The organism is Candidatus Parakkermansia intestinigallinarum, from assembly GCF_944389695.1.
Classification (GTDB): domain Bacteria; phylum Verrucomicrobiota; class Verrucomicrobiia; order Verrucomicrobiales; family Akkermansiaceae; genus Akkermansia; species Akkermansia intestinigallinarum.
Genome location: NZ_CALXNG010000014.1, coordinates 1 through 54,366 on the forward strand (window position 1 = coordinate 1; position 54,366 = coordinate 54,366).

Genomic DNA, 54,366 nt, shown 5'->3' on the forward strand with positions numbered 1-54,366 from the left:
AAATCAAGCCTCCATTTTTTGTGTACTCAAGGCGCGGTCAAAATGACCGCGCCTTGAAACTTTGGGACACATGTGGTTGAAAAAGCGTTTCACTGAGCCCTGCGGCGGTATGTTCCCCGCTGCACGCTGCTGATGCCTTCTTGTTATGATTCGCGGCGAACATCGCGCCGCTTCGATGCGCGATACGGACTTGCCTTTGCGCGCGGCAGCTGCTATAATCCGTGCGTATGTCCGACAAAACTATCGTGTTTGCCCCTCGCGGCAGCTACAAAGAGGTGGAGAAGAGCATGTTGCTCATGCCCAAGTTTGACGAAAAGGGTCTGATTCCGGCTATGGCCGTGGATTACCGCACGAAAGAGCCCCTCATGCTCGCCTACATGAACGAAGAGGCTCTCAAAATGACCATCGAAATCGGCGAGGCCGTCTACTACTCCCGCTCCCGTCAGGAGATCTGGCACAAGGGGCTGACCTCCGGCCACATCCAGAAGGTTCATCAGATTCTCATCGACTGTGATCAGGATGCCATCGTGCTGCTGGTCGACCAGATCGGCGCCGGGGCTTGCCACACCGGCCACCACTCCTGCTTCTTCCGCTCGGTTCCCTTCGGTGAGGCCGTCAAGGACGGCGAGCCCGTGGCTCTCGAGGCTGCCGATGACGGATGCTGCTTCGATGCCGAGGCCGTCTACGGCAAGAAGTGAAGCTTTCGGACAGCGAGCGCCGCGCAGCGAGTGCGGCGCTCGCTGCCTCCCTCTGTTTTATACTCACGTCTCCTGCCGGCTCCCCCGCAAGCTGCGCCCTTCTCACCTTCACCCTCCTTTGCTTTTTCGCCCCTGATATGAAACGATCTTCACTGGGTCTGCTTCTTCTTTCCGTGTCCGCGTTGCCGCTGACCATGTGCAACGACTACGACAATGAGCTCATGCCGGCGGGCATGGTCTCGTCGAGTGATCCGACGGCCGATCGTCTGTATGCCGCCGCTTGCGCCTTTGCCGCTGCCGGCAAGACGAATGCCGCCATATCAAAGCTCAAGGAGATCGTGACCGACCATGCCCTCTCGCCCATTGCACCTCAAGCGCGCCTGATGCTCGGTGACATGTATTGCCGCGACGAAGATTATCGCCAAGCCTTCAAGGAGTACGATAAAGTCATCGCGCACTACCACAGCAGCCCCTGCTACGAGCAGGCCCTCAACCGCGAGCTGGAGCTGGCCATGAAGGCCGTCAAAGGCGAGATGAAGGGCCAAATGCTCTGGGGCCTCTGGGAGGTGGGGATGGAGAGCTCCGTCGTCGAAGAGTGGCTGCAGAACATCGTGAAGAACGCGCCCTACAACGATATGGCTGCAACGGCGCTCAGCATGCTGGCCCGCTATCAGCTCGAGGTCTGCCGAGATCCGGAGCGCGCTCGGGCCTCCTATGCCCAGCTGGCCGAGCGCTATCCAGACAGCTCTTTGGCTCCGGCCGCGCAGCTGATGACGGCTCAGCTCTGGTCTCAGCAGCACACCCGCGGCAACAACGCGCTGGTCAACCTCCAGAAGGCTCAGGAGGCCTACGAAGAGTTCCTGTTGCGCTATCCGAATGATCGCCGCGCCGGAGAAGCTCGGCGCCGCGTGGCTGAGATGCGCGCTCTGCTCGTCGACCAAGAGCTCGAAGTCGGGCGCTATTACCTCGAGCGCGCGCGCTCCTACTCGGCCGCGATGCAGTGCTTCCGCAGCGTCATCGCGCAGAAATCGGTGAATCCGACGGCGGCGAAGGAGGCTGCTGAGCTGTACCGAAAGGCTGCGGCTTTGGCGGAGAAGGGGAAGGCGACGCACTAACCGCATCGGAACCCGCGATGAAACGCTTGATATACACCTTTTTGACCGCCCTGTTGCTCTGCGTGCCGCTGAGCTCCTGCGGTTACCACCTGGGAGGCGTCAAACCCGCAGCGCTGCGTGAGATGCACAGCTTCAGCGTCGATATGTTCCGCAACACCTCGACGCAGCCGCAGGTCTCCATGCAACTGACCTCTGCGCTGACCAATGCCATGCAGGGCGACGGCACCTATCGCCTCGCGCCGCGCAACAAGGCGGACTTCATCATTTCGGGCGACGTCGTTGCCATCACGCCGCATTCCCTCACGACAGACTGGCGCGACTCATACCTGAGCTCCGAAATCGGCCTGACTCTTACCGTGCGCTACACCGTGACCGAGCGCATGACCGGCAAAACACTGGCTTCCGGCACGGTAGAGGCGGAGAGCAGCTACTACAACCAAGACGACATCAACATTCAGAACACGCGCACCAACGCCCTCTCCTACGCGGCCCGATTGGCTGCGGACGAGATCACGGCGCGACTGACCTCTCCATGATCGAGTATCCCGTCAGCTTCGTCGGATTGCCCATCGGCAACCGCGAAGACATCACCCGCCGCGCACTCGCCCTGCTGGAGTCCGTCGACTGCATCTGCTGCGAGGACACGCGCAACACGGGCATGCTGCTGGCGCACTACGGCATACGCAAGCCCTTGCTGAGCCTCCACGAGCACAATGAGCAGCAGCGCGCGCCCGAGGTCGCCGCGCGAGCCCTGGCCGGCGAGCGCTTCGCCGTCGTGACCGATGCCGGAATGCCCGGCGTGAGCGACCCCGGCTACCGCCTCATCCAAGAGCTCAAGCGGCGCGAGGTTCCCTTCACCGTGTTGCCGGGGCCTTCCGCCGTGGTGACGGCTCTGGTGGGCTCGGGACTGCCGAGCGACGCCTTCTTTTTCGGCGGTTTTCTGCCGGTGAAGTCGGGCAAGAAGCAGCAGGTGCTCCGGCAGGCACTCGAGGCCTCATACACCAGCATCTTTTACGAATCGCCCTTCCGCATCCTCAAGACGGTTCAGGCTCTGGCCGAGCTCGATGCCGGGGCGCTGATCTGCGTGGCTCGCGAACTCACCAAAGTCTATGAGACCTATCACCGGGGCACCGCTGCCGAACTGCTGGCAGAGTTCAAGGCTCGCCCGCCCAAGGGTGAGATGGTGTTGCTCATCGGCGGCAGCAATGCGCCTCGCCCTGCCGCAGTGCCGGGCAAAGAAGGAGAAAATCAGGCCTCCGGCGAAGGCGCCTGAACCGGCCGCAGCTCGAGAAAACCGCTCTCGACATCCACCTTCAGCGGGACGACCTCGAGGCGCGAGCCCGGCAGCAGACGCGCCCCGTCGCGGCGGCTCCATCCCGAAGCGTGCCGCTCGTAAAACCAGCCCTCTCCGCCCGGCAGCACCTCGGCGGAAATGAAACCCTTGAGGCGCAGCTCCGGCAAATCGACAGCCAGCCCCTGAGGCCAAGCCGCCGTGACAACGGCCTGCCAGTGCCGCGGGTCTTCGGCGGAGCACTGCATCTGCAAAAACTCCGCGAGCTTGAGCCTCTCTGCCTCCTGCTCCGCCGCGTCGGAGATGCGCTCCGTCTCGGAAATATGCTCGGCAAGAGAAGCCAGCGCGGCCGTCGAGGGCAGAGCGGCCGCATGGGGAACACCGATGAGCCGCGCCAAGCCTCGGTGCACCACCAGATCGGCATAGCGGCGTATCGGACTCGTAAAATGGCAGTAATCGCCCTTAGCAAGGCCGTAGTGCCCCAGAGACTTCACCGAGTAGCGCGCCCGCATCATCGAGCGCAGCAGCGCCGTCTTGAGCAGCTCCTCATCCGGATGCCCCGCCAACTGCTCCATCACGCGCCGCAGCTCCTCGCGGGTCGCAAGCGTACCGGCGGCGATTCCGTAGCTGCGCAGCGTGAGCGCGAACTCGTGCAACTTGCCCGGATCGGGACTCTCGTGCACGCGGTAAATCGTCGGAATCAGCGCCGAGCGCAGAGCCTTCGCCACCTCCTCGTTGGCCGCCAGCATAAACTCCTCAATCAGGCGGTGCGCCTCATCGCTCTGCTCCGTCACAACATCCGTCGGGTGCCCGTCGGCATCGAGCACGACCCTCAGCTCGGGCCTCCCGAGCGCAAGAGCCCCCGCCTTCATGCGGCGGCGGCGCATGAGCCGCGCCAGAGCGGCCGCCTCGCGCAGCATGGCGTCCACCTCGGCGTCGCCGCTGCTGCCCCGCGACTCCAGCACGGCCAGCGCTTGCGGGTACGTTAAACGACGCCGCGAGCAAATCACCGCGCGGCGGAACTCGGCCCGCGTGACGCAGCCCTCATCGTTCACCTGCATCAGGCAGAGCAGGGTGAGCCGATTCTCGCCCTCGCGCAGCGAACAGATGCCGTCGCAGAGCAGCGGCGGAAGCATCGGCAGCACGCGGTCGGGCAGATAAGTCGAATTGCCCCGCAAGGCCGCTTCGCCGTCCAGCGCCGTACCCGGGCGCACGTAGTGACTCACATCCGCAATGTGCACCGCAAGCTGCCGCCCCGCCTCGGTGCGGCGCACCGCAATCGCGTCATCGTAGTCGCGGGCACTCTCGGGATCAATCGTCAGAATACACTCGCCGCGGCAGTCGCAACGCCCCTCAAACTCCTCCTCGCTCAGCTCGATCGGGAGCCGCGACGCCTCATCCAGCACCGCCTGCGAAAACTCCGTGCGAAGCCCGTGGCGGCGAATCACGCCGAGCATATCGACCCCCTCATCCTCGGGCCATCCCAGTATTTCAACGAGGCGCCCGGACGCCTCCATGCGCGCCAGCGGGTAACAAAGCGGCTGCACCGCAATCAGCATGCCCGCCTGCAAGCTCGGCGGCGGCGCCTCCGTCAGCTTCACCTTCTCCGGGCAGCTCTTGCCGTCGCCGATGAGGCAACCGAAGCGCCCCTCGCAGCGGTAGATGCCCACCCACAACCCCGCGCGGCGCTCCAGAATCTCCTCCACCCGAGCCTCGGCCCGCAGATCCTCGCCCTCGGGGCGCATCCCGCGGTGGCGGCGGCGGTAACCGACGGGTGCTTGTCTCTTCACCGTTGCGCGGACGAGATCGCCGTCCATCGCCCCCATGTTGCGAAAACGGCGAATCGGCAGCTCAATAATCCCGCCGCCCGGATTGAGCGGCTCGAGAGCCTCCTGACCTTCAGCATCCGGAACAAAGAGCTGCTTGCCGCTCGGCAGCGTGCGCACACGCCCCGTCAGCGGCGCCGGAGCCGCCTCGCGCAACTGGTAGCGCGCCTGCCTCAGCCGCATCACGCGCCCGCTCGCCTCCCACTCCCGCAGCAACTGCCTGAGCTCGGCTCTCTCATTGCCCGCCAGCTCGAGACTTCTCGCCAGAGACGAAACATCCTGCGGGCGGTAATGCGGCGCGCGCAGCAGAGCCAGCAAGCGACGAGCAAGGGGAGAATCCATCAGCGTGCGAGCGAAAGACAAAGGCGGGCGAAAGACAAACGGCAGGCGAGAGGCAAACGGCGGGAAGGACAAGCTCGGAAAGGAAGCCCCCGGAAAGGAAAAGCCCCGGCGGCGCCGACCTCAAGCGGCGGACGCTGCGGCATGAGGCGCCGGCTTCTGCATCTCGGGCGCCTTTTGTGACGTCGCAGAAGACGAGACGTCATCCTCCTGAGCCTCCTCACCGCGTATCAGCCCCTTGACAAGAGGGGGTCGGGGAAGAGCCTCCTCAATATCGAACCTCTCCCCTTGGTGTTCGGTGTAGTAGCGCACCAGATTGGCAATCTTCTGCGCCCAAAGCTTCAGATTCTTGTCCGCCTGACCCTCCTGCGTATAGGCCTCGGCCTTGTAGAGTCGGGTCGTGGCTCGGTTGGAATCCTTCATGGCGAACAGGAGCTCACCCGTGTGGTTGTCCCTGATCGTGAACTCAATGCAAATATCGCCCTCCGTGAAATGAGCCGCCACCGTACCCGTACCCGGAATCGGAGAAGCAAAACTGCCGAGGAAGAAAAGCCAACGCAACACGGGACGCTGCGGTTTGAGAGACACCACCGCCATATCCATGCGAATATCGGCCTTTTTGGCATCATTCGTCAGGCGCCAGTCCGCCTTATTCTTCTTGTTGGCCCGCTCGATGGTCTTTGACAAATACGTCACCATATAGCCGTGCATCTGCGGAATCAGCAGGCGGCTCAGCTTCGGCTCATCCTCCTCCACCCGGGAAATATCGAGCGGAGCCACGTAAACCCGGCCATGCTTCTTGCTGACGCGGGTCGTAGGCTTGTCGGGATGCCACCATCCGTCCAGCGGCACCCGAAGCGAGCGGTTCAGCTCGACATCGTAGAGACCGCTCTCGGATTTGAGGTATGACTTGCACGAACACAGAATCAGAGAACAAATAACAATAGGCAGCAGGACTTTGGCCGTCATGAGCAGATACTAGCAGATGAGGCAAGCCTCTGCAAGAAAAACGTGCAACACCCTTCGTGAAAAAAGCGCCTCACACCCCTCGCGGAGCATCGGCAAAGCCGTTCGATAGTCAGTTATTTTCAATTTTGCGCGAGCGCTGCGATTTTCTCTTGCCAAGCTTCATCCCTGTCACTAGAATAGGGATGAAATCCGACTATGACTGATACCTGCCTGACCCATCACACCTTTTCCGATTGCCTGTGGATTCGCTGCACGAGCCGCGGCAGTTTCGTCAACAGCCCGACGCTCAAATCACTGGCGGACAAATACCTCGAGCAGGGAGGCAAGAACCTCGTGATCGATCTGGAGATGTGCTCGGGCATCGACTCCACCTTCATGGGCACGATGGCCGGGCTGGCCAACCGCTGCCTCTCTGCCGGCGGGAGCCTGCAAGTCGCTTCCCCGACGGACAGAACGCGCCAGGCCATGGAAAGCCTCGGGCTCGACATGCTGGTTGACATTGACCCCCCCGACGCCTTTTGGCACGCAGACCTGGAGGAACGGCGCCGCGAGCTCGCCGACGATGCCCACAGCTCGGAGGGAACCGGCGGAACCCACATGTCCGAAGTCGCTCGGACGCGCCACGTCCTCGAAGCCCACAACACCCTGCGCTCGATGAACCACAAGAACGCTGAGACCTTCGGCTACGTTTGCGAAACGCTCGAAGAGGACCTCATGCGCCACGGCGACGATCACTGAGTCTCACGGGAGCCGGCGACGAACACGGAGTTTCACGGAGCCGCGGCGGTGAAGGCCGAGTCTCCCCCGCTGCGGCGGCGAACACGGAATCCTGCGGGCCACGGCGACAGATACGGCGACAGATACGGAGTCATATGCGCCTCGACAATGAGCTCGGAGAAACACGGAGCTGGCGGCGCCCACCCCATGCAGCAGACCTCGAGCATGGATTGCCTCCTGCGTGACCGACTCGCGGCGGATTATGCCGACTTCTGTCGGCAAGCCCTCCGCGAAGCATCCTGCGCCGCGGCGGAACCCGACCTGCCGACGCCGCCCGCCGTAGCCGAACTGCAGTGCAGCTGGATGTCCGGCGAACTGGGCTGCAGCGGCGAAAGCGAGCGACACGGCATCGTGCGAATCATCGACTTCGGCGAGTGGAATCGCCGCGAAGGCCCCGACTTTCTGAGAGCTGAGCTCGAGCTGGACGGTCGCCGCCTGCGCGGCGACATCGTCCTCACCCGCCGAGCCGAAGACTGGGAGAGCGCGGGCTACGGCGCCGATCCCCGCTGCGACGGCGTCGTGTTGCACGTCGTTGCGGAGCCTCCGCCCGCCGGTTGGTACACCCGCAACTCGCGCCACGAAGAAATCCCCGTCCTTGCCCTTGACCCCGCAGAACTGCGACGCGTTCTGGGCTACCCGAGGCGCTGGTCCGTCGAAGAACTCGAGACCGAACCCGCTCCCCTTCGCCGATTGACCGCCGGGCAACTGCGTGCTCTTCTGCTCGGAGCCGCCGCGCGGCGGATGCAGCAGCGGCGCGAACTCTTTCAGCGCCGCGTCGAGCGCATGGGCGAATCCCAAAGCCGCTACGAATGCTGGGCCGAGACCCTCGGCTACCGCGTCAACAAACTGCCCATGCGCATGCTTGCACGTCGCGCCCCGCTGCGCGAACTCGGCGACAACGCACACGCCATCCTCTTCGGCACCGCCGGCTTCCTCGAACCCGTCCTCCCCGAACGCGCCGGCGATGAAGCCCGTCGCTACCACCGCAGCGTCTGGGATGCTTGGTGGCCCTTGCGGGAAACATACGGCCTGAGCCCCTCGCGCCGCCTGCCTTGGGTATTCTCGTCCGTTCGGCCTCTCAATCACCCCCATCGCCGCGTCGCCGCCCTTGCCGCATCAGCCGCTCAGTGGTCGGAACTCCGGCCCCTGATGCTCGCGCGGCACGCACCCGAACTGCTCAAACGACTCAGCTCCTTGAGGCATCCCTTCTGGAGCCGCCACTGCAACTTGCAGGCGGAACCCCTCTCCGCCGACTTCGCCCTCGTCGGCAAAGAACGCGCCAAAGACTTCATCGTCAACCACGTCTGCGTCTGCGACGACTCGGAGGAATCGTGGCGCATGTATCTCAAACTCCGAGTTCACACCGTCTCGGCGCGAGTCAGCTCAGCCGCCCGCCGACTCCTCGGCGAACGCGCCGACCTGCCTGAACTGCTGACCGACTGCTACGTCCAACAGGCCCTCCTGCAACTCGACGACGACTTCGGCCGCGCCGAGCCAAACAACTCCGGCGAATACCCCGAACTGCTCGGCCGCTGGAGCCGGAGCATCTGAACAACACCCTCCCCCGGCGCAACACCGCCCCCCTCGGAGGAGCAACACCCGCCTCATCGGCGCAGCATCCCCATCGGCGCAGCCGCTCGCCAAGCAGCGCCGAGCGGAGCTCATTCCGCCGCCGCCTCATCCTCGGCGCGGAAGGCGGCCTCCTGCTGCTCGATCGAGGTCGAAAGCTCCTCCCAGCGCGTAAACAGAGCCTCCGACTCGCGATCCAACGCCTGAAACTCCTGCGTCAGCTCCATGAGACGTTGATTATCGCTCATATTCTCCGGCTTCTCCAGCTCGGCCGCAATCTGAGCCTTTCGCTCATCGCGCAGCGCAATGGCCGCTTCAACCTCGCTGAGCTCCTTTTGCAGAGGCTTGAGAATGCGGGCTCGCCTCTCGCGCTCCTGCGCACGCTGGCGGCGCAAATCGCGGCGATTGCCCGAGGGCAGGGGAGAAGCCGATGCGGAACCGGCCTGCGCTGCCGCGCCCCCACCCGACTGCCCGGCCTGCAGGCGCCGCTGCTCGGCCTCCACCGTCTCGAGGTACTGCGTCACATTGCCGTGGAAAAGCCGCGGCGGCAAACCCGGGCGAAACTCCAGCACCTTGTTGACAATCGGATCGAGAAACTGGCGATTGTGCGACACAATGCAGTACGAGCCCGGGTACTCCGCCAGAGCCGCCTGAAGCACATCCTGACTCTGAAAATCCAGATGGTTCGTCGGTTCGTCCATAATCAGGAAATTCGCCGGCTTGAGCAACATACAAACCAGAGCCACGCGCGAGCGTTCGCCGCCCGAGAGCACCCCGATCTTTTTAAAAACATCATCCCCGCGAAAGAGAAAACAGCCCAGAATATTGCGCACCAGCGGGCGCGTCTCGCGGCTCGCCGCCGCCTCCACACACTCCAGCACCGTCTGCTCATTATTGAGCACATCCGCATGCGTCTGCGAGAAAAACGCCACCTCCGTATGATGCCCCATCTGCACCCTTCCGGCATCAGGCGCCTCCGATGCGGAAATCAGACGCGTAAACGTCGACTTGCCCGAACCGTTCACACCGACAATCGCGATGCGATCGCCCTTCGCCATCATGAAATCAAAATCCTTCAGCAGCGTAATGGGCCCGTAAGCCTTGCAAACCTTCTCCAGCGTCACCACCGTATGCCCGCCGGGCGGCGGCGGCGGAAAGTGAAAATTCATCACCGCGTCATCCTGCTCCACCTCGATGAGCTCCACCTTCTCCAGCTGCTTAATGCGGCTCTGCACCTGTGTCGCCTTCGTCGCCTTCGCGCGGAAGCGGTCAATAAACTCCTGCGTCTTGGCTATCTCGCGTTGCTGAGCCTTCGCGCGGTGCAGCAGCGCCTCCTTGCGCGCCTTACTCTCGCGCAGATAAAACGAGAAATTGCCCGCATACTCCTCCGCACGCCCGTGGTGGAACGCGATCGTGCGCGTCACGAGCCCGTCCAGCAAAGCCACATCGTGGCTGATGATGCAAATGGCCCCGCGGTAGTGGCGCAGATACTGCTCCATCCAGCGCTGACTCTGCAAATCGAGGTGATTGGTCGGCTCATCGAGCAGCAGAACCTCCGGCTCCTGCACCAGCAGCTTGGCCAGAGCAATACGCATCTGCCAGCCACCTGAAAACTCACCGCAGTCCCGCGAAAAATCATCCGAACTGAACCCCAAACCGCGCAGAATAGACTCCACGCGCGGGCGCAAACTCGCCGCATCCCGATCGTGCAGGATCAGCTCCAGACGCCCGATCTCATCAATCAACTCTCGGTACTCGGGCGAATCGGCCGGCAGCTGCTGCATGCGTGCCGACATCTCATCGACCCGCCCCTGCAACTCCACCACATTGCCCACCGAGCCAATCACCTCCTCAAGCAGCGGCGAACCGGCGATGTGAATACCGTCCTGCGGCAGATAACCCACCTGCGTATGCTTGGGCATCAGCACCTTGCCGCGGTCCGGCTCCAGCACCCCCACAATGCACTTCATGAGCGTCGACTTACCGGCGCCGTTCTGCCCCGCAAAAGCAATGCGCTCACCATTCTCCACCACAAAGGACAGAGAATCGAAAAGCACACGCGGGCCGAACTCGATGTGCAGCTCCTGAACAGCGAAAACCACGGACGGCGGAGCGGCTTATTACTTGTTGGCGTCCAGCTTGCTGTTCCAGCGCTTCAGAAGAGAAGCCTGTTCGGCGAAAAGATCCGCACAATCATCGTGAATCTCGACACCCAGGATGCAATCACCTTGGCGAATCGCATTGACCACCTCCTGATCCTCCGCACCGAGCACCTCGCCGAAAATCGTGTGCTTGCCGTTCAGCCACATCGTCGGCACATGCGTGATGAAAAACTGCGACCCGTTCGTCCCCGCCCCCGTCCATGAGCGACCCGCATTAGCCATCGCCAGCAGACCGGGCTTCGTGAACTTCAAATCGGGGCGGCACTCATCATCAAAGCAGTAACCCGGGCCGCCGCAACCCGTCCCCTCGGGATCCCCGCCCTGAATCATGAAATCGGCAATCACGCGGTGGAAGGTCAGACCATCGTAAAAGCCGCGCTGAGCCAAATTGAGAAAGCTCGCCGCCGTCACGGGCGTCTTGGAAGCAAAGACCGTGAGGTTAATATTGCCCTTATTCGTCTTGATCGTGATCTTCTTGTCAGTGGCCATGCGCGAGAAGGTAGCAGCACATCAGCCTCTTGGCAAGACTAAAATCTCAAGCCCCGCCGCACCATGACGCAAAATAGACCCCGTCATAGCCATCCCTCACACGCGGCGCACACACGGAAAAAGCCCCGTGCGGCACGAGCGCCGCGCGGGGCCTGAACAGAGAGGAGAAAAAGGGCGGAAAACTTATTCGATATCGCTCACGTCCTCATCAAAGACAGAGCCGTCATCCTCATCGACATCGTTATCGACGTCCTCGTCCTGCTCCTCAACCGCAGCCCCGTTGAAAAGGAACTGCAGCAGCGGAGTCGCAGCCTGCATCAAATCCTCGGATTCAAACGCGCCCGAAAGGACAATCTTGAGAAGACTGCCGAGCGAAGACTCAGCCAGCTCGGCCAAAGCAGCCTCATCCATGGGCAGATGCTCCTCGAGGTAAGTGCCCAGAGCAGGATTCTCACGGCAGAGAACCTCGCCCTCCTCGACAGCCGACAGGAAAGCCGCGCAGCTCTCGGCAACCTTCGGAGCGGCAGCATCAGCCGTCGCCTTATCAGTGACACCGGCGAGAGAATCGCGGAGCGAAGTCATCGCGTCGAACAACTTCTTCTGAGCAGCCGTGCCCTGTTCGATAACGGCGGGAGTAAGCCCCTCAGCCGGAGCGGCGGGAGCAGCGGGAGCGGCGGGAGCGGGAGCCGGAGCATCCTGAGCCAGAGCGCAGGAAGCGGCCAGAGCGGCGGAAACAATCAGTGTTTTCATGATGCTTGGGGGTATGTGATGCGGAAGCCCTTATCGGCCCCCGACGCTGCGTATGCTACACGCATATCTCCCCCGTGTCAAACCCTGAATGCGTATACAACACCAAAAGATAGCCGATGCAGCCCCCTCACCGCGAAACCCGCCCCGAAGTTCGCCCCCACCAAACAGACCTCCCCCGTGACACAAAATAGCGAAAAAAAGCGCCGGGCGGATTCTTTTGACTTGACAAAAAGTGAAAAACATCTACAATAACCCCCGCGTTTTCAAGTTAAACTTGACAAAACGTGTAGAGGGTGGAGTATACCCCTGATTCTCATCCACTGATATGTCGACGCCGAAGAAAAAGCAGCAAAACAGTGCCGGAGAGACCGGCACCAAGCGGAACACCCGAAGCAAAACCGGCAAAAGCACCGCAGAGCTTTCAGAAAAAAAGACGGTGACCGAGGCTCCCGAAGCCAAAAAGAAGCCCGCCGCCCCGGCCGCAGAAAAGCCGGAAGCCAAAGCCGCGGCGAAATCACCCGCCAAGGCCAAGCCCGCCGCCAAAGCCGCAACCAAAGCCAAGGCCGAATCCAAACCCAAGCCTGAAGACAAAGGCGACGCCAAGCCGCGCGGCGCAGCGCGAGCCAAATCAACGCGCAACACCTTCAACCCCCGCGTCTCCGCCAAAGACCTCCAAGAATTCTTCCCGGACGACATCACCCTCAAAACCGCCTTCAAAACCCTGCTGGCACTGGCCAAAAAGAACGGCGGCTACGTGATGGACGACGACATCTTCTCGTCCCTGCCGGCCGACGGCTACGAAGAATTCGACCAAGAACGCCTCTTCGAGCGCCTGCACGCCCTCGGCGTCGAAGTGCGCGACGACGCACCCGCCGCTCCCACCCCCATCTCCTCCGCCGCCATCCACAAAGACGGCAGCATCGGCAGCATCGTCGACACCCCGGACGTCCAGGCCAAAATCCGCGAACTGATCTTGATGGCCAGCGAGCAGGGCTACCTCACCTACGATGATATCAACGAAGTGCTGCCCAACGAAGTCATGGCCCCCGAAGACTACGAGGCCATCATGGAGCGCTTCCGCAACATGCAGATCGACGTCATCGACGCCTCCGACGTCGACAACTACAACGAACGCCGCCGCCTCGTCGACTCCGGCGACGAAACCGACGCCGAAAAAGCCGAAGACGAGCACGACATCCTCGACGACCCCGTCCGCATGTACCTCAAACAAATGGGGCAAAAAGACCTCCTCTCGCGCCAGGACGAAGTCAAGAAATCGCGCCGCATCGACCAAGCCGAAACCGAACTCAAGCAGTGCCTCAACAAATTCGGCGTCGTCGCCGAATACTACATGGAGACCGCCGACAAAGTCCAGCACAACCAAGAGCGCTTCGACCGCGTCGTCATGGACAGCGACCCTCGCGACAAATACATGAAAAAAGTGCAGGGCCTCATCAGCAAAGTGTACGACAAGTACATGGACGCCCGCTCCTCCTACGCCCGCATGCGCGTCGCCATGCGTCGCAAAAAATCCGTCTCCGCCTACCAGAAAGACTTTGAAGAGTGCCTCGGCGAACTCGGCGAACTCTACAGACAATTCTCCTTCAAGGGCAAAGTCTACGAAAACTTCGTGCAGCGCATCCGCGAAATTCGCCAGCGCGTCATGAAACTGCTGCGCCAGAAAGACAGCAACCCCGACAACAAAGAAGTCGACGACGCCCTTCAGGAATACGAAATGAGCCTCTGGATGACCATTCCCGAGTTCCTCGAGAACTACAAATCCATGAAGCGCAGCATGAAAGAAGCCCAGGTGGCCAAGCAGGAAATGATCGAAGCCAACCTGCGCCTCGTCATCTCCATCGCCAAAAAATACACCAACCGCGGCCTCGCCTTCCTCGACCTCATCCAAGAAGGCAACATGGGACTCATGAAAGCCGTGGAAAAATTCGAATACCGCCGCGGCTACAAATTCTCGACCTACGCCACCTGGTGGATTCGCCAAGCCATCACACGCTCCATCGCCGACCAAGCGCGCACCATCCGCATCCCCGTGCACATGATCGAAACGATCAACAAACTCATGCGCGTCCAGAAAAAACTCGTGCAGGACTTCGGGCGCGAACCCACACCCGAAGAAATCTCCGCCGAATCCGGCATGGCCGTCGAGCGCGTGCGCAGCGTCCTCAAAATGGCGCAGCAACCCATCTCCATGCAGCAACCCGTCGGCGACTCCGATGACACCTCCTTCGGCGACTTCCTCGAAGACAAGAGCGCCGAAAACCCGATGGAAGGCGCCGCCTTCTCCTCCCTGCGCAACAAACTCACCGGCGTCCTCAAAACCCTCAACGAGCGCGAGCGCGCCGTCATCGAGCAGCGCTTCGGCCTGGCGGACGGCAACCCCCGCACCCTCGAAGAAGTCGGGCGCCAATTCAACGTCACCCGCGAGCGCATCCGCCAAATCGAAGCCAAAGCCCTGCGCAAACTCAGACACCCCACGCGCATCGGCAAAATCAAAGGCTTCCTGCCCGACTCACCCAACTCCTGAGAAAGGCCGGAAGCCACACGACCCCCATCACAGCTCGGGCCTCGGACTGCAACCACAACGGCAGCCCGAGGCCCCTTTTGCATCGTTTTTTTCAGCGAAAGCAAACTTTGAGAGTGACTTCCGCCCCGTCATTTGATAGCATAAAGGCACTTCCCATGATGAGACCGTTATCTCGTGCGTTTCTCCTGACAAGCATCGCCTTGGGCACTCTCTCCGCCGCGCCCCACGCCTTCGCGCAGAGCGAGGCGTCGACCGCCGACGTCGCCCAGCAGCAAAAAGCCAGACGGCAAGCCGCCGTCCGCGACGCCATGCTCCTCGTGCAGCAGGCCCGCCAAGCCTACACAGAGAAAAAATACTCCGACGCCGTCGACCTCTATCGCAGCGCCCTGAGCGTCATCCCCAAAGCCCCCGCCTCGGAAAAACAAGTCCGCTTCATCAAGGACAGCCTCTCCGACGCCCTGATCGCCAAAGCCATCGACTACCGCCAAGTCGGCCGCAGCGACGAAGCCCGCGAATTCCTGCTGGAAGCCATCGAACTCTCGCCCGACAACAAACGAGCGCACCGAGAACTCAGCTACACCGACGACCCCGTGCGCACCAACCCGGCCCTCACCCCCGAGCACGTCGGCAACGTCCACGAAGTCCAGCGCCTGCTGACCCTCGCCGAAGGCTACTACGGCCTCGGGCGATACGACCAAGCCATCAGCACCTTCCAAGAAGTCCTCAAAATAGACAAATACAACTCAGCGGCCCAGCGAGGCATCGAGCGCTGCAACAACCGGAAAATGCAGTACTTCGCCGGCGTCCGCGACGCCTACCGCGCCAAAGCCTTGGCCGACGTCGACGCCGCCTACGACATGACCCCGCCGACGGACCCCTACTTTGAACCCATCGACGCCCGCGCCCAAGAACTCAGCGAACAAACCCGGCAGGACAGCTCGGCCAACATCGACGGCAGCGCCTACGAAGAACGCCTCTCGCAAATCATCCTGCCGCAAGTCATCCTCGAAGAAGCCACCATCAACGACGTCGTCGACCTCCTGCGCGCCGAAATCCGCCGCGACGAAGCCAACAACCAAGGCGTCTCGCGCGGCCACATCAACGTCATCCCCTTCTTCGGCACCATCGACTCCCCCGGCTACAAAGACCTGCAAAACCGGCGCGTCACCCTCAACCTCAGCCAGATATCCATCACCGGCCTGCTCGACATCCTCTGCAACCAGATGGGCATCTCCTACTACTTTGACGACAAAGGCCTCGTCCTCACCTACTCCGGCAAAGACTTCGGCCCGCTCATCGACCGCAGCTTCATCGTCCCGCCGCACTTCTTCGACCGCACCCGCGGCGACGACAGCGAAGAAGAAGACGAAGACGGCGGCTTCTCCTCCATCAGCGTCAGCCGCATCGACCCCAAAGCAACCCTCAAGAGCTACGGCATCTCCTTCCCCGAAGGCTCGCACGTGCGCTACATCCCCTCCGAGCGCATCATGCACGTGCGCAACACCGCCTACAACATGGATCAAATCGCCGAACTGCTCAACGTCCCCATCAGCGAGCATCGCGTCGTCGTCCTGAGCGTCATCATGGTGCAAGTCTCGGAAGAACAACTCGACGACCTCGGCTTTGAATGGATGTTCAACGCCAGCCTCGGCGGCAAAACCTTCACCGGAGGCGGCGTCACCCCCACCGGAGCAACCACCGCCGGCGTCAGCATCGACGGCGGCATCGGTGACGCCGCCGCCCCGCACGTCACCGACGGCCTTCGCTCCGGCGCCAGCGTCCTGGCAGCCAGCAACATCGACCGCCTCATCAGCACCGGCTCCGTCTCCGAATACGTCCCGCGAGAAACCAGCAAATCCCCCGGCATCTTCGGCCTGCGCGGCATCTGGAACACCGCCGACGTCACCGTCCTGATGCGCGGCCTTGCCCAGCAAAAAGGCGTCGACGTCCTGCAGCGTCCGCAAATCGTCTTCCAGCCCGACCGCGACGAACAAATCTCCTTCGGCAGCGTCCGCGAACTCTTCTTCCCCTCCGGCTACGACAGCCCGAGCATCGAATCCGTCACCATCAACGGATGGGGGAACGGAAACAACAACGACAACAACAACGGCCAAGCCCTCGCCGCCATCCCCGCCCACCCCACCGACTTCACCCGCTTCGGCATGAGCGACGATGAACTCAACGGCTTCGGCACCATCATCCAAGTACACAACGCCGAAATCAACGGAGACGCCAGCGCCGTCACCCTCTCGCTGACCACCACCCTCAACGAATTCGAAGGCTTCGTCAACTGGGGGCAACCCATCGAAGCCGCCCTCTGGCAGCGAGACGGCTTCCAAATGGTGCGACTCACCGACAACCAAATCCTCCAACCGATGATCAAGCGCTACCGCATCAACACCAAAGTCACCGTCGCCTCGGGCTCCGTCCTCGTCCTCGGCGGACTCAAAGAAGCGCGCGTCATCGAATACGAAGACAAAGTTCCCGTCTTGGGTGACCTTCCCCTCGTCGGCCGCCTCTTCCGCTCCGAAGGCAGCTCGCGCACACGCAAAGCCGTCCTCTACTTTGCCAAAGTAGACATCGTCGACCCGACCGGCCGCGACTTCCAAACCGGCGACAAACCCAGCGACCAACTCATCGCCACCCCTGAGAACTAAACATGAGAAAATACGACGACCGCGAGGACGAACGAGACGATGAACCGGACAACTCCCAAGTCCGCAACATCATCAAAAAACTCAACGAAGACGCCCCCGGCAAAGAAAAATCGCGCGAAGTCATCGTCCGCGCCGACGGCACCAAAGTCGTACGCGTCGTCAAGAAAAAGCGCGTCATGGTCAGCCGGAGCGAAAAGCGGCGTCGCAGCCTCCGCTCCGGCATTCTCTGCCTGATCATCCTGCTGGTACTCGGCGTCGCCTTCGGCTCCTACTTCGCCTACCGCATGAGCACCTTTGACGCCAAACTCATCCAAACCGGCGAAGCCCTCAAAGAAGCCTGGGGAGCCGAAAGCGTCACCTGCAGCGGCATCAGCACCGACGGCAACGAATTCAGCATCGAACAAATCGAAGCCACCTTCCCCCAAGGCCACCTGATCCGCAAAGTCGTCCTGAACAAACTCAAAGGCTCCCTCTCCGCCCGCAGCTACATCCTCGGCAAACCCTGTAGCGACCAAATCAACATCGGCCGGGCAGACATCAGCGTCAACGGAGACCTCGACGCCATGCAAATGCCCCTCTTCAGCGGCGAAGAACTCTGGGACATCAAACGCGTCAACTGCGGCGCCGTCAACCTCAGCCTCGTCAAAACCGACAACCAAAGCGACAGCGGCCACACCGAAATCATCGGCATCGAACAAGCCGGCGCCTACCTCTACTACCCGCGCAACAACCGCACCATCTGCTCCGTCATCCTCAAAGGCGGCAACCTCAAACTGCGCGGCATGCAAAGCCGCCAACTCGACGAAGCCACCTGCCTGCTGAGCCCCGACGGCATCGAAAGCTTCAACATCCGATCCGCCAACCCCGGCCAGCAAGACCAATACCTCAGCCTCAAAGGCGAACTGCGCAACGGCGCCCGACTCGCCGGCCCCTACAAAGTCGAAGCCCAAGACCTCCCCTTCGAACTCTTCACCGCCGCACGCTTTGAAAACATCTTCAAAGCCCAAGTCACCCTCGCGCGCAACCAAGGCAACAGCCGCATCCAAGTCGAACTCCCCTTCAACCAACCGCGCCCCGTCTTCAGCGGACAATTCGACCTCTACAACATCACCCTCAAAGGCCTGCCCGCCCTCAGCACCCTCTGCAAACACCAGCGCGCCGACTGGCAGAACGACTACCGCGTCATCACCCTGCCTGACGGCAAAGTCACCCTACAAAACAAAGACGGCAACCTCACCCTCATCGCCCGCGACGGTGACATGCGCGAACAAGGCAAAATCAACCTCCGCTTCGACATCCGGCTCGACAGCCGCAACCAACTCGACGGCACCATCGGCTACGGCATCCCCGAAAGCCGCGCCAACCGCGAATACGAAGACGGCCTTCCCGACCCCGTCTACGAACAACAAGCCCCCTGGTGCTGGCTCAACACCAAAGTCAGCGGCAGCATCAACGCCCCCACCGACAACTCCCGCCAACTCGACGACGCCGCCGACCCGCAGCGCATCAACCGCAAACGCGTCAACTACAACGACCACCTCATCGACGGCCTCCTGCAAAACCCCGGCCTGCTCGACGACACCGGCATCCCCTCCTCCCCCGGCAGCAACACCCCCTCCACCCCCGCACCTGCCGCCCCAACCCCCGGCACCCCTGCCACCCCTGCCACCCCCGCCGACCTCTCCCCCGGCGACTGGAACCACCCCGCCTGGGATAGCGGCAGCAGCACCGGCAGCGACAACCCCTTCAACAGCTAAAAAACAACCCATGGCCGGAGAACTGCGCGCAAAATGGTGGTCACGCCCCCTCGGACACATCCTGTGGCTGGCCATCTGGAGCATCTGCTGCACCCTGCGCAAACGCCTCATCAACGACGGCGACCCGCACATGGGCAAACGCCAAGTCATCATCGCCCTCTGGCACAACCGCACCTTCGTCCCCTGCCACTTCTACAAATACATCCTCAAAGGCAGCATCCCCATGAGCATGCTCACCAGCGCCAGCAAAGACGGCGCCATGCTCGCCACCATCGCTGAAGACTACGGCATGCGCGCCGTCCGCGGCTCCAGCCACCGCCGCGGCGTCGCCGGCTTCATGGACCTCATGCGCGAACTCAAAGAAGGCTGCTGCATGTGCATCACCCCCGACGGCCCCAAAGGCCCGCGCTACAAATGCCACCCCGGCGTCATCAAAGCCGCCGCCATGAGCGGACTGCCCATCATCCCCGTCCGCATCGAAATCCCGCACTGCTGGCGCATCACCAAAGCCTGGGACGCCTTCATCATCCCCAAACCCTTCAGCCGCGTCGAACTCCACTGGGGCAAACCCCTTGAAATCCCCCGCGACCTCGACGACGAAAGCATCAAACAACACTGCCGCCGCCTCGAACAAGCCCTCATCGGCGGCGCCCCCGACTTCCCCACCTTCGCCGAGCTGGAAGCCGAAGCCCGGCAACAACAAACACCCACCTCGGCCACCGAACCCGAAGCACCATGACCACCACCCTCATCAACGGCAAAGAAATCTCCCGGCGCATCCGGCAGGGACTCAAAGCAGAAATCGCCGAACTCACCGCCCAAGGCCGCACCCCCGGCCTCGCCGTCGTCCTCGTCGGCGAAGACCCCGCCTCACAAGTCTACGTCGGCTCCAAAGTCAAAGCCTGCGCCGAACTCGGCATCTACTCCCAAAAATGGGCCCTGCCCACCGAAACCACCCAAGACCAACTCATCGACCTCATCCGGCAACTCAACGCCGACGACCGCATCCACGGCATCCTCGTCCAAAGCCCCCCGCCGAAACACATCGACGAAGAAGCCGTAGTCCTCACCATCGACCCGCGCAAAGACGTCGACGGCTTCCACCCCGTCAACGTCGCCAAACTCGTCCTTGAAGAAGACGAAGGCTTCGTCCCCTGCACCCCGCTCGGCTGCATGGAACTCCTCAAAGCCTACGGCATCGAAACCGCCGGCAAACACGCCGTCGTCATCGGGCGCAGCATGATCGTCGGCAAACCCATGGCCAACCTCCTCGTCAGCAAAAAAGCCAACGCCACCGTCACCATCGCCCACTCCCGCACGCGCAACCTCGCAGAAATCTGCCGCAGCGCAGACATCATCGTCGCCGCCGTCGGCAAACCCCACATGATCACCGCCGAGCACATCAAACCCGGCGCCGTCGTCCTCGACGTCGGCATCAACCGCATCCCGGACAGCAGCAGCCCCAAAGGCTACCGCATCGTCGGCGACGTCGACTTCGACAACGTACGCGACCTCTGCAGCGCCATCACCCCCGTCCCCGGCGGCGTCGGCCCCATGACCATCGCCATGCTCATGGCCAACACCGTCAAAGCCTGCCGCCAGCTCACCCGCTGAAACAGCGGCTAAAGCCCCGCGCTGAAACCCCTCTCAGCAGCGGGCGCAGCGCCGAAAAAGCCCCCGCGTGCACACCCGGCACGCGGGGGCTTCTTGCATCACCAGCGGAGCAGGGGAGCCCTGCGCAGCATTTCAAAACCCCGAAACTTGAGAATAAGCTTTTCCTTACTCTTCACGACGAGAATAAGGAACGATTGATCGACCCGTTAATTTAGTCAACGGCCTTAAAATGGAATAATACAGCCCTCTCCGCCCCCCGTGAGCCGGCGCGCCAGGCCGGAAAGCGACCAAGCCCGACCCTCATACTCCACATGCTCACCATCGAGCACGGGGCACAAAATCCCCGAAGGCTTTCGGTACGTATACCAAAACTCCACCACCTTCCCCGGCTCAATCCCGCAGAGCGCAAACGAAAAGCGAGCCCGCCTCAGCCCTTTCCCCTCCGCCATGCGGAGAGCCTGCTCCTCCTCGCCGAGCTCCTTCTCACTCGCCTGAACCAGATGAAGACGCTCAGGGCAACCGTGAATCAACGCCAGAGCCTCCAAAATTTCATAAGCCTCCTCCGGCCTCATCGCATAAAACTCGCGCACCCTCAGCCGCCCCTGACAAAGCTCAGAAGAACGCAAACCCGGATTCAGCCGATCAATCACGCGGTGCAGCTCCTTATCCGCCAAACGCTCCGAAACCTCGTACGTCGCGTACACGCGAAAAGCAAAAGGCGTGCACTCCGAGCGATTCAACTGCCGCACGCGAGCCCCGACATGATCCGCGTACCCGATCTTCACGTAATCCGGAAACGACGGATTCGTCAGGATATAAATGGAACCCTTCTTCGTGCTCGGTGTGCTCATAGCTTTTACGCCGCATTGTAACACAGAGCTCACTGAAGTCAATACGGCGCCTCAGGCCCTGCGGGTATCCGTCTTCCATGCGATTTCTGTCTTGCCTTATGTTTATAATATGTTAAGCTAACAGTGATGAAGGTCGATAAAAACAGCATCTTTCTTGCGCTCGTGATCATTCTATGGGCAGCGCTTACAATCGCTGTATGGAGTTCGAGCGAGTGGCAAACGCTGATCAAGTTAGCCGTGACAGCGCTGACTTCCCTGGCGGCTTGTGGATTATCAATTTCCCTAGTGCTTAAAATTAGCGTGGAAAAAAATGAGCAAACTCAATCTGCCAACGGAGCACAGACTGTCATTATTAAAGATTCAGCAATAAATGGGCCATTGCTATTAAATGAGGGAGGTAACCCGCACGTTTCCAATACGAGCTACGACGAAGTATCCGCTGTTAAGACTAAAGTAGACCCTAATTCTATCCAACGATGAAGATTCAACAAGGATTTGTTTTTCAAGAATATTACCGGAAGCACCTGCCTCCTGTGAGAGATGATCGTCAGGAGGTTATTTTCCCAGTACCTTATAAAGAACGCCCCTTCGTCGTGCTTTCCTTGGATCGCGTCGACGAAGGTCAGTTCATTGAGGAATCTCAATTCAAAAGCCAAGATAATAAGCCTCTGTTGCACACGGTCAACCGTTTAGAAATTGCTGCCGTAAGCGTTTCTGCTACAGGGTTTGTATTGGAGATAAAAACGTGGTACAACAATCTGATCTATGGCTATAAAGTATCCTGGACGGCATTCGGCGTAGAATGATTTACCTGCCTGCGCCGCAGAATGGCACTCAGCCGCGGCGCAGGCAAGCGGAAAGGCTCGAGAGATTACTTCTTGAGCCCCGACGATGAGACACAACGCTGTTTTGCCTCTGTGTTTGTGTGTCGTGTGCCAGGATGATTTCAGTGCAGCTCGTTGAGCGGGGTGAGTAGAGAGGCAGGTTCAAACGCAGATTTTCTCAGTCCCTCTTTCAGAACACCCCTTTGCATCTTGATTTCTGCCTCTTGGCGGTGTAGAATAGCTCACCGTCTTCTGCAAGCTCCCCATGAAAAACCTGTCCCCTACCCAGATCGAGGAGGCCCTGTCCCAAATTCCTAACGAAGGGAATGACCATTTCATCTATGATGTGCTCCTTGCCTATGGCGTCTCCAAAGCTACCATGGCCCGCTTGAAATCAGGCAATTTGGGTGTGCCGCGAGGAGAGGGGGAGATCTTGTGGAAGAATAAGCTTTATTTTATCAAAGCTCCTAGCAGGCAGCTTAAGAGCTTGCTTGTCGAGGCCAAGCAGGACAAGGGCATAATGAGGTACAACCCACGCTTCCTTGTGGCCAGCGATGGGGTGACGTGGGCTTGCTACGATACCAAAACGGGAGATACACGCGAGTTCCCGCGCTGCAAGATTGATGCTCACTACGACTTCTTTCTGCCTTTGGCGGGGTACGAGAAGGGACAAATTGCTGTGGATAGCCTCGCCGATGTGAAGGCAGCCCGTCGGATGGGCAAGCTGTACGACGCCATCAAGCATGATAACCCAAGCATCTCCGAGCATGACATGAACGTTTTCATGGCTAGACTGCTCTTCTGCTTCTTTGCTGAAGACAGCGGCTTGTTCGCTACTGCCGGGGCCTTCACGTCTTCCATCAACAATCTGACTTCTCCCGACGGTTCAGATCTCAATGTTTGGTTCGATCGAATATTCGCGATCATGAATGAGCCGGACGATTCTCCGAAGCGGGAAGCGGCGCCGGAAGCGGTGAGGCAGTTCCCTTACGTAAATGGAGGATTGTTCCGAGATTTGCATGCCTCTCCGCATTTTTCACTCAAGTCGCGGCAAGCCGTTATTGAGGCGGGGTCGTTGGACTGGTCCGGGATTAATACCGACATCTTCGGCAACATGTTTCAAGCGTGCATCTCCCCGGAACAGCGTGCCCATTTGGGTGAGCATTATACCTCTGTCCCGAATATCATGAAAGTTCTCAATCCTCTATTCCTCAATGAACTCCGTGAGGAGTATGAGAAGGCTGTGGGGGATGAGCGCAAGCTTGAGAAACTGTTGATTCGCCTGTGTCAGATCAAATGCTTTGACCCTGCCTGCGGCAGCGGTAACTTTCTCCTCATTGCCTTCAAGGAGCTGCGTAGATTAGAGATGGATGTTGTGGAAGCCCTGGACGATGTGCGTAAACAACTAGGAGCGATCAGAGGAATTCTTCTCCATCAACCGCGCGTTTCCATCAGTCAGTTTTACGGAATCGAGATCGATGATTTCGCACATGAGATCGCTGTGCTTTCTCTCTGGCTTGTGGATCATCAAATGAATCAGGAATTTGAGAAGCGCTTTGCTGCGTCCGTGCCCACTTTGCCCCTCAAGCCTAATGACCATATAGTGCTGGGCAATGCTTTAAGATTGGATTGGGACAAAGTTTGCCCTCATTCAGAACACTTTTCAAGGCCGTTATATTATCTTGACCCTCTATTTGCCAATGCTGAGCCAGTAACGGAAGAATGTGGTGAGACCTTCATTTTTGGCAATCCTCCGTACATAGGAAAAAAAGGTCAGAGCACTGAGCAAAAGGAGGATATGCATCATGTCTTTTTCAATCTCCCTTCGTACCGAATACTTGATTACATTTCTGCTTGGTTTTACCTCGGAGCCCAGTACATCAGGAAAACTCCGTCTCGGTGTGCCTTTGTCTCGACTAATTCTATCACTCAGGGAGAACAGGTCCCCTGCTTGTGGGAACCTATTCTCAAGAGCGGTATAGTTATCGAGTTCGCATATTCATCTTTCAAGTGGACTAATAATGCAAGAAATCAGGCTGGGGTTACCTGCGTAATTCTGGGGATTCGTGACGGAGCCTACGCACGGAAATGCCGTATTTTCGAAGGCGAACATGTTCGGAACGTTGATGAGATATCACCATATGTGCGCTCTGGTAAAACATGGTTTATAAGCTCATTAGATAATCCAATATCAAAGCTTCCTCCAATAGCATTTGGTAATATGCCTGCGGATGATGGCGCTCTGCTTTTGAGCGAGGAAGAAAAAGAAGAATGCATCAGAAGTTTTCCCCCGATCCGGTATCATATTAAGCGATATGTCGGAGCTAGCGAGTTTATAAAAGGTACAGTTAGATACTGTTTTTGGTTGTCAAATTTTGATATTTCTGCCATACAGAACATGCCCTATTTCCGCGAGAGATTTGAGAAGTGCCGTAAATTCAGGTTAGCAAGCACACGAAAAAAAACAAGAGAAAGTGCATTGACGCCTCACCTGTTCTGTGAGATTAGGCACATGAAGGGTCTTTCAATCATATTTCCCAGGGTTTCGTCTGAAAATCGTGAGTATATTCCCATAGGTTTTTTGAATGATGATACTGTGATATCGGATGCGGCATTTGCCATTTATGGAGCGGAACCATGGCTTTTTGCCGTTCTGACGTCAAAGATGCACATGGTGTGGGTGGGGGTTGCGTGCGGGAGACTCAAGACTGATTTCAGATATTCTGCCTCGCTCTGCTATAATACGTTTCCGATCCGGCCGCTCAGTGATGAGGAGAAACAGCGGCTCGAGCTCGCGGCCTTTGGCGTTCTTGATGCGCGCGAAGCGCACAGTGATAAGACTCTGGCCGAATTGTACGACCCGAAGAACATGCCTCCGGATCTGCGAAAAGCACATGACAAAGTGGACGATCTCGTGGATCGTATCTATAACCCCAAGGGTTTCAATAACGATGAAGAGCGATTGATTTGTTTATTCAGCCTGTACGAACAAATGACAGATAGCCAGCAATGAACGAGAATATTTTAACGGTAGAATATCACTGCACCGGCAAGAGCACGGCAACAGATGCGCTTGGAATGCGTGAAATGCAAGCTCGAGCGTATGAAAAACGCAAGGAACAGTATCTCTTACTGAAGGCACCTCCTGCATCAGGGAAGAGCCGCGCCCTCATGTTCTTGGCTCTGTATAAGTTGAATCATCAAGGAATCAAGAAGGCAATTGTCGCTGTGCCTGAGCGCACGATCGGCAGCTCTTTTGCTGCTACTCCGCTGAGTCGGTACGGCTTTGAATACGACTGGGAGCCTGATGAGCGCTACAATCTCTGCACGGTTGGCTCTGACAGTAACTCGGGGAAAATTGCCAAGTTCAAGGAGTTCTTGACAGATTCCACGGCTCGCATCCTCATATGCACTCACGCGACCCTGCGCTTTGCCTTTGAGGGATTGCCGACTGAAGCCTTCAATGAGTGTCTGTTGGCTATTGATGAGTTTCATCACGTTTCGGCCGATCAGACTAATAGCCGCCTGGGGGCGCTCGTGCATGAGGTTTTGAGCAAGACCAATGCTCATGTGATTGCCATGACGGGGTCTTATTTCCGTGGGGATAGTGTCCCTATTCTCTTGCCAGCCGACGAGAGCAAGTTCTCGCGCGTTGTCTATACCTACTACGACCAGCTTAATGGCTACAAGTATTTAAGGAGTCTGGGGATCGGCTATCATTTCTATCAAGGCTCCTATCTTGACGCCATTCCCGAGGTTTTGGATATCAACAAGAAGACGATCATTCACATCCCCAGCGTCAACAGTGCAGCTTCTACGAAAGATAAGAACGCGGAAGTTGACGGAATCCTCGAAGCTATAGGCTGCGTTGAGGGGGCCGACTCGGAGACGGGGATTATCTACGTCAGAGCAAAAGATGGGCGCCGGCTGAAGGTGGCGGATCTTGTCGAGGATACTCCGCTGCGTCGCAACAAAGTTGTCGATTACTTGCGCCATGTTCAGAAACCTGAGGACTTGGACATCATCATCGCTCTTGGCATGGCGAAGGAGGGGTTTGACTGGCCGATGTGTGAGCATGCTCTGACGATTGGGTATCGAAGCTCTCTGACGGAGGTGATTCAGATCATCGGGCGCGCCACGCGCGATTATCCCAACAAGTTTCATACGCAATTTACGAATCTCGTGGCGGCTCCGGCAGCGACGCAGGACGAGGTTATCTTGTCTGTCAACAACTTGTTAAAAGCAATCTCTGCTTCATTGATGATGGAGCAGGTGCTGGCCCCTGATTTTTCTTTCTTGAGTAAGACTGCTAACAGAGAAGAAGATTTGCCTAGGACGATCAAAATTAAGGGCATGAAGGATCCCTCATCTGATCGCGTCAAGGATATCATTGAGAATGACCTTTCTGATCTAAAGGTTGCTCTTTTTCAGGATCCACGAACTCAGAAGTTCATGGCCGATAAGGATCTCTACCCCGAGATTGTGAATCGCTATTTGATCCCTCAGATTATTGAAGAGAAATACGAGGGGCTTGAGGCTGCCGAAGTGGAAGAGATTAAGGATTATCTTCTGGCAGACATCTTTGTCAAGAAGTCGCGGATCGTGGAGGAAGAAAAGGATGGCAAGACGAGACGCTTCATCGAGATCAGCAACCGCTTTATCAATATCGAGGATTTGGATATTAATCTCATCTCGTCCATCAATCCGTTTGAAGATGCTTTTGAGATTTTGTCCAAGCAACTTGATAAACCAACGTTGCGCCTCATCCGTGATGCGATCATGGAGAAGAGAACGGCCATGTCCCTCGAGAATGCAATCATGCACTGGAATGCGATTCGGGAGTTCATCAAGGCAAATGGTGGTCGGGAGCCAGATATGGCATCAGAGGATCGTTTGGAGTCGACACTGGGTGAGGCAATGCTTGTGATCAAAAAAGAGAAGAAACGCAGAGAAGCCGATGGACAATAAACTTGATGCGCGTCTCAGGGCCATTTTTGAGGATGCCGATCGACTTGGCATTGACCTTTCTCTGCCGGAGGCTCATCCTGCCCCGAGTGAGAGAGACAGGCTTGTGGAGTCTTTCGAAGAGATACAAGCCTGGGTTGATAAGCACGGTTCAGAGCCGGAGCTTCAGACACGAAATATCGCGGAACGGCGTCTGGGTGCGCGCTTGAGCGGCCTGCGCATGGATGTGGAAAAGACCCGCAAACTCATGCCTTATGACAGGCACCATCTGCTGGCTTCTCCCCCGACTTCCTTTGACGAGGTCGTGCAATCGGGGTTAGATGACATCATGGCTGCCGCTCCTTCTTCAATTTTCGATACATCTTCTTTACCCAAGAAACGCCGGACTAAGCCTGAGAAGCAGGCGGAGAGGAAGGTCTGCAAAAATTTTGAGGCATACCGCCCTCTGTTTGAACAGTGTCGTGAGGATCTTCTGAGTGGGCGCAGGCACGTTTTCGATGTGGCTGGGCGCAAGCCTGAGCAACTTGAAGCCGGGCATTTTGTCATCTGCCATGACATGCTTGCTTATGTTGCTTCTCGTGAAAAAGAAGAGCACATTTCGTCGTCAAAGCAGAAAAATTTCCGCATACGCTTAATCTATGATAATGGTACGGAGAGTAATGTCCTCGTGAGATCCTTGTACAGGACACTTTACAGTGAAGGAAAACTTATTTCAGAGCTGGAACCGCAAAATCTTGAGCTTTCGCCTGATGTTGTAAAGCCAGGTTCTGACGACAGTGAGGTGGGGGGCTTTATTTATGTACTGCGTTCACTCAGCAAGGATCCTCAGATCAAGGGAATCAAGCATTTGTACAAGATCGGTGTTACCACGGGAAGTGTGGAAGAGAGGGTTCGGAATGCTGAGTCTCAAGGTACGTATTTGATGTCCGGGGTTAAGGTTTTGCTCTCGTACCAGTGTAATTTCCCGAACGTGCACCGGTTTGAGACGCTGATTCACCATCTATTTGACTGTGCTCAGCTGAAACTTGAAGTTGTGGATGAGCACGGCAAGAAAACGTACCCCAGAGAGTGGTATGTAGTTCCGATTTCGGTGATTCGTCAGGCTTTGCCCATGATTTTGGACGGATCGATTGCCGGATTCAAGTATGACCCGAAGCGCAAGCGTTTGGTGAAGAGAAGAGAAAAGAGATGAGCGGCAGCCGCTCCGTTTGGGGTGAGGGTTGTGGGGGAGTGGGGCGCGGGGGCTTCACTCTTCGCTCTTGTCGTGGACGGGGAGCATCATGAGGCGGAAGACGGCGAGGACGGGGAGTTGGACCCAGAGGTAGTACCAGGGGGCGGGGCCGAGGTAGTCGAGGAGGGTGCCGGGGACGGGCGGGCCTTCGGTGTAGCCGTAGTTGGTGCCTAGCCAGTGGTTGATGGGGATGATGAGTAGCACGTAGGCGTCCATGAGGAGGACGGTGCGAAGGTCGTCCCAGCCGCGCGCGCGCCAGCCGAGGAGGACGGGGATGGCGAGGGCGACGACCATGAGGAGGCCGTGTGAGATGAAGAAGACGAAGAAGGCCGCACTGGGGTAGCCGTCTGCCATGGCCGGGGTGATGAGGGCTTGGATGCTGGCGGCGAGGACGCCGAAGTAGACGAGGGCGCAGGCCCAGCGGGGATGCCACCAGAGGGCGATGACGGAGGTGACGCTCATGAAGGAGCAGAAGTGCAGGGGGAGGTTCCATTCCCACGGGCCGTAGGCGTCGCTGAAGGTTCGCCAGATGTATTCGCTGATGAATTGCAGGGCGATGATGATGGCGAGGCTACGGCAGATGAGGCGCCGGCCGCGTTCGCTGCAGCGCCGCCCGAGCCGGAGGATGCCGGCGGCGGTGAGGATGGTGAGGATGAGGGCGATGATGTGCGGGCTGCTCCAGCGGATGAATTCAGGGGCGCTTTCTGCTAGGGTGGGTGGCATGGCAGGGGGAGAGGGGAGCAGGGCTTGGGTGGTGTTGTGTGCGGGGGCGGCGGCGGGGCGGCTGCGGGGTGTGCGGTGTGCAGGGGCTGCGGGGGCGTGGTGCCGGGGTGGCGGGGCGGCGTGTGGTCTGTGTGCCGGGCTGCGTGCGCGGTGTGCCGGGGGCTTAGTAGCCGCCGTCGTCGTCGCCGTCGCGGTGCCACATGCGGGCGAGGTGGGCGCAGGTGACGAGTTGGACTTGGTGGAAGATCATGAGGGGGAGCAGGAGGTTGTTGTCGAGGCTGCCGAAGATGGCCATCATCATGGGGGCGCCGACGGCGAGGCTTTTTTTGGAGCCGCAGAAGACGATGGTGATGCGGTCTTCTCTGCTAAAGCCGAGGAGTTTGCTGCTGAAGTAGGTGGTGGCGTGGATGATGCACAGCAGGATGAGGCAGAGGAGGATGAGGCCGATGAGGTGCCGGGCGTCGAGTTGTGACCAGTAGCCGCCGCGCGTGGCGCCGGAGAAGGCGGTGTAGACGACGAGCCAGATGGTGGTTTGGTCGTTCCAGCCGATGAGTTTGCGGTGGCTGTCGACCCACGGTTTGAGCCAGCGTTGGGCGATTTGTCCGGCGATGAAGGGCAGCAGGATTTGGTAGCAGATTTGCAGGATGGTGTCGAGGCCGACGGCGGCGCCGGAGGCGTTGGCGGTGTGGAAGAGCAGGCCGACGAGCAGGGGGGTGAGGAAGACGCCCAAGAGGCTTGAGGCGGAGGCGCTGCAGACGGCGGCGGGGACGTTGCCGCCGGCGACGGAGGTGAAGGCGATGCTGCTTTGGACGGTGGAGGGGAGGCAGGCGACGTAGATGAGGCCCATGTAGAGGGCGGAGCCGACGAGGCGTTCGCCGAGGGGCTGGACGAGGCTGAAGAAGATGGGGAAGAAGATGAAGGTGAAGAAGGCGACGAGGGCTTGCAGGCGCCAGTGCAGCAGGCCGTCGATGACGGATTGCCGCGAGAGTTTGGCGCCGTACAGGAAGAAGAGCAGGATGATGGCGGCGTTGGTGAGCCAGTCGAAGATGTCGGCTCCGATGCCGTGGCAGGGGAGCAGGAGGCCCAGGATGACGCAGATGATGATGCCGTTGGTGAAGCGGTCGGTTTTGGCGAGGATGCTCAGCAGGCGCTGTTTCATGATTCGCGGGGGGGGAATTCGTAGCCTACTTTGCCTGTCGCCGGGGTGAAGGTGAGGTAGGCGTCGAAGGGTCGCCCGGTTTTGTGGCTGACGAAGTTGCGGATGAGTTCGGTTTTGCCTTTGGTGAGCAGTTGGGTGACGAGGTCGAGGCTGAGGGTGATGCCGCACATGGTGTGCGGGATGACGAGGGGTTTGCGGGTTTTGCCGTAGGCGAGGCCGTCGATGTGCCAGGCGTTTTCGGTTTCAAGTAGTTCGTGTTCTCCTTTGCCTTTGATTTTGATGGGGCCGTGTTTGGTGGCTTGGCTGAGGTCTTCGCGGGTGGCGTCTGAGGCGGTGAAGCGGCGGGCGGCTTTGCTGCCGGCGGGGTCGGTTTTGTGTTTGGTTTCGCGCGGGGGGAATTCGAAGGCGACGTTGCCTTTTTTGGGGTCGATGGTGAGGTAGGCGTCGAAGGGGCGCCGGGTGCGCTGGGAGATGAAGCCGGTGATGAGGTCGGTTTTGCCGGTGGCGAGGAGTTTGTCGAGTTGGTTGCGTTCGATTTGCTGCCCGAGGATGATGCGCGACATGGTGAAGCCTTTGCGGGTGCTGCCTTCGAGGGGGTAGTCGGGGATGCTCCACTGTTTGTCGTTGAGGAAGAGTTCGAGTTGTCCGTGGTCTTTGACGTCGACGAGGCCTTGTGATTCGCTGCCGCCGGGTTCGCCGGCGGGGGTTTTGTCGTTTTCAAAGTAGAATTCGGCTTTCCAGGTGGCGCGTTCGCTCTGGGGTTTGACGAGGCGCAGGCCGGCTTTGAAGGGTTTGCCGAATTTGGAGCGGAAGCCTTCCATGACGGGGAGTTCGCCGCGGGTGATGAGTTCGCTCATTTGGTCGTCGGTGAGGCTGAGGCCGGCGTGGACGCGGCGGATGCGGAATTTGCAGTGGTTGCAGGAGACGGCGTCGACGCGGCTGCCGAGGCCTTGGGCGCCGCAGGCGGGGCAGGTGAGGGGTAGGTCGGGGTTTTTGCCGTTTTTCATGTAGTCGCGTACGGCGTCGACGATTTCGGTGGTGTAGTGCCGTATGTCTTTCATGAAGGTGTCGCGGTCGAGGCGGCCGCTTTCCATTTGTTTGAGGCGGTATTCCCATTCGCCGGTGAGTTCGGGGCTGGAGAGGGTGCTCAGGCCGATTTTGCCCAGCAGGTCGATGAGGTCCATGCCGCGACGTGTGGCGATGAGTTCTTTGCCGTCGCGTACGATGTATTCTTGGGTGATGAGGCCTTCGATGATGGCGGCGCGGGTGGCGGGGGTGCCGAGGCCGCGTTCTTTCATGGCGTAGGCGAGTTCTTCGTCGTCGACGAGTTTGCCCGCGCTTTCCATGGCGGTGAGCAGGGTGGCTTCGGTGTAGGGGGCCGGGGCTTTGGTTTGGTCTTGCCGGGCGTCGACTTGTTGGGCGGTGACGCGTTCTTGCGGGGTGACGGGGCAGAGTTCGTCGCGGCGGTCGCGCTGCCCGGCGGGGTAGAGGGCGCGCCAGCCGGGGCTGAGTTGGACGCGGCCGTGGGTGTAGAAGGTGTCGGTGGCTTCGGGGGTTTGGATGATGGTGGTGCGTTCGGTGTCTTCGTATTCGGCGTTGGGCATGAAGACGCCGAGGAAGCGCTGGACGACGAGGGTGAAGATGCGTGCGGCGTCGCCGCTGAGGGAGACGAAGCGCCCGGTGGGGATGATGGCGAAGTGGTCGCTGACTTTGCTGCTGTCAAAGACGCGTTTGCCGGGTTTGATGCCGCGACGTTCGATGATGCCGCGGGCGTGGGGGGCGAATTCGGGGAGGTTGTCGCGGATGGCTTCAACGGTGCGGGCGGCGATTTTGAGGTAGTCGTCGGGCAGGTATTTGGAGTCGGTGCGCGGGTAGGTGAGGACTTTGTGTTTCTCGTAGCATTCTTGCGCGAGTTGCAGGGTGCGCCGGGCGGAGAAGCCGAAGCGGTTGCTGGCTTCGCGCTGCAGGGAGGTGAGGTCGAAGAGTTGCGGCGCAGGGACGGAGACGGGTTTTTTGGTTTCGCTGACGCGTCCTTCGCGGCCGCGGCAGCGCTCGGCGATGGCTCGGGCGGTGGCTTCGTCCCAGATGCGGTCGCGGGTTTTTTGCGGTTCTTTGGGGTTTTTGCGCCAGTCGGGGTTGATCCATTTGCCGTCGTAGGTGCCGGCTTGGGCTTGGAAGGTGGCGTGAACTTCGTGGTAGGGTTCGGGGACGAAGGCGAGGATTTCTTTTTGACGCGCGGCGAGCAGGGCGAGGGTGGGGGTTTGTACGCGGCCGGTGGGGGTGACGTTGAAGCCGCCGGCTGCTGATTGCAGGACGGTGAGGGCGCGTGTGCTGTTGAGGCCGACGAGCCAGTCGGATTCGGAGCGGCAGACGGCGGCGTCGGCGAGGTCGGCCATGTCGGCGTCGCTCTTGAGTTTGCTCCAGGCTTCGAGGATGGCGTCGTCTGTCATGCTCTGCATCCAGAGGCGCGAGATGGGTTTGCGGATGTTGCCGAAGCGGATGATGTTGCGGAAGATGAGTTCGCCTTCGCGCCCGGCATCGCAGGCGTTGACGAGGGCGGTGACTTCTTTGCTGCGTGCGAGTTTGAGGACTTTTTTGAGGCGATCGGCCGATTTGGCGATGGGCTCGAGTTCCATGTGCGCGGGCATGACGGGCAGGTAGTCCATTTTCCACGGCAGGCTTTTGCCGTCGGCGGTCTGCGGTTTTTTCTGTTCGACGAGGTGGCCGACGGCGGAGGTGATGATGAGCGTGTCGTTGCTGTAGCTGCCGGTGGCGCTGTCTTTGCTGAATTTGCCGAGTCGCTTGCCCAGAACGCGGGCGAGGTCTGTCGCGACGCTGGGTTTTTCTGCAATGATGAGAGTCTTGGACATGGAGTCTGCCGTGGGGGGATGGTTTCGGTCGTTTCTTTCGGTCGTTTCGCTTGCGGTGCCCGGCCGCGTGCGGCGGTCGGGAGGCTCGGCCGCAGCCGCGGATCCTGGTGATCCGGCATCGGCGCGGCGGCTTTCAAGGCGTATTAGATGCAGGCGAATGGGGTAAATGTCAAGCTAAAACTGCGGCATGCGGTGTTTTCTTGCAGGCGGGCGGGGGCGGGTCTGTGTTTGTGTGATCAGGCGGGCTTGACGGTGCCGCGTGGGGTGTCGTATAATGGCGCTGCATGAACTCTCGACCGGCTATTGCAGTGGATTTCGGCGGTACGACGATTAAGATTGGCGTGACTTGCGGCAGTGATATTCTTGAGAAGGCGCAGCCTTTGCCGACTCCGGCTTACGGAAGCCCGGAGGAGATTATGGATGCGATGTGCGCGACGATGAAGGGCTTGCGCGATCGCCACCCGGATGTGTGCGCGGTGGGGCTCGGGATGCCGGGCTGGGTTGATTTTTACAAGGGTGTGTTGTATCAGCTGACGAATGTGGCGGTGTGGAATCGCGAGGTGCCGGTGCGCGATGTGATGCAGCAGCAGCTGGGCTTGCCCGTGGTGCTGGATAATGATGCGAATTGCATGGGCTATGCGGAGTGGAAGCTCGGCGCGGGGCAGGGGCTTGAGAGTTTGGTTTGCCTGACGCTGGGGACGGGTATCGGCGGGGCGGTGATTGTGCACAATCGCCTGCTGCGCGGCCGCAATGTGTCGTCGGGTGAGCTGGGGCAGACGAGTATTCATTTCCGCGGCCGCGTGGGGCCTTTCGGCAATCGCGGCGCGATTGAGGAGTATATCGGCAATAATGAGCTGGCGGCGGAGGCGGTGGCGCGCTATGCGGCTGCGGGGGTGCAGCGTCCCGCTGAGGATTGCACGCCTTACAAGCTGGAGCTGGCGGCGCGCGCCGGTGATGCGATTGCGAAGGGGCTTTACGATGAGTTTGCGGAGATGCTGGCGTGTTTGGTGATGAATATGATGTATGCGGTGGTGCCGGATGCGTTCATCATCGGCGGCGGTGTGGCGAAGGCGGGGGATTTGCTTTTTGAGCCGCTGCGTGCGCGTTTGCACGAGCAGCTTTTCCGCGTGCACGATGCCAATTTGCGCTTGCTGCCGGCTTGCTTCGGGTCGGATGCCGGGCTCATCGGGGCCGGGCTGATGGCGCAGCATTACGCCGACGGGACGCTGCTGTGAGGGGTGCTCGCCGGAGCAGCCGTGCGGCCGCCCCGCCCGGGCTGCGCCGCTGCCGCACCTTTTCGGGCCGCGCCGCGGCCGAGCCGAGGCCGTGTGGCCGCCGCCGTGGCCGCTGTGGCCGGGTGTGTTGCTGGCCGCGTGTGTTGCTGGCCGGGTATGCCGAAGCCCCGCAGGTTCGCGGAACCTGCGGGGCTTGGTGTCTTTCGGGCGGCGGCGCACCGGGGCGCCTGCCGCGCTTACTTTTCGAGCAGTTTGGCGATGAGCGCCGAGCTGTTGTCGGCGAGTTTCGCCGGGTCTTCGAGCAGGCCCGCGCGCAGCAGGGCCGTGTCGATGATCTGGCCGGCCAGCAGGCGCGCTAGGTCTTCGTCGCTGCTGCGCAGTTCGGCGAGCTTCTGCACGATGGGGTTGTGCGGGTTGAAGGCGATTTCGGGGTGCGATTCGGGCACTTCCTGCCCCATGGCCTTGAGGTAGGCGCGCACCTCGGGCGTGACGTCGTGCTCGGCCTGCAGGGCGATGGCGGGCGCCGAGCTCACGCGGTTGGTCGTGGTGACTTTGCTGAACTGGTCTTTGAAGGCCTCGCTCACCCAGTCGGTCAGCCCCTTGGCGCTCTCTTCGTCGAGGCCGGGCTCTTTGTTTTCGTCGTCCAGCGGGGGAAGGTCGAGGTTGGAGCGGTCGATGGCCTTGATGTCTTTGTCGTCGACGCGCATCAGGCTGTCGATGACGAACTGGTCGCCGTTTTCAGTCATGAAGGCCACCTCGAAGCCGCGTGCCTTGAGCGCATCGAGGTAGGGCGAGTGCTCGAGCTGGGCGCGGGAGAGCCCGTAGAGTACGTAGATGTCTTTCTGATTCTCCTTCATGCGGCTGATGTAGTCCGCGAAGCTCGTCAGCTTGCCGGGCTCGGTGAAGGTGGACTCGAAGCGCAGCAGCTTGCCCAGCTCGTTCTTGTATTCCCAAGTCGTCACGACGCCCTCTTTGAGGTAGCGGCCGAATTGGAGCCAGAACTTGTTGTAGCGCTCTTCGTCGTTCTTGGCGACGCCTTCGAGGTGCTTGATGAAGCGCTTGGTGATGATGCCCGAGATTTTGCGCAGCAGGGAGTTGTCCTGCAGCATCTCGCGGGAGATGTTCAGCGGCAGGTCTTCGCTGTCCACCACGCCGGTGAGGAAGCGCAGCCAATCGGGCAGCAGCTTCTCGGGCTTGCTGTCGATGAGCACCTTGTGGCAGTAGAGCGCGACGTTCGGCTCGCAGCGCCCGAAGCCCATGGATTCCGGGTTTTCTTCGGGAACGAAGAGAACGGAGTTGAGCACGATGGGCGCGTCGGCGCTGAAGTGCATGTAGGTCAGCGGCTTGCTGTCAGTATGGCCGATGAACTGGTAGAAGGCGTCGTACTCCTCGGGCGTGACGTCCTTTTTGTTTTTCATCCAGATGGCCTGAACGGTGTTGAGGTGCTCGCCGTTGTAGTCGATCGGGAAGCCGACGAAGTTGCTGTATTTCTCGACGATGTAGCGCGTGTGGTCGGCTTTGCTGAAGTTGGCGGCGTCTTCCTTGAGGTGAATCAGGATGGAGGTGCCGCGCGGGGTGTCGTCGGCCGCCTCTTCGAGGCTGTAGCCGTCGCGGCCGTCGCTCGACCACTTCACGGCCTTGGCGTCGGGCTGCCACGAGCGCGTCGTGACCTCGACGCTTTCCGCCGCCATGAAGACGCTGTAGAAGCCCACGCCGAACTGGCCGATGAGGTCTTGCGTGCCGCCCTGGCTCTCCTTCATCGCTTCGAGGAATTTCTTGGTGCCCGAGTGAGCGATGGTGCCGAGGTATTCGACGACTTCGTCCTGCGTCATGCCGATGCCCGAGTCGGCGATGGTGAGGGTGCGGTCTTCTTCGTTGGTGGTGATGGCGATGCGCAGTTCGCGCTCGGGCTGGTAGATGTCCGCCTGCGTCAGCTGCTTGAGTCTCAGTTTCTCGAGGGCGTCGGAGGCGTTGGAGACGAGCTCTCGCACGAAGACTTCGCGGTCGCTGTAGAAGGCGTGAATCACGATGTCGAGCAACTGACGAACCTCTGTCTGGAATTGATGTGTTGTGTTTGCCATAAGAGTAACGATAGGAAAGGGGAAGGCGACCGCCGAAACGCGGCCTCTGTACGGCCCTTATTGTACGAGCGAATGCGCGGACGTCAAGGGGCAAAATGTGCCATGCGAACCGCCGTTTGCTTCCGCCGCACGAGCTGCCGCGCAAAGGGCTTGACTTGAGGGCTTCTCGGCTCTACAATCGCACCATGTTGAAGCCCTGTCTCGCTCTTTTCATGCTGTCGCCTCTCGCTTGCTGCTTCGGTGCCGATGCACGCGCGGCCGGGTCTGCGGCTGCTCAGGATGATGCGGCGCCGGCCGTGGCGCCGGGCTACGTCTCGGTCGCTGCGACGGAGGTGCCGGCGGAGACGCTCCGGCAGTGGACGGCGGAGCTGCAGCAGGCGCTGAGTCGGCAGCTCGAGCTCGTCAGCGGGGTGCGCGATGCCGGCAGTGCGTCGGCGGCCGTGGCGCCGCTGGGTGCCCTGCTGGGGGAGATGGGGGCGATGCAGGGGCGCATGAGGGCCGACGCGCTGCGCGTTTACATCGACAATACGCCTGATGTCAAGGCTCCCTTCATCGAGCTGCTCCAGCAGACGGCGGTGCAGTTCAAGCGGCTCAGCGATGCGGATTTTTACGGCTGTGCACCGCTTCGTGCGCTTCTTGCCCCGCAGCTCGGCACGGATGCCGGCGACGATGAGGCGGCGGCAGCGGGTGAAGCCGCCGACCGATAGGATCGGGATCGGGCGAGGCACCGGGCTTGCCGGAGTGCGGAGGGGCGGCACTGTGCCCGAGCGCGGGCGGCTGCTCCGGGATGCGTTTCGGAGGCGGGGGGCGTTTCAGAGCGACGGGGTGTCGGCGGCGTTGCCGCGCTCGCGCAGCAGGTGTTGCACGTGGCGCAGCTCTTCATCCATGTAGTCGGGCAGGTTATCGCGGTGCGAGGCCATCTGGCGCAGCACTTCGTCGCGGTAGGCGATGGCGCGCCGGTATGATTCTTCCTCTGAGCCGCATTGCAGATCAGAGAAGTAGCGCGTGATGATGCGCCCGCAGCGTTGAATGCTCACGCGCCAGCCCTGAAAATCGGTGTTTTCGTACGTGTATCGGGTGATGTTTTTCGCTTTCATGTGCCTCGTTACAGGTTCGACACGTCCCCGGTAGCGCCGTTGAAAAATGATTAGAGTTAGAATGCGCTTTCACCTGCGGCATCAAGAGACTGCGCCGCTTTTTCTCTGGCGCATCGGCGGGGCCTGCCTCCGTCGGCAACGCGGGCGGCGGTTCGCGATTGACAAAGACCGCCGGCCGTGTTACCTTAGGAATCATCGCCATGTACCGCCCGCTTCTCAAGCTTCTGCTTTCTCTCCTGCTGCTGCCCCTTGCGGCGGTGGCCGTGCCCGGCGCCTCCGCCGCCGGTGATGACGGCGCCAAAGCCAAGCCCGCCGCCAAGGCTCCCGAGACCATCAGCCGCGATTACCAGAAGGAAATCGACCTGCTGCGGGCGGCTGCCGACAAACTCGCCGCCGTCAACAGCGAGGAGAGCGCCAAAGACGTCTCCCGCAAACTCAGCCGCGACTTCCACGCCATGCCCCCCCTCGTCACCGGCAACGAGAAAGAAATCATCGCTCTTTCGGAGGCTCGCAACGCCGTGAGTCGCCACATGATGCGCCTCAAAAAGGAGGAGTGGTTCGTCAGCTCGGGTCTGCAAGACGCGTGGACTCTCATGACGGACGCCTTCTCGCGCCGACGTGCCAACACCCCCGGCCAGCGCCGCATGCGCATCCCCCGCAACCGATGAACGCCGCCCGACACGCCGCCGCTTGGCTCAGCCTTGCCGCCTGCCCGTTGACGGCCGCTGCCGCTCTTGCCGCCGAGCAGGCGAGTTCGGCGGCTACCGCGCCGGAGCGGGAGGAAGCCGTGCCGATTATCGGTCTGAGCGCCGATGATGTCGAAAGCCTGATTCGCGAGTCCTCTCCCGCAGCCCCTGCGGAGCCGCGTGCGCCGCGCGTTCCCGAACTTGAGCTCGGCCGCGAGGGCCTGCCGCCGAGCTCCGCGCTCGGCGGTGCCCCGGCAGCCCCCGGCCCGCTCAGCCGCGAGTATCGCGACATCGTCTACGCCGACTTGGCCGAATGGATTGCCGCCATGCGTCTCAGCGATGCAGAGGCCCGCGACGTGCGCCTCATCGCCCTGCTGCACAAACTCAACCCCATGGCCTCCGTCGAGATGAAGCCCGAGGCCTACATGGAGGCCTTGCGCCTGCACCACGCCGCGCTGCGCGGCAGCGCCGAGGCTCTCGAAAAACTGGCCGACGCCTTTGAAAGCGGCCAACTGGGCTCCCTGCGCTTCGTCAAGGACGCATCGGCTGCCGACTATTACCGCCGCCGCGCCGCCTCCGCCCTCCCCGGCATCCCGCGCTGAGCGCGGCTTGCGGGGGCACGGCGGCACGCTCCGCCCCTGACTCCGAGCACCACAGCCCCCGAGCACCTCACCCGAGAATCAGGCTGATGAGATGCCGCATCTCCGCCTCGCCGTAGCGCTGGTCGAGCGGCAGCGGCAGCAGCGAGCGCGACAAGTAATTCTCCGCCGACTCGGCCGGGCAGGCCTCCACCACCTCGGGCCAAAACAGCGGCAGCGCCACCCCGGCATCCACCAGCTCATCGCGCAGCCCCGGAATCCCGCAGAGCAGGGGGTAGCAGAAGGGCACCGCCTCGGCATCCATCGTCAGTTCCAGCCGATTGATCGGCGCGAGCGCCTCGTGCAGCAGCGCAAAATTGGCGCGTCGCTGCCGCCTCACCCGCTCAAAGTCAATACCGCGCAGCAGGCGACGCGTCAGCTGCGACATACGCATCGCCTCCCCGTGCAACTCTTCCTCCGCCGCCTCACTGAACGGCAGAGCCGCCTCCGCCCCGCACTCAAGTCGCTCCAGCATACAGCGCATCCGCCCCGCACTCCGAGCCTCAGCCGCAGGCAGCGGAATCTCAAAGGGCGCACAAGCCATCCCGCCGTCCGGCACCCCCACCCACTTGCGGAAACTGTAAAAGGCCGGAACCTCCGCCCCGTAATCCGCAAAAAGCGCCATCGTCGCATCCACCACCACCGGCCCCGGCCAACTTCGTGCCAGCTCCTTCACCCGCTGCGTGTTCAGACCGAAAGCATCCGTCAGCAGCAAAAGCGAACCCTCGGCTGCCTCTCGCGGCAGCAAAGGCTCCGCCGACGCCGAAACCGCGTAGCGACGCACGCGCAACCCCAGCCGCCGCAGCGGCTCCGTCACCGTATCACAGGTCCAGCGCGGCACCAGCACCTCGCCGCGCAACATCCCCTCGCGCAACATCCCCCGCAGCAAACACTCCAGACCCGCTCGCCCCGAATGCAAAAAAGCGCAGCCCGGCCCCTCCCCGCGCAGCCCCGCGCCTGCATCCGGCCATTCCAACTCAAAAAAACCGCCCAGCATCTCACCCATCGCAACAACAGTCTAGCAGACTCTGCGGCCATCGCAAACACGGAAAGAGCAAAAGAGCGAAAATTGAACAAATTTTCCCTGATCGCTGTCTAAGGGTCAGCGTGTCGCGTACCCTCCTGCAGCTGTGTCGCGCCGGCATCGCAGCATTGGCCCTCGGCAGCTGCGAGCAAGTCGGCGTCATGTTCGTCGGCAAAGAAATCGCCCCCGACGTCATCAGCCGCGCCGGCGAACAAGACAGCTGGTACGCCTTCCTCCCCGAGCAATACCCCGGCTTCTGCCTGCGCACCACCTGCACCGTCATCCAAACCCTGCCAGGGCGCAACATCGGCTACTGGAGCGGCTTTGACAGCGACAGCCCCGGCAACATCATCATGGAAGCGCGCGGCAACTGCCTCGTCATCTACCCCGACTACGTTTGGGACGGCAAAAGCATCGGCACCACCGGCACCGCCGACCTCGAAGCCACCCTCATCCACGACGCCCTCTACCACGCCCTCTCCGGCGGAGCCTGCTTCAGCCGCCGCGAAGCCGATCGCGCCTACCGCGCCGTCCGCAAGCGCCGCGGCCCCTCACATATCGCCGCCGAATACAAACTCATCCGCCTCTTCGGCTGGTGGAGCAGCCGACCCCACGGCAAACGCACCATGATCGTCCGCAACTGCACCCCCGAGACCCCGTGGTACGGCCCCTGCGCCACCCTCACCTCCGTCAACCGCCGCACCCCCTCCGCCAAGCGCTGACGCCCCACCCCCTCCGCCAAGCGCTGACGCCCCACGCGCTGCGCCAAGAGCGGCTCCCCCACGCGCTCCGCCAAGAGCTGACTCCTCACGCGCTTCGCCAAGAGCTGCCCCCTCACGCGCTCCGGCTCACGCCTTTGCCGCCAAGCACCTGCCAGCCGCTCCGGCACGCAGCAGCGCTCAACGCGGCTCCTCCGCGCTCGCCTCATCCTGCCGCTCCCCGTCCGCAAGCTCCGGCGGCGTCACCTTCCAAGCAAGCCCGCAGAGCAGGGGAGACCCGGCAAGCTCCTTCGAGGCCCCGACCTCCCCTCCGCGCGGCACATCAGCCCGGCGCACCACAACCAACGAGCAACGCCCCGTGCGCGGCAAACGCAGACGCAAAAACTGCGTCGGGCTCAGCTCCGCATCGCACAGCCCCACGCGCCGCCCCTCGCAACGCAGCTCAAGCGTCGCATGCGGCAGAGGCCCGCAAACCAACTCCGGGCGGCTCGGCAGAGACCCCGGTAAATCCGCGGCCGAAGCCACCCCATCCAGCAGCGGCAAACGCGTCGGCACAAACCAGCAGAGCGCCACCGTCAGCTCAGAACCCGCCTCATGCACACCCAGATCAACCGTGCAAGGAGCCTCCCCCACACGCAGGGAACGCCAGCAGCCCTCCTCCAGCATCCTCAGCGAAGCCCCCGCATCCAGAGCCCCCGCACCAAACGCATCATCCAGCCCCCGCCGCGTCACCCCGGCGGCATCCGCCCCATTCGACCAGCCCGGCAACACACGCGTCCCCGCCAACAACAAAGCCTTCATCACCCGCGCATCATGCACCTCCGCCGGCTGGCCCAACTCGCGAGCCCGAGCATGCAGCAGCGCCGCGCATCCGGCCACCACCGGAGCCGCCACACTCGTACCCGTCGCCGTCAAAAAACGATCATGCTCCGCATGCGGCCCCTCAGGGCAGGCCGCACAGCGCATAAACTCACCCGGCGCACAAAGATCCACCCCGGCGCGGCGCCCCGCCACCCGACCATCGGGCAGCACCACCTCCAGCGGCAGACGGGCACTATTCTCCGTCAAACGATCAAAAGCCGGCGCATGCCCCAGAGCCCCCACACTCACATTATTAAACCCCGACGCAATCTGACTCACCTTGTCGCGGCTACCTTCCCAGCGGGGCGAATTCGTATTGCCCGCCGCCACCACAAACAACGACTGCGGATACGCCGCACACAACGCATCCATCACATCCGAATAATACTCATACGCCCCCGGACTCGTCACCGACCCCCACGACGTATTCACCACATCCGCCCACTCAAAAGCCCTCATAAAAGCCCCCAGCAGCGAACTCATCGTAAACGGCTGCTTCCCCTCGCCGGGCACCACGAAAGTACCCGCGCGGAACTCCGCCCCGGGCGCCAGCCCCGAGAACCGCACATCACCATCGGGCGAGCGGCCCACCATCACATACGAAACCGCCGTCGGATGCGGCTGCACCGGCGCAGACGCCCCCGGACCCGTAAACACACAATCGCGAGGCAACCAGCGCAGCATCACATGCTCCAGACAGGGCACACCCGCCTCCACATTCGCCAGCCGACTCCCCGCCCCGGCGAACGAACCGTCCTCACGCGCAGGCGCCCCCACCGCCTCATTCACGGAATACCCCCAGTGCCCCTCCTTCTCCATCGCCTCGAGAGCCGAAGCCGGCGCAGCCCCCGGCAACAACAGCGCAAGAACAAGCACGGCACAAACAGCAAACCTGAACATGACGCCATTCTAGCATTCGCCCCGCAACCCGCAAGCAAATACTGCGCCATCCGCACCGCGTCCTTCAGCCCCCTCCGTACCGCATACCCACCCCTAGCAGCCCCCTCCGGCCCCGACGCTCTACCGCAACCGTCGCACAGGCAAAACCGAGCTTCTGCCCCGATCACTCAAACCACCGGATCCGGCAACATCGGCCCCACCTCAAGCAACTCCTGCTCATCGAGCGCCACCACGCGAAAATCGCCGAAATCATCCATAAAAGAACAATGATAATGCCCGCAAAACCACAACCGCGCCCCCGAGCGTTGCACCACCCGCAACACCTTGCGGCGCTCCTCAAGCAAGCGACCCGAAAGCCCGGGATCCGCGCATTGGCACGAACGCCAAAACGCCGTCTGAGCCGGCCCCATCATACGAGGCGGCAACCCCATGCCCGCATGAGCCAGCACAAAATCCGCACTGCGCACACGAGAATCCTCTGCATCGGGCATCACCTCCTCCGCGCACCAAAACCGCCCCGTAGAGAGCCGCGCCTCCTTATCAACCGAATGCGCCCCGGGAAACACCAGAGCGCGCCTCCCTCCCCAAAGCACCATCTCCAGATCCTCCAGCGGCTCCAGTGCAACAAAACGAGACCAAAAGCGACGAGCCTCCGGCGACTCGCGTCGGAAACAACCCGCCAAATCATGATTACCGCGCAGCACCAACCCTCGGCACCCCACAGCCGCCAACTGCTCATCGAAACGACGAAACGCCTCGGGCAGCGTACCGTCGATCGACAGCAAGCCGAAATCCCCCAGCACCACTAGCGCCGCACCGCGCAGCGCCTCCACCTCAGCATCACCCAGCGCACGCGGGCACCCGTGCAAATCACCCATCACAAACAAGCGCCCTCTATCCGAAAGATCCGTCATTCGCCGGCCATCATACCACAACCCGCCGCTCCCGCGCAACGCCAAAGCTGACACTGACCGAATGGAGACTAATAGCGAGACGACCACCGAATGAAGAAACGAGTAGAATTCACCCACTGATCCGCTCGGACGATGCGTCAGAAAATGACATGCAGCGACAAAAAAATTCTGCTCCCTTAAAATGAAGCGTATATGAAACTTATCCGCATGCCGCATACATACCCCTGTCATACAGCTGCACCGCTTCAACTCCAAAGAATGCTTGACAGTAGCTAACGATATGATAGAAAGAACCATGCGCGCAGCAACGAAATCGGTACTTACGAGGCATCACCCCCTGCGGAAAGAACCCGACGCCGTGCTCGCGTGTCTCGGCAGCCGAATCGCGCCTCAAAAAAAGCGCGGGCGGCAGAAGCCGCCCGCGCATAGTGGGATTTCAAGACTCTCCCAACCTTTCCACAGGTTTCAACTCGCATGCAAAAATGCACGAACAGCAACAGTATAAAACAGCAAGAAAGCTTTGTCAACCCGAGGCGGACTTTGGAGATAAGCGCGATTGCCCTCCTTGAAAAAATGTAAATCAATTCCTGTGAAAAGGCGGGGAAAGTTTGAAAGGGGCAAAAAAAGTTCAAAAAACTCTTGACCTGCGTGAGAAGTGTTGCTATCTTTCTTGCAGACAGCGCCCTTTGCCGTGCTCGAAACAAAATCTCCGAACCATCCCGCTCTCAATCCGATGAATCCCATCTATGCACACACACTCGCCGACCGCGCTCCGGAAGACTGGGAGCCCCTCTTTGGGGCAGACGGTCACGCCGAGAAGGTGGCGCAACGCCTTGAATCCTATGTCGCAGGCTTTGCGGGGACGGCGCTTGAAGCTTTTGCTCCGGCCTTCCGGGTGCTGGGGATGCTGCACGATATCGGTAAAGCTTCGCCCGCCTTTCAGCGCTACTTGGCCCTTTCCGCCGCCAAAAAGAAGGCGGAGAGTGTTGATCATAAAAGTGCGGCAGCAGCCTGGGTTCTGCGGCTCATGCCGGGAGATATACGTGCGGTGCTCATGGCCTATGCCTTCCTCGGTCACCACAGCGGGCTTGGCTGCGGAAGCGAGTTTATGACCACTCGCGGCGCGGCCGGCGGCAAGCTGCTCAACCCCGAATGGGAGGAGTTGCTGAGCCGTGCGGAGCTGCTGCCCCTGCTCCAAGAGAATGCTGCGCGTCTCAAGAAATGCCGTCCGCACTTCAAGTCGGCCGGAAAGGCGGACTTGCTCTTCTCTTTACAACTCAGCGTGCGTATGCTGCACTCCGCCCTAGTTGATGCGGATTGGCAGGCAACGGAAGACTTCTGCCAACCGAAGGACTCGGCCTTGCGCGATTCTCTGCACTTCCCGAGCCTCGAGCAGCTCGCCGAGCGACTGGAACGTCATCTCGCAAGCTTCGGAGCTCCGACCACCCCCATCAATCAGTGGCGAAGCCGCATCAGCAATGCCTGCCTGACCTCAGCTGACCGCAAACCCGGCGTTTATCGGCTCAACGTACCGACCGGCGGCGGCAAAACATGGGCTTCTCTGCGATTCGCCTTGGCCCATGCCCGCCGCAACGGGCAGCAGCGCATCATCTATACCATTCCGTACAGCTCGATTATCGACCAGACCGCGCGGAACTTTCGAGACGCCTTGGGTGCCGAAGCCGTCGTCGAACACCAGAGCCGCGTATCGGATAACAATGATAGCGAGCGCAACCGCTTCGGAACGGAAAACTGGGACGCCCCTCTCATCGTCACCACCAACGTCCAATTCTTCGACTCCTTCTTCAGCGTTAGCAACAAACGCTGCCGCAAACTGCACCGCGTTGCCAACTCCGTCATCGTCCTCGACGAAGCTCAGTCTTTGCCGACAGCTCAGCTCAAACCCTGCCTCGCCCTCCTGAAAAGCCTCGCGCGCGACTTCGGCTGCACCATTCTCCTCTGCACCGCGACACAGCCGGCCTTTGTCAACTTCCCGGCATCCGCCAAGTCGGAGAACAAAGTCTTCGACATCGGCTGGAATACCCAAGACGTGCAAAGCCTGCTCGGAGAAGAACTCGAGCAACAGCTGGCCGCTGCCTTCAAGCGCGTCCGGCTCAGCTTCATCGGCCGGCAAACGCGAACCGAGCTCCTCGGCCACCTGCGAGACAGTATGGCCGCAGCCAATGCCGCCAGCGCTCTGATCATCGTCAACCTCACCCGTCAAGCCCAAGCCCTCTACCGAGAAGCCCGCGATGAAGGCTTTGAGGGGCTTTTTCACCTCTCGGCCCGCATGTGTCCCGCGCACCGCGAACAGGTGCTCCATGCCGTGCGAACTCGCCTGCAGGAAGGGCTGCCGACCCTGCTCGTCTCAACCCGAGTCATCGAAGCCGGCGTCGACATCTCCTTCCCCATCGTCTACCGCGAGCGCTGCGGTCTCGACTCTCTGGCCCAGTCGGCCGGCCGCTGCAACCGCCACGGCGAGCTGGAGATGGGGCAGGTCTTCGCCTACGAGGCCGGGGATGAGGACGGATCGGCCCTTCTGGTGGACGTCAGAGACGGAGCTCTCGCGCTCGACGACCTGCGTGCCTCGGGCCTCTGCTCCGACGATGACCTCTTCTCCCCCGAAGCCGTAACAGACTACTTCGAGCGCTTCTACGGCAAACGAGGCGGGCAGGGCTGGGATAGTCGGGGTCTCGTCGAAACGGAAATCGGAACCCAGCCCGGCGCCGTTTTCAACTGGAACTTCCGAGCCATGGCTGAAGACTTCCGACTCATCGACAATGACCAGCAAGTCATTCTCGTCCCCTACGGCAAAGAAGCCGAAGCCATCAGGCGCGAGCTGCTCAAACTCGGCTCCCTGAACATCATGCCCCCGCGCGAACTCTATCGCCGCCTTCAGAGCATCAGCGTCTCCGTCTATCGAACAGAAATGGAGCACCTTGAAGCACACCTCGAAAAGCTGCATCATGCCGCGGAAATCAGCATGCTCTGCACCGAAGGCCTGTACAGCAAAGAAACCGGGCTCGCCCGCGCGACCGCGCCCCTTCCTCCCTCATCCACCATTTGTTAACAACCCGAAAAAAACAACATCATGTCCTATGGCATAAAACTACATGTCTGGGGCGACTACGCCTGCTTCACGCGCCCGGAGTTGAAATCCGAGCGCATGAGCTACGAAGTCATGACGCCCTCAGCCGCGCGCGGAATCCTTTCCGCGATCTACTGGAAACCCCAGTTCCGCTGGGTCATCGACCGCATCCACGTGCTCTCCCCCATACGCTTTACGCAGATACGGCGCAACGAAATCGGTAAAAAGATTTCGCCCCCGTCTGCGGCCGTCATGAAAGGAGAAAAAACGGCCTTTCTCGGAGACTTCATTGAAGACAACCGCCAACAGCGCGCTGCAACCCTGCTTCGCGATGTCTCGTATGTGATCGAAGCCCATGTCGACATCCTCGAAGATGAGGATAAGGTAAACGCCGTCGCCAAACATCTCGAAATGTTCAAGCGGCGGGCATCAAAGGGGCAGTGTTTTCACCAGCCCGGGCTGGGCATGCGCGAATTTTTAGCCATGTTCGCCCTCGTCGATGAAACTCACCCCATGCCGCCCAGTTATCTGCCCGACAACCAGAAAAATCGCAACCTCGGGCTGATGCTCCATGACATCGTCTACCACGACGACCCGAAAAACGGTAAAGTCATCTGCGCCCATACCCGCAAGAGACAGAGCGCAGAGCCCGTCTTCTTCATGGCCGAGTTGCGCGACGGCGTCCTCAACGTACCACCCCTCTCTCAAGCACTCAAATGATTCTGACCAAACTGTATTCCTTGTACGGACGCCTCCTTGAAGAAGGCAAAGAGCTGCCGGAAATAGGGCTCAGTCGCCAAAACTTCACCTTGCGCCTTGTACTCAGCCCAAATGGAGAAGTCTTGCGTTTGGAAGACTGCCGCGACCTCGTGGAGGAGCGCTCGGTGGGCAAAAAAGGTAAAGAAACCGTCAAGCAGAAACTTGTCTCTCACCAAGAACTCGTACCGGGCGAGAGCAAGTCCTCAGGCAGCGGCATTAACCCCTGCTTTTTGTGGGATAACGTCTCCTACTTCTTCGGGTATTCCGCAGACCCCAAGAAAGGAGAAAAAGGCCTGCAACGCGCCGTCAAAGCCTTTGAAGAGACGCGGCGGCGCTACCTGGCCTTTGAGCACCTTCTGCAGAATACCGCTTATTCCGCCTTTTGTCGCTTCTTGGAGACATGGCAACCGGGAAAGATTCCCGAAGCCGGAACCGTCTCGGCAGACGCCCTCATCTCAAACGTGATGATCGACGTCCAAGGCCTGGGGCTTTTGCACCAACAGTCGGACCTCGTAAACTGGTGGAAAGAGGGGGGAGATGAACTGTGGAAGAGCGGAGGTCCGGATTTGCCAGACTCAAAGAAGAAATCGGCCAACAACGAGGAATCGATGTGCCTGATTACCGGCCAGCGAGCTCCCGTGGCTCTTCTGCATGAACCGGCGATTCGCGGCATTTCGGGAGCTCAAGCAACCGGAGCCAAGCTCGTTTCCTTCAACTGCTCAGCTTTCGAATCGTACGGCAAAGCCCAAAGTACCAACGCTCCCGTATCTCAACAAGCAGCCTTCGCTTACTGTAATGCCCTGAACTATTTGCTCAGTGACAACGCCACGCGACAGAGACTCGGTGATACCACCATGGTCTTCTGGGCCGATGCCCCCGAAGAACAGCGTGCAGAGATGCAAGCGATCCTCGGCATGTCGATGGAAGGCGTCGAGGATGAAGAGCAGACCGAAAGCCCCATGGGCGTGTTCGACCTGTTTGCCAACGTTGCGGATGAAGACAGCAGGCCGGAAGCTCAAGACACTGCTCTGCTGCAACGCGTGCGCGAAACCGTCCGCTCCCTGGCGGCGGGCCGAGTTCCCAAAACCCTGCTCGACAGCGCGGGCGAAACCCCCTTCTACATTCTGGGGCTCTCGCCCAATGCCGCCCGCCTCTCCGTGCGCTTCTTCTACGAGTCAGGTTTTGGAGAACTGCTCCGTAACCTAGCGGCGCACGGCGCCGCCCTCCGGATGCAGCGCCGCGGCACCAAATTCCGCGATCCGCAGTGCATCACACCCCGAATGATCCTGCGCGAGACTGCGAGAGAGAGCAAGGAAATACCTCCCAACTACGCGGGGCAGCTCATGCGCTCCATCCTCTGGAATCTACCCTATCCCGACTCCATCGCCATGGCCATCACCAGGCGTTTCCGAGCCGATCGCAACATCAACTACATCCGCTGCGCCTATCTCAAGGCTTGGCTCACACGCAAAAACCGCAACCTTAACCTCACAACCATGCTAGACACAGAAAACAAAGAAATCGGCTACCTCCTCGGTCGCCTCTTCGCCGCCCTGCAAAAAACGCAGGACGATGCCCTCGGCAACATCAACCGAACGCTCCGCGACTCCTTCTACGCCAGCGCTTCGGTCAATCCGGCAGGCGTATTCCCGCGCCTGATGAAACTCTACAATCATCACCTCTCCAAACTCCCCAACGCCGGGCAACGCGTCGTGCGCGACCGACTGGTGCAAGAAATCATGAGCGGCATCACGAGCTTCCCCGCCAAACTCACACTCGAGCAACAGGGCCTCTTCGCCATCGGCTTCTACCACCAAACGCAAAACTTCTACACAAGCAAAAACAACAACGAATCCTCCACCAACCTATAACTTCCAACCACATCAATCCATATGAACAAAATTGACTTCATCCTCATTTTCGACGCCCTCGACGCCAACCCGAACGGCGACCCCGACGCCGGCAACCTCCCCCGCACCGACGGCGAAACCGAGCATGGCCTCGTCACCGACGTGTGCATCAAACGCAAAATCCGCAACTACGTGCAACTCACCCGTCGCAATGAGGCACCGTACGAAATCTACGTCAAAGAGAAAGCCATCCTCAACAACCAGCATGAGCGCGCATATCAGGCCCTCCGTCAGGAGGGTAACACGCCGACCATTGAAGACGCTCGAGCCTGGATGTGCCGCAACTTCTTTGACATCCGCAGCTTCGGAGCCGTCATGTCGACCGGCGTCAACTGCGGACAAGTGCGAGGCCCCGTGCAAATCTCATTCGCCCGCTCCGTCGACCCCGTCACCCAGCTCGAATACGCCGTCACCCGCTGTGCCGTCACCACCGAAAAAGAAGCAGAAGCCCAGAAGGGCGACAACCGCACCATAGGGCGAAAATTCACCGTACCCTACGGCGTCTACCTTGCCAAAGGAACCATCAACCCCTTCCTGGCCGAGCAGACCGGGTTTAACGAAGCGGACCTCGACGTCCTCAAAGAAGCCCTCTGCAACCTCTTCACCTTCGATGCCTCCGCTGCGCGCCCTGCCGGCTCCATGGCCGTGCGCAAACTGCTCTTCTTCAAGCACGACAGTGAACTGGGTAACGCACCGGCCCACAAACTCTACGACAGCGTACACATCCGCCGCCGCGAAGGCGTCGAATGCCCCCGCAGCTTTGCCGACTACGAGTTGAGCATCGACCCCATGCCTGCAGGCGTCACGCTGGAGGACGTTCCCTGCTGATTGCACCTTCTATCGAGAACGATTCGTCAAACGATGTTCGCCGAAGACCAGTACGTCGCGCTATCTGCCCTGCAGCATTACAGCTTCTGCCCGAGGCAATGCGCCCTCATATACACCGACCGGTGCTGGGAGGAAAACGCCCTGACCACCTTTGGCCGCATCGAACACGAGCGCGTGCACACCGCCCCGTCAAGCACACAGGGCGGTGTGCGAACCGCTCGCGGACTGCCCCTCATTAGCCATGAACTCGGCCTGAGAGGGCAGTCCGACGCCGTTGAATTCCGCAGAGTCGGCAGCGAAATCACCATCACTCCGGTCGAATACAAGCATGGGCGCCAACAATCCCTGATTGCCGACAGCATCCAGCTCTGCGCTCAAGCCCTCTGTCTGGAAGAAATGCACCACTGCACCATCGCCGAAGGTTACCTCTACTATCATAGCCTGCGTCGGCGTACACGCGTACCCTTCGACGAGCAGCTGCGCGAGCAAACGCGCCACGCCATCATCTCCACGCGCGAACTCCTCAACTCCCGCCGACTTCCTCCGCCGGAACTGCAACCTCACTGCAAATCATGCTCCCTGCGAGACATCTGCCTACCCGGCATACGCCGCAGCAGTGCCGTCATGTATAACAACAATCAGATAGAAACGAGCCTCAAGGAACAATGAAAAAACATCTCAACACCCTCTACGTCACCCGTGATGACAGCTTGCTGAGCAAAGACGGAGAAAGCGTCAGCATCAGCCGTCACGGGCAGAGGCTCCTGCGCTTGCCCCTCCATAACCTGGAAGCCATCCAAACCTTCGGGTGGAACATAGCCGCCACCCCTCAACTGCTAGCTGACTGTGCTGAACGCGGCATCTGCGTCTCCCAATGCAATCCGCACGGTAAACTCCTCTACCGCATCAGCGGGTTTAGCCATGGCAACGTCTTGCTGCGCCGGCAACAATACCGTGTAGCCGACTCGGAGCAGGACTCGCTGAACATAGCTCGCAACATGGTTAGCGCCAAAATCCTCAACGCACGCCTACTGCTCCAGAGACAGCGACGCGACCACAGCGAAGCCTGTAGCATTGCTGCCACCGAACTGAGTGCCGCCGAACATGAAATGGCGCGCTGCGCACGCCTCAGCCGCCGCGCAGCCACAAGTGCCGAACTCCTTGGCCTAGAAGGCAACGCCGCCGAAGCCTACTTCAGCGTCTTCTCCCATTGCTTGCAAGTCAGTGAGCTCCGGTTCACCCATCGCAACCGACGTCCGCCCAAAGACCCCGTCAACGCACTGCTCTCCTTTGCCTATACCCTCCTTGCCCACGACTGTCGATCAGCTCTGGAAGCCGTAGGCCTCGACGCCGCCGTTGGCTTTTATCACAAAGATCGCCCCGGTCGACCATCCTTAGCTCTCGATCTCATGGAAGAACTGCGAGCCCCACTCGCTGACCGCCTCGCGCTCACCCTCATCAACCGCAGGCAAATAAGCATCTCAGACTTCTCGCGCGACGAAAACGGCTGCGTGTGGCTGAGTGACGACGCGAAACGCTGCGTCCTGACGCATTGGCAAGAACGCAAAGCAGACACCATCATGCATCCCTTCCTGAACGAAAAAATAAGCATCGGCATGATACCGCACATCCAAGCTCGTCTCTTAGCACATCATGTGCGAGGTAGCCTCGATGCCTACCCTCCCATGTACTGGCATTAAACAGAGTCGCTCTACCATGATCTACCTCATCAGCTACGACGTCGCCACAGCCACACCTGCAGGGCGCAAGCGATTGCGTCGAGTCGCGCGGCTGTGTGAAGACCACGGCATACGCGTTCAGAAATCCGTCTTTGAATGCGTGATGGCAACGGAACTTTACGTTAGCTTCAAAGCAAAACTGGCTAAGCTCATCGATCATGAGCAAGATAGCCTCCGTATCTACCCCATGAACGAGCGAGTACGCGAGAAAATTGTTCATATGGGGCGCGATACAAGCGTGGATCTCAATGGCCCGCTCATACTTTGAGCATTAAGAATCTCTTCGGTTCCGTCACGCGAACCCCTGGCTTTTCACGAATCTGCGCCCCGTTCGCGCAGCGTGCAAAACACTCGAAACCAGCACATTGAAAGGAATCGGATATATTTTATATGCAAACAGGGCAAGACAAATCCCCTGTTCGCGTAAAAATCTTCCTTGCCATTCAATTGCAAGGGTTGTAGACTAATGCGTCGCGCCCCTCGCGGGCGCGCGAGTTGAAACGTTGACTCTTGCGCCGAAGTCGATAAGCACCCTGTCGCGCCCCTCGCGGGCGCGCGAGTTGAAACGCGCCGGGCTTGAGGCGATAGCCGGGGATCTCTTCGCGCCCCTCGCGGGCGCGCGAGTTGAAACACCTCGATCATGTTATTTCCCGGGGTTGATTTTTCGCGCCCCTCGCGGGCGCGCGAGTTGAAACTGGGGTTGTGTGGTCATGGAGTTTTGTCGGTGGAAGTCGCGCCCCTCGCGGGCGCGCGAGTTGAAACGGTGGCGGGGCGCACGTCGCGCCCCGTTGCGGTGTCGCGCCCCTCGCGGGCGCGCGAGTTGAAACCCGTCCTGCCGCATGATTGCCACGCCGGATGTTGTCGCGCCCCTCGCGGGCGCGCGAGTTGAAACCCGAGCGGCGTGTCCAGCGTGTACAGGCCGCCGTTCGCGCCCCTCGCGGGCGCGCGAGTTGAAACGCGAGCTCGTGCTTATCATCGGCCTCTAACATGGGTCGCGCCCCTCGCGGGCGCGCGAGTTGAAACTCGCGCTTGGCCTTGGGCACGCCTTTTGTTTTTTGTCGCGCCCCTCGCGGGCGCGCGAGTTGAAACGGCGCCGCTTGATATACTGCAGCTTGGTCGGCAATCGCGCCCCTCGCGGGCGCGCGAGTTGAAACGGCGACGTCTGCTGCGTCCTCGGCGGAGAGTGCCGTCGCGCCCCTCGCGGGCGCGCGAGTTGAAACTCACGGCTCTTGCGCGGAGGCGCGCAAGGAGGCGTCGCGCCCCTCGCGGGCGCGCGAGTTGAAACTTCGGCGCTGGTGATTGGTGTATCGTGGACGCAGTCGCGCCCCTCGCGGGCGCGCGAGTTGAAACATGCGGTCGAGGTGACGCGGGCGGCGCGTGGCGAGTCGCGCCCCTCGCGGGCGCGCGAGTTGAAACCGTTGGCGCAAGGCAGAATCAGCTTGCGCCGGGCGGTCGCGCCCCTCGCGGGCGCGCGAGTTGAAACCGAGCCGAGGAAGCGGCGCTCGGTTTCGACGCAGGTCGCGCCCCTCGCGGGCGCGCGAGTTGAAACGCGTCGTCTTTTGGCCGGCCTCCTTGCGGAGGTCAGTCGCGCCCCTCGCGGGCGCGCGAGTTGAAACTCGGCGGCGGGCTCAGCCTTGGCAGCCTTGGCGGGTCGCGCCCCTCGCGGGCGCGCGAGTTGAAACACGCCCACATGGAAAACGGCACCGACCCGGAAGACGTCGCGCCCCTCGCGGGCGCGCGAGTTGAAACAAAGCAACCTCGCACTTGGCAAGGCGCTGTATCAGTCGCGCCCCTCGCGGGCGCGCGAGTTGAAACTTGGCGGTGGCGAGCCATGCTTCGCCGCATTCCGGTCGCGCCCCTCGCGGGCGCGCGAGTTGAAACGGGGTAAAATGCGAGAAGATAGCGTCGGCCTCGCTGTCGCGCCCCTCGCGGGCGCGCGAGTTGAAACGCGGTGGTTATCGTAGGCGTTGAGGTCGGCGCCGTCGTCGCGCCCCTCGCGGGCGCGCGAGTTGAAACTCGAGATCCGACATCTCGCGAAGCGGCGCCTTAGGTCGCGCCCCTCGCGGGCGCGCGAGTTGAAACCTCGACCCCCGACTCCGTAACCCCGAACCCACCCCGTCGCGCCCCTCGCGGGCGCGCGAGTTGAAACATGGCATGCGGCACGGGTAAAACTCAGGCCGCATGCGTCGCGCCCCTCGCGGGCGCGCGAGTTGAAACGTTGTCCCTTGCGGGTACACCCGAATTATATCACGTCGCGCCCCTCGCGGGCGCGCGAGTTGAAACGAGGCGCTTCTGCGCTTCGTCAAGGCGTTGTTCAGTCGCGCCCCTCGCGGGCGCGCGAGTTGAAACTGGGCACGGGCGCCGCAAGGTGACCGGGACGAAGGTCGCGCCCCTCGCGGGCGCGCGAGTTGAAACTTCGTCGGCCTCCTTCGGGGTAAAGGAACGGACGGTCGCGCCCCTCGCGGGCGCGCGAGTTGAAACCTTGTTATCAAAGACGCAGAGACCGAAGATCTCCGTCGCGCCCCTCGCGGGCGCGCGAGTTGAAACTCGGGGTTGATGAAGCCATAGGGCAGCACGCCCAGTCGCGCCCCTCGCGGGCGCGCGAGTTGAAACTTTGCCAAGGTCATCGAGCACTAGCGCGTCTGCGGTCGCGCCCCTCGCGGGCGCGCGAGCTGAAACTTGTCGAAGTCAAGCAAAAAAAAGCAC

The 54,366-nt window shown here is 60.6% G+C and carries 42 protein-coding genes and 1 CRISPR repeat array; of the genes, 28 read left to right on the top strand and 14 right to left on the bottom strand.

All coding sequences use genetic code 11. The annotated features are described in order from the left end of the window. Positions 1–227: 227 nt before the first annotated feature. The 4 genes from hisI to rsmI all read left to right on the top strand — a co-directional run bounded on the left by hisI (position 228) and on the right by rsmI (position 3,086). Positions 228–698 carry a phosphoribosyl-AMP cyclohydrolase gene (gene hisI / locus AC6UAL_RS05400; RefSeq protein ID WP_500682347.1) on the top strand — a complete coding sequence of 157 codons (471 nt, stop codon included), beginning with the start codon at positions 228–230 and terminating at the stop codon, positions 696–698. Positions 699–835: 137 nt separating this feature from the next. Then, entirely contained in the window at positions 836–1,813 is a 978-nt protein-coding gene (gene bamD / locus AC6UAL_RS05405) for an outer membrane protein assembly factor BamD (protein ID WP_500682348.1), read from the top strand. 17 nt (positions 1,814–1,830) lie between these two features. Further along, the gene (gene lptE / locus AC6UAL_RS05410) at positions 1,831–2,349 is read left to right on the top strand and encodes an LPS assembly lipoprotein LptE (RefSeq protein WP_500682349.1); all 519 of its coding nucleotides are present in this window, start codon (positions 1,831–1,833) and stop codon (positions 2,347–2,349) included. After that, positions 2,346–3,086, top strand: a complete 741-nt coding sequence (gene rsmI, locus AC6UAL_RS05415; RefSeq protein WP_500682350.1) for a 16S rRNA (cytidine(1402)-2'-O)-methyltransferase — start codon at positions 2,346–2,348, stop codon at positions 3,084–3,086. Before lptE ends, rsmI begins: the two co-directional genes overlap by 4 nt. Here rsmI and AC6UAL_RS05420 read toward each other — a convergent pair. Continuing rightward, entirely contained in the window at positions 3,062–5,272 is a 2,211-nt protein-coding gene (locus tag AC6UAL_RS05420; protein WP_500682351.1) for a ribonuclease R family protein, read from the bottom strand. The genes rsmI and AC6UAL_RS05420 overlap by 25 nt on opposite strands. Positions 5,273–5,392: 120 nt before the next feature. Further along, positions 5,393–6,238, bottom strand: coding sequence for a DUF3313 family protein (locus AC6UAL_RS05425; protein ID WP_500682352.1), 846 nt, complete (start codon positions 6,236–6,238; stop codon positions 5,393–5,395). A gap of 195 nt (positions 6,239–6,433) precedes the next feature. Between AC6UAL_RS05425 and AC6UAL_RS05430 the strand changes: the two genes are divergently transcribed. Both AC6UAL_RS05430 and AC6UAL_RS05435 read left to right on the top strand, forming a co-directional pair. Then, positions 6,434–6,976: an STAS domain-containing protein gene (locus AC6UAL_RS05430; protein ID WP_500682353.1), complete on the top strand. Its 543-nt coding sequence runs from the start codon at positions 6,434–6,436 to the stop codon at positions 6,974–6,976. A gap of 204 nt (positions 6,977–7,180) precedes the next feature. Then, positions 7,181–8,566 carry a DUF2851 family protein gene (locus AC6UAL_RS05435; RefSeq protein WP_500682354.1) on the top strand — a complete coding sequence of 462 codons (1,386 nt, stop codon included), beginning with the start codon at positions 7,181–7,183 and terminating at the stop codon, positions 8,564–8,566. Between the two features lie 110 nt (positions 8,567–8,676). On the opposite strand, the gene AC6UAL_RS05440 is transcribed toward AC6UAL_RS05435, so the two are convergent. From AC6UAL_RS05440 to AC6UAL_RS05450, 3 genes are all read right to left on the bottom strand, one after another. Continuing rightward, positions 8,677–10,686 carry an ABC-F family ATP-binding cassette domain-containing protein gene (locus AC6UAL_RS05440; protein WP_500682355.1) on the bottom strand — a complete coding sequence of 670 codons (2,010 nt, stop codon included), beginning with the start codon at positions 10,684–10,686 and terminating at the stop codon, positions 8,677–8,679. A gap of 18 nt (positions 10,687–10,704) precedes the next feature. Further along, positions 10,705–11,235 (bottom strand): peptidylprolyl isomerase, encoded by a 531-nt coding sequence (locus AC6UAL_RS05445; protein WP_500682356.1) that lies wholly within the window; start codon positions 11,233–11,235, stop codon positions 10,705–10,707. Between the two features lie 183 nt (positions 11,236–11,418). Next, positions 11,419–11,985 (bottom strand): hypothetical protein, encoded by a 567-nt coding sequence (locus AC6UAL_RS05450; protein ID WP_500682357.1) that lies wholly within the window; start codon positions 11,983–11,985, stop codon positions 11,419–11,421. Between the two features lie 325 nt (positions 11,986–12,310). Between AC6UAL_RS05450 and rpoD the strand changes: the two genes are divergently transcribed. The 5 genes from rpoD (at position 12,311) to folD (ending at position 20,558) form a co-directional block, all read left to right on the top strand. Beyond that, entirely contained in the window at positions 12,311–14,530 is a 2,220-nt protein-coding gene (rpoD, locus tag AC6UAL_RS05455) for an RNA polymerase sigma factor RpoD (RefSeq protein WP_500682358.1), read from the top strand. A 155-nt stretch (positions 14,531–14,685) separates the two neighbouring features. After that, positions 14,686–17,187: a secretin GspD/PilQ domain-containing protein gene (locus tag AC6UAL_RS05460; protein ID WP_500682359.1), complete on the top strand. Its 2,502-nt coding sequence runs from the start codon at positions 14,686–14,688 to the stop codon at positions 17,185–17,187. A gap of 2 nt (positions 17,188–17,189) precedes the next feature. Further along, positions 17,190–18,944 carry a hypothetical protein gene (locus AC6UAL_RS05465; RefSeq protein WP_500682360.1) on the top strand — a complete coding sequence of 585 codons (1,755 nt, stop codon included), beginning with the start codon at positions 17,190–17,192 and terminating at the stop codon, positions 18,942–18,944. 10 nt (positions 18,945–18,954) lie between these two features. Next, on the top strand, positions 18,955–19,683 hold the full coding sequence (locus AC6UAL_RS05470; protein ID WP_500682361.1) for a lysophospholipid acyltransferase family protein: 729 nt from the start codon (positions 18,955–18,957) through the stop codon (positions 19,681–19,683). After that, a complete protein-coding gene (gene folD, locus AC6UAL_RS05475; protein ID WP_500682362.1) occupies positions 19,680–20,558 on the top strand; it encodes a bifunctional methylenetetrahydrofolate dehydrogenase/methenyltetrahydrofolate cyclohydrolase FolD in 879 nt (292 codons plus the stop codon). Before AC6UAL_RS05470 ends, folD begins: the two co-directional genes overlap by 4 nt. Before the next feature lie 224 nt (positions 20,559–20,782). Here folD and AC6UAL_RS05480 read toward each other — a convergent pair whose 3' ends face one another. Further along, on the bottom strand, positions 20,783–21,409 hold the full coding sequence (locus AC6UAL_RS05480; RefSeq protein WP_500682363.1) for a GIY-YIG nuclease family protein: 627 nt from the start codon (positions 21,407–21,409) through the stop codon (positions 20,783–20,785). 126 nt (positions 21,410–21,535) lie between these two features. Here AC6UAL_RS05480 and AC6UAL_RS05485 point away from each other — a divergent pair, with 126 nt between their 5' ends. From AC6UAL_RS05485 to AC6UAL_RS05505, 5 genes are all read left to right on the top strand, one after another. Then, positions 21,536–21,889, top strand: coding sequence for a hypothetical protein (locus AC6UAL_RS05485; RefSeq protein ID WP_500682364.1), 354 nt, complete (start codon positions 21,536–21,538; stop codon positions 21,887–21,889). After that, positions 21,886–22,215 (top strand): H-type lectin domain-containing protein, encoded by a 330-nt coding sequence (locus AC6UAL_RS05490; protein ID WP_500682365.1) that lies wholly within the window; start codon positions 21,886–21,888, stop codon positions 22,213–22,215. Before AC6UAL_RS05485 ends, AC6UAL_RS05490 begins: the two co-directional genes overlap by 4 nt. A gap of 283 nt (positions 22,216–22,498) precedes the next feature. Continuing rightward, complete coding sequence (locus AC6UAL_RS05495) at positions 22,499–25,246, top strand: DNA methyltransferase (RefSeq protein ID WP_500682366.1); 2,748 nt, start codon at positions 22,499–22,501, stop codon at positions 25,244–25,246. After that, positions 25,243–27,201 carry a DEAD/DEAH box helicase gene (locus tag AC6UAL_RS05500; protein ID WP_500682367.1) on the top strand — a complete coding sequence of 653 codons (1,959 nt, stop codon included), beginning with the start codon at positions 25,243–25,245 and terminating at the stop codon, positions 27,199–27,201. Before AC6UAL_RS05495 ends, AC6UAL_RS05500 begins: the two co-directional genes overlap by 4 nt. Next, positions 27,191–28,390: a GIY-YIG nuclease family protein gene (locus tag AC6UAL_RS05505; protein WP_500682368.1), complete on the top strand. Its 1,200-nt coding sequence runs from the start codon at positions 27,191–27,193 to the stop codon at positions 28,388–28,390. Before AC6UAL_RS05500 ends, AC6UAL_RS05505 begins: the two co-directional genes overlap by 11 nt. Positions 28,391–28,444: 54 nt before the next feature. On the opposite strand, the gene AC6UAL_RS05510 is transcribed toward AC6UAL_RS05505, so the two are convergent. From AC6UAL_RS05510 to AC6UAL_RS05520, 3 genes are all read right to left on the bottom strand, one after another. Then, positions 28,445–29,152, bottom strand: a complete 708-nt coding sequence (locus AC6UAL_RS05510; protein WP_500682369.1) for a YwaF family protein — start codon at positions 29,150–29,152, stop codon at positions 28,445–28,447. A 163-nt stretch (positions 29,153–29,315) separates the two neighbouring features. Beyond that, the gene (locus AC6UAL_RS05515; protein ID WP_500682370.1) at positions 29,316–30,311 is read right to left on the bottom strand and encodes a bile acid:sodium symporter family protein; all 996 of its coding nucleotides are present in this window, start codon (positions 30,309–30,311) and stop codon (positions 29,316–29,318) included. Then, the gene (locus AC6UAL_RS05520) at positions 30,308–33,181 is read right to left on the bottom strand and encodes a type IA DNA topoisomerase (protein WP_500682371.1); all 2,874 of its coding nucleotides are present in this window, start codon (positions 33,179–33,181) and stop codon (positions 30,308–30,310) included. Before AC6UAL_RS05520 ends, AC6UAL_RS05515 begins: the two co-directional genes overlap by 4 nt. A 284-nt stretch (positions 33,182–33,465) precedes the next feature. On the opposite strand from AC6UAL_RS05520, the gene AC6UAL_RS05525 reads away from it, so the two are divergent. Next, positions 33,466–34,416, top strand: coding sequence for an ROK family protein (locus tag AC6UAL_RS05525; protein ID WP_500682372.1), 951 nt, complete (start codon positions 33,466–33,468; stop codon positions 34,414–34,416). Between the two features lie 236 nt (positions 34,417–34,652). On the opposite strand, the gene htpG is transcribed toward AC6UAL_RS05525, so the two are convergent. Continuing rightward, on the bottom strand, positions 34,653–36,497 hold the full coding sequence (gene htpG, locus AC6UAL_RS05530; protein ID WP_500682373.1) for a molecular chaperone HtpG: 1,845 nt from the start codon (positions 36,495–36,497) through the stop codon (positions 34,653–34,655). A gap of 185 nt (positions 36,498–36,682) precedes the next feature. Between htpG and AC6UAL_RS05535 the strand changes: the two genes are divergently transcribed. Next, positions 36,683–37,204 carry a hypothetical protein gene (locus tag AC6UAL_RS05535; protein WP_500682374.1) on the top strand — a complete coding sequence of 174 codons (522 nt, stop codon included), beginning with the start codon at positions 36,683–36,685 and terminating at the stop codon, positions 37,202–37,204. 105 nt (positions 37,205–37,309) lie between these two features. Here AC6UAL_RS05535 and AC6UAL_RS05540 read toward each other — a convergent pair whose 3' ends face one another. Next, the gene (locus tag AC6UAL_RS05540) at positions 37,310–37,594 is read right to left on the bottom strand and encodes a hypothetical protein (protein WP_500682375.1); all 285 of its coding nucleotides are present in this window, start codon (positions 37,592–37,594) and stop codon (positions 37,310–37,312) included. A 200-nt stretch (positions 37,595–37,794) separates the two neighbouring features. On the opposite strand from AC6UAL_RS05540, the gene AC6UAL_RS05545 reads away from it, so the two are divergent. Together AC6UAL_RS05545 and AC6UAL_RS05550 are read left to right on the top strand one after the other, a co-directional pair. Continuing rightward, complete coding sequence (locus AC6UAL_RS05545) at positions 37,795–38,262, top strand: hypothetical protein (RefSeq protein ID WP_500682376.1); 468 nt, start codon at positions 37,795–37,797, stop codon at positions 38,260–38,262. Further along, complete coding sequence (locus AC6UAL_RS05550) at positions 38,259–38,882, top strand: hypothetical protein (protein WP_500682377.1); 624 nt, start codon at positions 38,259–38,261, stop codon at positions 38,880–38,882. The genes AC6UAL_RS05545 and AC6UAL_RS05550 overlap by 4 nt, the downstream gene beginning before the upstream one ends. A gap of 67 nt (positions 38,883–38,949) precedes the next feature. Here the strand turns inward: AC6UAL_RS05550 and AC6UAL_RS05555 are convergent, their stop codons facing one another. Next, positions 38,950–39,924: a hypothetical protein gene (locus AC6UAL_RS05555; protein ID WP_500682378.1), complete on the bottom strand. Its 975-nt coding sequence runs from the start codon at positions 39,922–39,924 to the stop codon at positions 38,950–38,952. A 101-nt stretch (positions 39,925–40,025) separates the two neighbouring features. Between AC6UAL_RS05555 and AC6UAL_RS05560 the strand changes: the two genes are divergently transcribed. Beyond that, complete coding sequence (locus tag AC6UAL_RS05560) at positions 40,026–40,664, top strand: hypothetical protein (protein WP_500682379.1); 639 nt, start codon at positions 40,026–40,028, stop codon at positions 40,662–40,664. A 177-nt stretch (positions 40,665–40,841) separates the two neighbouring features. Here the strand turns inward: AC6UAL_RS05560 and AC6UAL_RS05565 are convergent, their stop codons facing one another. Together AC6UAL_RS05565 and AC6UAL_RS05570 are read right to left on the bottom strand one after the other, a co-directional pair. Next, on the bottom strand, positions 40,842–42,422 hold the full coding sequence (locus AC6UAL_RS05565; RefSeq protein ID WP_500682380.1) for a S8 family serine peptidase: 1,581 nt from the start codon (positions 42,420–42,422) through the stop codon (positions 40,842–40,844). Positions 42,423–42,589: 167 nt separating this feature from the next. Beyond that, a complete protein-coding gene (locus AC6UAL_RS05570; protein ID WP_500682381.1) occupies positions 42,590–43,336 on the bottom strand; it encodes a metallophosphoesterase family protein in 747 nt (248 codons plus the stop codon). A 733-nt stretch (positions 43,337–44,069) separates the two neighbouring features. On the opposite strand from AC6UAL_RS05570, the gene cas3 reads away from it, so the two are divergent. From cas3 to cas2, 7 genes are read left to right on the top strand one after another with little or no spacing between them, the layout of a single operon-like run. Then, complete coding sequence (cas3, locus tag AC6UAL_RS05575; protein ID WP_500682382.1) at positions 44,070–46,406, top strand: CRISPR-associated helicase Cas3'; 2,337 nt, start codon at positions 44,070–44,072, stop codon at positions 46,404–46,406. Positions 46,407–46,427: 21 nt separating this feature from the next. After that, complete coding sequence (cas5c, locus tag AC6UAL_RS05580; RefSeq protein WP_500682383.1) at positions 46,428–47,144, top strand: type I-C CRISPR-associated protein Cas5c; 717 nt, start codon at positions 46,428–46,430, stop codon at positions 47,142–47,144. Next, positions 47,141–49,054 carry a type I-C CRISPR-associated protein Cas8c/Csd1 gene (cas8c, locus tag AC6UAL_RS05585; RefSeq protein ID WP_500682384.1) on the top strand — a complete coding sequence of 638 codons (1,914 nt, stop codon included), beginning with the start codon at positions 47,141–47,143 and terminating at the stop codon, positions 49,052–49,054. Before cas5c ends, cas8c begins: the two co-directional genes overlap by 4 nt. A gap of 21 nt (positions 49,055–49,075) precedes the next feature. Next, positions 49,076–49,921 (top strand): type I-C CRISPR-associated protein Cas7/Csd2, encoded by an 846-nt coding sequence (gene cas7c, locus AC6UAL_RS05590; protein WP_500682385.1) that lies wholly within the window; start codon positions 49,076–49,078, stop codon positions 49,919–49,921. 33 nt (positions 49,922–49,954) lie between these two features. Beyond that, positions 49,955–50,590, top strand: coding sequence for a CRISPR-associated protein Cas4 (gene cas4, locus AC6UAL_RS05595; protein WP_500682386.1), 636 nt, complete (start codon positions 49,955–49,957; stop codon positions 50,588–50,590). Then, complete coding sequence (cas1c, locus tag AC6UAL_RS05600; protein WP_500682387.1) at positions 50,587–51,621, top strand: type I-C CRISPR-associated endonuclease Cas1c; 1,035 nt, start codon at positions 50,587–50,589, stop codon at positions 51,619–51,621. The genes cas4 and cas1c overlap by 4 nt, the downstream gene beginning before the upstream one ends. A 16-nt stretch (positions 51,622–51,637) precedes the next feature. Then, entirely contained in the window at positions 51,638–51,928 is a 291-nt protein-coding gene (gene cas2 / locus AC6UAL_RS05605) for a CRISPR-associated endonuclease Cas2 (RefSeq protein WP_500682388.1), read from the top strand. A 202-nt stretch (positions 51,929–52,130) separates the two neighbouring features. Beyond that, a CRISPR array of direct repeats spans positions 52,131–54,339; the repeat unit is 32 nt; unit sequence GTCGCGCCCCTCGCGGGCGCGCGAGTTGAAAC. Positions 54,340–54,366 lie beyond the last annotated feature (27 nt).

Bases quoted from the DNA above. Each gene is read 5' to 3' on its own strand.
- AC6UAL_RS05550 (WP_500682377.1), top strand. From the start codon at position 38,259: ATGAACGCCGCCCGACACGCCGCCGCTTGGCTCAGCCTTGCCGCCTGC.
- rsmI (WP_500682350.1), top strand. From the start codon at position 2,346: ATGATCGAGTATCCCGTCAGCTTCGTCGGATTGCCCATCGGCAACCGC.
- AC6UAL_RS05460 (WP_500682359.1), top strand. From the start codon at position 14,686: ATGATGAGACCGTTATCTCGTGCGTTTCTCCTGACAAGCATCGCCTTG.
- AC6UAL_RS05465 (WP_500682360.1), top strand. From the start codon at position 17,190: ATGAGAAAATACGACGACCGCGAGGACGAACGAGACGATGAACCGGAC.
- AC6UAL_RS05570 (WP_500682381.1), bottom strand. From the start codon at position 43,336: ATGACGGATCTTTCGGATAGAGGGCGCTTGTTTGTGATGGGTGATTTG.
- AC6UAL_RS05535 (WP_500682374.1), top strand. From the start codon at position 36,683: ATGTTGAAGCCCTGTCTCGCTCTTTTCATGCTGTCGCCTCTCGCTTGC.
- bamD (WP_500682348.1), top strand. From the start codon at position 836: ATGAAACGATCTTCACTGGGTCTGCTTCTTCTTTCCGTGTCCGCGTTG.
- cas2 (WP_500682388.1), top strand. From the start codon at position 51,638: ATGATCTACCTCATCAGCTACGACGTCGCCACAGCCACACCTGCAGGG.
- AC6UAL_RS05430 (WP_500682353.1), top strand. From the start codon at position 6,434: ATGACTGATACCTGCCTGACCCATCACACCTTTTCCGATTGCCTGTGG.
- AC6UAL_RS05495 (WP_500682366.1), top strand. From the start codon at position 22,499: ATGAAAAACCTGTCCCCTACCCAGATCGAGGAGGCCCTGTCCCAAATT.
- AC6UAL_RS05445 (WP_500682356.1), bottom strand. From the start codon at position 11,235: ATGGCCACTGACAAGAAGATCACGATCAAGACGAATAAGGGCAATATT.
- AC6UAL_RS05545 (WP_500682376.1), top strand. From the start codon at position 37,795: ATGTACCGCCCGCTTCTCAAGCTTCTGCTTTCTCTCCTGCTGCTGCCC.
- hisI (WP_500682347.1), top strand. From the start codon at position 228: ATGTCCGACAAAACTATCGTGTTTGCCCCTCGCGGCAGCTACAAAGAG.
- AC6UAL_RS05515 (WP_500682370.1), bottom strand. From the start codon at position 30,311: ATGAAACAGCGCCTGCTGAGCATCCTCGCCAAAACCGACCGCTTCACC.
- AC6UAL_RS05470 (WP_500682361.1), top strand. From the start codon at position 18,955: ATGGCCGGAGAACTGCGCGCAAAATGGTGGTCACGCCCCCTCGGACAC.
- AC6UAL_RS05565 (WP_500682380.1), bottom strand. From the start codon at position 42,422: ATGTTCAGGTTTGCTGTTTGTGCCGTGCTTGTTCTTGCGCTGTTGTTG.
- AC6UAL_RS05505 (WP_500682368.1), top strand. From the start codon at position 27,191: ATGGACAATAAACTTGATGCGCGTCTCAGGGCCATTTTTGAGGATGCC.
- folD (WP_500682362.1), top strand. From the start codon at position 19,680: ATGACCACCACCCTCATCAACGGCAAAGAAATCTCCCGGCGCATCCGG.
- AC6UAL_RS05450 (WP_500682357.1), bottom strand. From the start codon at position 11,985: ATGAAAACACTGATTGTTTCCGCCGCTCTGGCCGCTTCCTGCGCTCTG.
- AC6UAL_RS05520 (WP_500682371.1), bottom strand. From the start codon at position 33,181: ATGTCCAAGACTCTCATCATTGCAGAAAAACCCAGCGTCGCGACAGAC.
- AC6UAL_RS05555 (WP_500682378.1), bottom strand. From the start codon at position 39,924: ATGGGTGAGATGCTGGGCGGTTTTTTTGAGTTGGAATGGCCGGATGCA.
- lptE (WP_500682349.1), top strand. From the start codon at position 1,831: ATGAAACGCTTGATATACACCTTTTTGACCGCCCTGTTGCTCTGCGTG.
- AC6UAL_RS05425 (WP_500682352.1), bottom strand. From the start codon at position 6,238: ATGACGGCCAAAGTCCTGCTGCCTATTGTTATTTGTTCTCTGATTCTG.
- cas7c (WP_500682385.1), top strand. From the start codon at position 49,076: ATGAACAAAATTGACTTCATCCTCATTTTCGACGCCCTCGACGCCAAC.
- rpoD (WP_500682358.1), top strand. From the start codon at position 12,311: ATGTCGACGCCGAAGAAAAAGCAGCAAAACAGTGCCGGAGAGACCGGC.
- AC6UAL_RS05490 (WP_500682365.1), top strand. From the start codon at position 21,886: ATGAAGATTCAACAAGGATTTGTTTTTCAAGAATATTACCGGAAGCAC.
- cas8c (WP_500682384.1), top strand. From the start codon at position 47,141: ATGATTCTGACCAAACTGTATTCCTTGTACGGACGCCTCCTTGAAGAA.
- AC6UAL_RS05435 (WP_500682354.1), top strand. From the start codon at position 7,181: ATGGATTGCCTCCTGCGTGACCGACTCGCGGCGGATTATGCCGACTTC.
- cas3 (WP_500682382.1), top strand. From the start codon at position 44,070: ATGAATCCCATCTATGCACACACACTCGCCGACCGCGCTCCGGAAGAC.
- cas5c (WP_500682383.1), top strand. From the start codon at position 46,428: ATGTCCTATGGCATAAAACTACATGTCTGGGGCGACTACGCCTGCTTC.
- AC6UAL_RS05480 (WP_500682363.1), bottom strand. From the start codon at position 21,409: ATGAGCACACCGAGCACGAAGAAGGGTTCCATTTATATCCTGACGAAT.
- htpG (WP_500682373.1), bottom strand. From the start codon at position 36,497: ATGGCAAACACAACACATCAATTCCAGACAGAGGTTCGTCAGTTGCTC.
- AC6UAL_RS05510 (WP_500682369.1), bottom strand. From the start codon at position 29,152: ATGCCACCCACCCTAGCAGAAAGCGCCCCTGAATTCATCCGCTGGAGC.
- AC6UAL_RS05540 (WP_500682375.1), bottom strand. From the start codon at position 37,594: ATGAAAGCGAAAAACATCACCCGATACACGTACGAAAACACCGATTTT.
- cas1c (WP_500682387.1), top strand. From the start codon at position 50,587: ATGAAAAAACATCTCAACACCCTCTACGTCACCCGTGATGACAGCTTG.
- AC6UAL_RS05485 (WP_500682364.1), top strand. From the start codon at position 21,536: ATGAAGGTCGATAAAAACAGCATCTTTCTTGCGCTCGTGATCATTCTA.
- cas4 (WP_500682386.1), top strand. From the start codon at position 49,955: ATGTTCGCCGAAGACCAGTACGTCGCGCTATCTGCCCTGCAGCATTAC.
- AC6UAL_RS05420 (WP_500682351.1), bottom strand. From the start codon at position 5,272: ATGGATTCTCCCCTTGCTCGTCGCTTGCTGGCTCTGCTGCGCGCGCCG.
- AC6UAL_RS05525 (WP_500682372.1), top strand. From the start codon at position 33,466: ATGAACTCTCGACCGGCTATTGCAGTGGATTTCGGCGGTACGACGATT.
- AC6UAL_RS05500 (WP_500682367.1), top strand. From the start codon at position 25,243: ATGAACGAGAATATTTTAACGGTAGAATATCACTGCACCGGCAAGAGC.